General features: G+C 48.9%; 45 protein-coding genes and 1 tRNA gene (1 of these 46 cut by a window edge). 21 read left to right on the top strand and 25 right to left on the bottom strand.

The window, feature by feature from the left end:
* Window positions 1-123: the beginning of a carbohydrate kinase gene (locus AAC022_RS05225; RefSeq protein WP_339728656.1), read on the bottom strand. The gene continues 795 nt to the left of window position 1, outside the view; only the first 123 of its 918 coding nucleotides appear in the window; it begins with the start codon at window positions 121-123; its stop codon lies off the left edge, out of view.
* A gap of 136 nt (window positions 124-259) precedes the next feature.
* Between AAC022_RS05225 and AAC022_RS05220 the strand changes: the two genes are divergently transcribed.
* Window positions 260-691, top strand: coding sequence for an acyl-CoA thioesterase (locus tag AAC022_RS05220; RefSeq protein WP_339728654.1), 432 nt, complete (start codon window positions 260-262; stop codon window positions 689-691).
* 161 nt (window positions 692-852) lie between these two features.
* Complete coding sequence (locus tag AAC022_RS05215) at window positions 853-3,312, top strand: DUF87 domain-containing protein (protein WP_339728652.1); 2,460 nt, start codon at window positions 853-855, stop codon at window positions 3,310-3,312.
* Window positions 3,313-3,389: 77 nt separating this feature from the next.
* Here the strand turns inward: AAC022_RS05215 and leuS are convergent, their stop codons facing one another.
* Window positions 3,390-6,314, bottom strand: coding sequence for a leucine--tRNA ligase (gene leuS, locus AAC022_RS05210; protein WP_339728650.1), 2,925 nt, complete (start codon window positions 6,312-6,314; stop codon window positions 3,390-3,392).
* A 317-nt stretch (window positions 6,315-6,631) separates the two neighbouring features.
* Here leuS and AAC022_RS05205 point away from each other — a divergent pair, with 317 nt between their 5' ends.
* Together AAC022_RS05205 and AAC022_RS05200 are read left to right on the top strand one after the other, a co-directional pair.
* Window positions 6,632-7,597, top strand: a complete 966-nt coding sequence (locus tag AAC022_RS05205) for a sugar phosphate isomerase/epimerase family protein (protein ID WP_339728648.1) — start codon at window positions 6,632-6,634, stop codon at window positions 7,595-7,597.
* Window positions 7,598-7,643: 46 nt separating this feature from the next.
* Window positions 7,644-8,021: a DUF5658 family protein gene (locus AAC022_RS05200; protein WP_339728646.1), complete on the top strand. Its 378-nt coding sequence runs from the start codon at window positions 7,644-7,646 to the stop codon at window positions 8,019-8,021.
* Between the two features lie 27 nt (window positions 8,022-8,048).
* On the opposite strand, the gene AAC022_RS05195 is transcribed toward AAC022_RS05200, so the two are convergent.
* Window positions 8,049-8,780 (bottom strand): RsmE family RNA methyltransferase, encoded by a 732-nt coding sequence (locus AAC022_RS05195; RefSeq protein WP_339728644.1) that lies wholly within the window; start codon window positions 8,778-8,780, stop codon window positions 8,049-8,051.
* Between the two features lie 254 nt (window positions 8,781-9,034).
* Here AAC022_RS05195 and AAC022_RS05190 point away from each other — a divergent pair, with 254 nt between their 5' ends.
* Together AAC022_RS05190 and AAC022_RS05185 are read left to right on the top strand one after the other, a co-directional pair.
* Complete coding sequence (locus AAC022_RS05190; protein WP_339728642.1) at window positions 9,035-9,871, top strand: AAA family ATPase; 837 nt, start codon at window positions 9,035-9,037, stop codon at window positions 9,869-9,871.
* A 50-nt stretch (window positions 9,872-9,921) separates the two neighbouring features.
* Entirely contained in the window at window positions 9,922-10,620 is a 699-nt protein-coding gene (locus AAC022_RS05185; protein ID WP_339728640.1) for an HAD family hydrolase, read from the top strand.
* On the opposite strand, the gene AAC022_RS05180 is transcribed toward AAC022_RS05185, so the two are convergent.
* The gene (locus AAC022_RS05180; RefSeq protein ID WP_339728638.1) at window positions 10,617-11,303 is read right to left on the bottom strand and encodes an SOS response-associated peptidase; all 687 of its coding nucleotides are present in this window, start codon (window positions 11,301-11,303) and stop codon (window positions 10,617-10,619) included. The two genes, AAC022_RS05185 and AAC022_RS05180, sit on opposite strands and share 4 nt — an antisense overlap.
* Window positions 11,304-11,453: 150 nt before the next feature.
* Between AAC022_RS05180 and AAC022_RS05175 the strand changes: the two genes are divergently transcribed.
* On the top strand, window positions 11,454-12,407 hold the full coding sequence (locus AAC022_RS05175) for an aldo/keto reductase (protein WP_339728636.1): 954 nt from the start codon (window positions 11,454-11,456) through the stop codon (window positions 12,405-12,407).
* 23 nt (window positions 12,408-12,430) lie between these two features.
* Here the strand turns inward: AAC022_RS05175 and AAC022_RS05170 are convergent, their stop codons facing one another.
* On the bottom strand, window positions 12,431-13,096 hold the full coding sequence (locus tag AAC022_RS05170) for a response regulator transcription factor (protein ID WP_339728634.1): 666 nt from the start codon (window positions 13,094-13,096) through the stop codon (window positions 12,431-12,433).
* 1,111 nt (window positions 13,097-14,207) lie between these two features.
* On the opposite strand from AAC022_RS05170, the gene AAC022_RS05165 reads away from it, so the two are divergent.
* From AAC022_RS05165 to AAC022_RS05150, 4 genes are all read left to right on the top strand, one after another.
* Window positions 14,208-14,696, top strand: a complete 489-nt coding sequence (locus tag AAC022_RS05165) for a chemotaxis protein CheX (RefSeq protein WP_145313887.1) — start codon at window positions 14,208-14,210, stop codon at window positions 14,694-14,696.
* Window positions 14,697-14,761: 65 nt separating this feature from the next.
* A complete protein-coding gene (locus AAC022_RS05160) occupies window positions 14,762-15,127 on the top strand; it encodes a response regulator (RefSeq protein WP_339728633.1) in 366 nt (121 codons plus the stop codon).
* Window positions 15,128-15,268: 141 nt separating this feature from the next.
* Window positions 15,269-17,242, top strand: a complete 1,974-nt coding sequence (locus tag AAC022_RS05155) for an HDOD domain-containing protein (RefSeq protein WP_339728631.1) — start codon at window positions 15,269-15,271, stop codon at window positions 17,240-17,242.
* A gap of 183 nt (window positions 17,243-17,425) precedes the next feature.
* Complete coding sequence (locus tag AAC022_RS05150; protein WP_339728629.1) at window positions 17,426-18,862, top strand: sodium:proton antiporter; 1,437 nt, start codon at window positions 17,426-17,428, stop codon at window positions 18,860-18,862.
* Window positions 18,863-18,960: 98 nt separating this feature from the next.
* On the opposite strand, the gene AAC022_RS05145 is transcribed toward AAC022_RS05150, so the two are convergent.
* The 5 genes from AAC022_RS05145 to AAC022_RS05125 form a co-directional block, all read right to left on the bottom strand.
* Window positions 18,961-20,364: an SGNH/GDSL hydrolase family protein gene (locus AAC022_RS05145; RefSeq protein WP_339728628.1), complete on the bottom strand. Its 1,404-nt coding sequence runs from the start codon at window positions 20,362-20,364 to the stop codon at window positions 18,961-18,963.
* Window positions 20,365-20,531: 167 nt separating this feature from the next.
* Complete coding sequence (locus AAC022_RS05140; protein ID WP_339728627.1) at window positions 20,532-22,316, bottom strand: hypothetical protein; 1,785 nt, start codon at window positions 22,314-22,316, stop codon at window positions 20,532-20,534.
* Window positions 22,317-22,520: 204 nt separating this feature from the next.
* A complete protein-coding gene (locus AAC022_RS05135) occupies window positions 22,521-23,045 on the bottom strand; it encodes a DUF1572 family protein (protein ID WP_339728625.1) in 525 nt (174 codons plus the stop codon).
* Between the two features lie 25 nt (window positions 23,046-23,070).
* Window positions 23,071-24,234, bottom strand: a complete 1,164-nt coding sequence (locus tag AAC022_RS05130) for an ROK family transcriptional regulator (RefSeq protein WP_339728624.1) — start codon at window positions 24,232-24,234, stop codon at window positions 23,071-23,073.
* A gap of 943 nt (window positions 24,235-25,177) precedes the next feature.
* Window positions 25,178-26,074 carry a mechanosensitive ion channel domain-containing protein gene (locus tag AAC022_RS05125; protein WP_339728623.1) on the bottom strand — a complete coding sequence of 299 codons (897 nt, stop codon included), beginning with the start codon at window positions 26,072-26,074 and terminating at the stop codon, window positions 25,178-25,180.
* A 36-nt stretch (window positions 26,075-26,110) separates the two neighbouring features.
* On the opposite strand from AAC022_RS05125, the gene AAC022_RS05120 reads away from it, so the two are divergent.
* The 4 genes from AAC022_RS05120 to AAC022_RS05105 are packed head-to-tail and all read left to right on the top strand — an operon-like array spanning window position 26,111 to window position 29,137.
* On the top strand, window positions 26,111-26,344 hold the full coding sequence (locus AAC022_RS05120; RefSeq protein WP_339728621.1) for a hypothetical protein: 234 nt from the start codon (window positions 26,111-26,113) through the stop codon (window positions 26,342-26,344).
* A 37-nt stretch (window positions 26,345-26,381) separates the two neighbouring features.
* The gene (locus tag AAC022_RS05115; RefSeq protein ID WP_339728619.1) at window positions 26,382-27,335 is read left to right on the top strand and encodes a peptidylprolyl isomerase; all 954 of its coding nucleotides are present in this window, start codon (window positions 26,382-26,384) and stop codon (window positions 27,333-27,335) included.
* Between the two features lie 48 nt (window positions 27,336-27,383).
* Window positions 27,384-28,289: a M14 family metallopeptidase gene (locus AAC022_RS05110; RefSeq protein WP_339728617.1), complete on the top strand. Its 906-nt coding sequence runs from the start codon at window positions 27,384-27,386 to the stop codon at window positions 28,287-28,289.
* 29 nt (window positions 28,290-28,318) lie between these two features.
* Entirely contained in the window at window positions 28,319-29,137 is an 819-nt protein-coding gene (locus AAC022_RS05105) for an SDR family oxidoreductase (protein WP_339728615.1), read from the top strand.
* 3 nt (window positions 29,138-29,140) lie between these two features.
* Here the strand turns inward: AAC022_RS05105 and AAC022_RS05100 are convergent, their stop codons facing one another.
* The gene (locus AAC022_RS05100) at window positions 29,141-30,097 is read right to left on the bottom strand and encodes a BadF/BadG/BcrA/BcrD ATPase family protein (protein WP_339728614.1); all 957 of its coding nucleotides are present in this window, start codon (window positions 30,095-30,097) and stop codon (window positions 29,141-29,143) included.
* A gap of 50 nt (window positions 30,098-30,147) precedes the next feature.
* Window positions 30,148-31,053 carry an N-acetylmuramic acid 6-phosphate etherase gene (gene murQ, locus AAC022_RS05095; RefSeq protein ID WP_339728959.1) on the bottom strand — a complete coding sequence of 302 codons (906 nt, stop codon included), beginning with the start codon at window positions 31,051-31,053 and terminating at the stop codon, window positions 30,148-30,150.
* Between the two features lie 178 nt (window positions 31,054-31,231).
* Here murQ and AAC022_RS05090 point away from each other — a divergent pair, with 178 nt between their 5' ends.
* Window positions 31,232-32,704: a sodium:solute symporter gene (locus tag AAC022_RS05090; protein WP_339728612.1), complete on the top strand. Its 1,473-nt coding sequence runs from the start codon at window positions 31,232-31,234 to the stop codon at window positions 32,702-32,704.
* A gap of 25 nt (window positions 32,705-32,729) precedes the next feature.
* Here the strand turns inward: AAC022_RS05090 and AAC022_RS05085 are convergent, their stop codons facing one another.
* Complete coding sequence (locus tag AAC022_RS05085) at window positions 32,730-33,692, bottom strand: hypothetical protein (RefSeq protein WP_339728611.1); 963 nt, start codon at window positions 33,690-33,692, stop codon at window positions 32,730-32,732.
* A gap of 139 nt (window positions 33,693-33,831) precedes the next feature.
* Entirely contained in the window at window positions 33,832-37,029 is a 3,198-nt protein-coding gene (locus AAC022_RS05080) for a YCF48-related protein (RefSeq protein ID WP_339728609.1), read from the bottom strand.
* Window positions 37,030-37,327: 298 nt separating this feature from the next.
* Between AAC022_RS05080 and AAC022_RS05075 the strand changes: the two genes are divergently transcribed.
* Window positions 37,328-37,411 (top strand) — tRNA-Leu (locus AAC022_RS05075).
* A 229-nt stretch (window positions 37,412-37,640) separates the two neighbouring features.
* Here the strand turns inward: AAC022_RS05075 and AAC022_RS05070 are convergent.
* The 3 genes from AAC022_RS05070 to AAC022_RS05060 form a co-directional block, all read right to left on the bottom strand.
* Window positions 37,641-38,645 carry a tetratricopeptide repeat protein gene (locus AAC022_RS05070; RefSeq protein ID WP_339728608.1) on the bottom strand — a complete coding sequence of 335 codons (1,005 nt, stop codon included), beginning with the start codon at window positions 38,643-38,645 and terminating at the stop codon, window positions 37,641-37,643.
* 409 nt (window positions 38,646-39,054) lie between these two features.
* Window positions 39,055-39,996: a hypothetical protein gene (locus tag AAC022_RS05065; protein ID WP_339728607.1), complete on the bottom strand. Its 942-nt coding sequence runs from the start codon at window positions 39,994-39,996 to the stop codon at window positions 39,055-39,057.
* Between the two features lie 34 nt (window positions 39,997-40,030).
* On the bottom strand, window positions 40,031-40,483 hold the full coding sequence (locus AAC022_RS05060; RefSeq protein ID WP_339728605.1) for a protein kinase: 453 nt from the start codon (window positions 40,481-40,483) through the stop codon (window positions 40,031-40,033).
* Window positions 40,484-41,041: 558 nt separating this feature from the next.
* On the opposite strand from AAC022_RS05060, the gene AAC022_RS05055 reads away from it, so the two are divergent.
* From AAC022_RS05055 to AAC022_RS05040, 4 genes are all read left to right on the top strand, one after another.
* Complete coding sequence (locus AAC022_RS05055; protein WP_339728603.1) at window positions 41,042-41,734, top strand: hypothetical protein; 693 nt, start codon at window positions 41,042-41,044, stop codon at window positions 41,732-41,734.
* Window positions 41,719-44,451, top strand: a complete 2,733-nt coding sequence (locus AAC022_RS05050; protein WP_339728602.1) for an ATP-binding protein — start codon at window positions 41,719-41,721, stop codon at window positions 44,449-44,451. Before AAC022_RS05055 ends, AAC022_RS05050 begins: the two co-directional genes overlap by 16 nt.
* Before the next feature lie 147 nt (window positions 44,452-44,598).
* Complete coding sequence (locus tag AAC022_RS05045) at window positions 44,599-46,143, top strand: FAD-binding oxidoreductase (protein WP_339728601.1); 1,545 nt, start codon at window positions 44,599-44,601, stop codon at window positions 46,141-46,143.
* A gap of 57 nt (window positions 46,144-46,200) precedes the next feature.
* Window positions 46,201-47,415 carry an aminotransferase class I/II-fold pyridoxal phosphate-dependent enzyme gene (locus tag AAC022_RS05040; protein ID WP_339728599.1) on the top strand — a complete coding sequence of 405 codons (1,215 nt, stop codon included), beginning with the start codon at window positions 46,201-46,203 and terminating at the stop codon, window positions 47,413-47,415.
* Here the strand turns inward: AAC022_RS05040 and AAC022_RS05035 are convergent.
* The 8 genes from AAC022_RS05035 to AAC022_RS05000 all read right to left on the bottom strand — a co-directional run bounded on the left by AAC022_RS05035 (window position 47,406) and on the right by AAC022_RS05000 (window position 57,474).
* Window positions 47,406-48,461, bottom strand: a complete 1,056-nt coding sequence (locus AAC022_RS05035; protein WP_339728597.1) for a C45 family peptidase — start codon at window positions 48,459-48,461, stop codon at window positions 47,406-47,408. The genes AAC022_RS05040 and AAC022_RS05035 overlap by 10 nt on opposite strands.
* Window positions 48,462-48,526: 65 nt before the next feature.
* Complete coding sequence (locus AAC022_RS05030; RefSeq protein WP_339728595.1) at window positions 48,527-48,901, bottom strand: hypothetical protein; 375 nt, start codon at window positions 48,899-48,901, stop codon at window positions 48,527-48,529.
* Window positions 48,898-49,563, bottom strand: coding sequence for an MBL fold metallo-hydrolase (locus tag AAC022_RS05025; RefSeq protein ID WP_339728593.1), 666 nt, complete (start codon window positions 49,561-49,563; stop codon window positions 48,898-48,900). Before AAC022_RS05025 ends, AAC022_RS05030 begins: the two co-directional genes overlap by 4 nt.
* A 33-nt stretch (window positions 49,564-49,596) precedes the next feature.
* On the bottom strand, window positions 49,597-50,412 hold the full coding sequence (locus AAC022_RS05020; RefSeq protein WP_339728591.1) for a fatty acid desaturase: 816 nt from the start codon (window positions 50,410-50,412) through the stop codon (window positions 49,597-49,599).
* A gap of 138 nt (window positions 50,413-50,550) precedes the next feature.
* Window positions 50,551-51,534 (bottom strand): hypothetical protein, encoded by a 984-nt coding sequence (locus AAC022_RS05015; protein WP_339728589.1) that lies wholly within the window; start codon window positions 51,532-51,534, stop codon window positions 50,551-50,553.
* 37 nt (window positions 51,535-51,571) lie between these two features.
* A complete protein-coding gene (locus AAC022_RS05010; RefSeq protein ID WP_339728587.1) occupies window positions 51,572-52,639 on the bottom strand; it encodes a WD40 repeat domain-containing protein in 1,068 nt (355 codons plus the stop codon).
* 84 nt (window positions 52,640-52,723) lie between these two features.
* Window positions 52,724-55,792: a PVC-type heme-binding CxxCH protein gene (locus AAC022_RS05005; RefSeq protein ID WP_339728585.1), complete on the bottom strand. Its 3,069-nt coding sequence runs from the start codon at window positions 55,790-55,792 to the stop codon at window positions 52,724-52,726.
* Window positions 55,793-55,860: 68 nt separating this feature from the next.
* Window positions 55,861-57,474: a family 16 glycoside hydrolase gene (locus tag AAC022_RS05000; protein WP_339728583.1), complete on the bottom strand. Its 1,614-nt coding sequence runs from the start codon at window positions 57,472-57,474 to the stop codon at window positions 55,861-55,863.
* Window positions 57,475-57,671 lie beyond the last annotated feature (197 nt).

Genomic DNA, 57,671 nt, shown 5'->3' with positions numbered 1-57,671 from the left:
GAGCTGATTCGCCTGAAAGGCAACGTTCGCTGGCGCACCGCCGGGTCGCCTCTCATCACCAAAACAGTCCCACAGTAATTCACCTAAACCGATTACCAGTGGAAGCGATGTTAAATTATTCATGGAACTCTGATTCAATTCTCATTCAATTCAATTACACTATTTTTATGCCGATGATTCGACGAGTGTCGTGTCGTTCACTTAGCACAGCACACGTCCTGTCTGGTGATACCATACCATAACCCGGGATAGAAATTCCATGCATCGCATTTATGAATACCGTCATTTAGTCACGCCCGAAGAAATTGACGGATTGGGTCACGTCAATAATGTTGTCTATCTGAAATGGCTGCAGGATGCGGCGGTCGCCCATTCCACCGCCAATGGCTGGTCCGGTCGCCGCTATCGGGAAATGAAACTCGGCTGGGTAGCGCGGAGTCACTTTATTGAGTATTTGCAGCCAGCGTTTGTGGACCAGGAAATCATCGTGCAAACCTGGATTTCCACGCTGCAAAAAGTCAAATCCCTCCGAAAATATCGAATCATACGACTTGCGGATTCAGAATTGCTGGTTCGCGCGGAAACAAACTGGGCCTTTGTGAATTATGAGAACCTCACCCCACGACGCATTCCGGAAGAAGTCGCTTCCTGCTTCTCAATTGTACCCGAACAGGAAGAACCCGTTTCATGATCGGCAACTCTTGATTCGACGTTCAATAATTCCAGTGAAGTTTTCATCTCCCACGTGAAATCGTCGTTCCCACATGTTACCCTATCAACAATTCGATCATTGACAGATCTTAGCTTAAAACGAAATTCATGTTCCCTTCTTCTTCCCGTTCATGGTGAATAATGACTGATCAACCGTACGAAAAACTTGGCGCATTCTATCTGGGTCGAGAATATGACCTGCCAAACGGCGCGATCAAAGACGATCTGGTTCTATATGACAGCAAAGACCTGACAACACACGCCGTCTGCGTCGGAATGACCGGCAGTGGTAAAACCGGGCTCTGCCTGTCACTCCTCGAAGAGGCCGCCATCGACGATATTCCCATCATCGCCATCGATCCCAAAGGAGATTTGGGAAACCTGCTGCTCAACTTCCCGGAATTGAAGCCCGCTGACTTTCGTCCCTGGATCGAAGAAAGTGAAGCCGTCCGCAAAGGAAAAACGCCGGACGAGTATGCCCGCTGGACGGCCGACCTCTGGAAAAAAGGACTGGCCGACTGGCAACAGGACGGCGACCGTATTGAGCGACTTCGCTCTGCCGTTGATATGGCCATCTATACGCCGGGCAGCAACGCCGGTCTGCCCATCTCTGTTTTGAAATCGTTTGATGCGCCCAGTGACGCTGTCTTGAATGACAGCGACGCCTTCCGGGATCGGATCATGTCGACTGTCTCCGGCCTGTTAGCATTACTAAAAATCGATGCGGACCCGATCAACAGCCGCGAACACATTCTGCTCTCGAATATTCTCAGCAATGCCTGGAAAGAAAAACGCAATCTCTCCATTGCCAGTCTGATTCAGGAAATTCAGGTCCCTCCATTTGAAAAAGTTGGTTTCCTGGATCTGGAAACGTTCTATCCTTCCAAAGATCGTCTGCAACTTTCAATGCAACTAAACAACCTGTTGGCTTCACCTGGATTTGAAGCCTGGATGCAGGGAGAAGCTTTAAACATTGAAAATTTGTTAATGACGAAACAGGGTAAGCCACGTATTTCCATTCTTTCGATCTCTCACCTGTCCGACTCAGAACGCATGTTTTTCGTGACGGTGCTGCTGAATGAAATCCTGGCGTGGGTCCGCAGTCAGTCGGGGACATCCAGCTTGCGAGCTATTCTGTATATGGATGAAGTCTACGGCTACTTCCCCCCTACCGCCAATCCGCCTTCCAAAACACCGATGCTGACTCTGCTCAAGCAGGCCCGTGCCTTTGGACTAGGGGTCGTGCTCTCCACACAAAACCCGGTCGACCTCGACTACAAAGGACTCTCGAATACAGGCACCTGGTTCATAGGCCGCTTGCAAACCGAGCGAGATAAAGCGCGACTGCTGGATGGACTGGAAAGCGCGTCAGGTTCTGCCGGCAGCCAGTTTCATCGTCAGGAAATGGAGGCGATCTTGTCTGGCCTGGGAAGTCGGGTCTTTCTGTTACACAATGTGCATGAAGATGCGCCCGTTGTATTCCATACGCGATGGGCACTCTCTTACCTGCGCGGCCCGCTCACTCGCACACAGATTAAAACACTGATGGACCCGCGTAAGCACGCGCTGGCGGAAGCGACAGCAGACCAGACAACGACTGCGCCCAATATGGTTGCCTCTGCGGAACGTGACTCGACTCAACCACCATTGATTCCGTCTGAGATCAAACAACGCATATTCACTCCGTCTTCATTATTATCACAAGGCAGCCGCCTCGTTTATCGGCCCGGCATCATCGGCCTGGCAAAATTACGGTATGCCGACGCCAAGTCAAAAGTCGATCTCTGGCAGGATGTGGCGCTGCTGACAACCATCACGGGCGAACTTCCCGAGTCACTCTGGGACGAAGCGACTCAAATTCCTCCCGGCAATCTGGAATACGACAACGAACCCGCCACGCAGGCCCAGTTTGCCGAAGTCGAGTCTTCTCTGACACGACCATCCCAGTATCGTACCTGGGAAAAGGATCTGAAAACCTACCTCTATCAGGAACGTCCACTCAATCTCTGGTTTAGTGCCGACCCCAAATTGTATTCCGAGCCTGAAGAAAACGAAGCCGCTTTCCGCGCCCGCCTCAAGCAACTGATGCGTGAAGAACGCGATTTGCAACTGGAAAAAATACGCACCAAATATGCTTCCAAATTCGACACGATTAAAAACCGCATCCGTACCGCCGAAGAGCGTGTGGCCCGCGAAGAATCCCAGTACAGCGACAAAAAGCTGAGTACCTTTCTCTCGATTGGAACCACTATTTTCGGCGCCCTCATGGGTAGAAAAGTCGCCAGTGCCACGAATGTGCGGAAAGCTTCCACTGCGGCGCGCAATGTGGGACGTGCCGCCAAAGAGCATGGTGATATCGGACGCGCCAAAGAAGCACTGGAAATCCAACAGCAAAAATACGCAGAACTGGAAGACCAGTTCCAACAGGAATTAGACAAACTCGAAGAGCCCATTCATCCGGAAGATCTTGAAATCGAAGAATACCCGGTCCGGCCTCGCAAGTCAGACTTAATGGTGAATGAAGTGGCGTTCGCCTGGCTCCCCTGGTCCGTAGACACGACAGGAATCAGCCAACCCCTCTATCGTCTGGACGAAGAATAAATGCAATCCGTTTCGATGTTATAGATCAAAACAGGAGCGAATCTATGAATGGCCTCACCCCTGTTTTGATTTGAAACTTATTTCACAACGAAGTTAACCATGCGGCCGGGAATGACCACCGCTTTGACAATCGTTTTTCCTTCGAGATACTTGGCGACCGTTTCATCATCCTCAGCCGCCTGCTGCATTGTTGCCTGATCGGCGTCTGCCGCGATGGAGACTTTGGATCGCAGCTTCCCGTTAACCTGCACGGGAATTTCCACGACCGATTCCTGCAATAACGCCTCATCAAATTCAGGCCAGGGTTGATAGGCCAACGATTCGGAATGTCCTAAGACACTCCAGAGTTCTTCCGCGACATGCGGTGCAAACGGGGAAAGGAGTAACACAAAGTCAGACAAAACGGCCTTCGATCGAACTTTCTGCTGCCCCATCGCGTTCGAAAATTCCATCATACGACTGATGGCCGTATTGAAGGATAATTTCTGGATGTCTTCGGTGACAGCCTTGATGGTTTTATGCAAGATTCGTGACTGCTCTTCGGTCGGGTCTGCTTCCGAAATCGCTTCACTTAATATGACTTCTTCAGCACGTTCTTCAATCATCAACCGCCAGACACGCCCGAGAAATCGGCTGACGCCTTCCACGCCGCTCATGCTCCAGGGTTTGGTCGCTTCCAATGGCCCCATAAACATTTCATACATGCGTAAGGCATCCGCGCCATACTGTTCGACCACAACGTCTGGATTCACGACATTGCCCCGTGACTTCGACATCTTATAAGCACGACTGTTCACAAATATCGTTGGATCATCAACGAGCGTAAAGTCCTCGCCTTGCTTTTGCACCTGATCGGCATTCAAGCTGACGATACTTACAGGCTTGCCGGTTGATTTCTCAATCCATTTTGTTTCTGACTCATCCGACTCAGCGACCTCTTTGGAAGAGACCCAGGTACCATCGGCCGTCTGAAAGCCCGTCAATTCAACATCACCTAAAATCATTCCCTGATTAACTAACTTCTGGAATGGTTCGGGGCAGGCCACAAATCCAAGGTCAAACAAAACCTGATGCCAGAAACGGGCGTAAAGTAAATGCAACACAGCATGCTCGCCACCACCAATATAAAGGTCAACGGGCAACCAGTTTTTTTCGTTCTTTGGATCGACGAAGCGTTCATTGTTCTTCGGATCAGCGAACCGCAAATAGTACCAGCAGGACCCCGCCCATTGCGGCATGCTGTTGACTTCACGATATAAACGGGTTCCGTCGGTGTCGGTTTTATACAACCATTCTTCCGGGGCGACGGAAAGTGGTGGTTCGGGTGTGCCTGCCGGCTTGAATTCTTTCAAATCGGGAAGTTCCACAGGTAAACTCTCCTCGGGCACAGCACGCATCAAACCGGTGATCTTGCCGTCCGCATCCAATTCATGCCAGATCGGAAATGGCTCGCCCCAGAAGTGCTGACGGCTGAAGAGCCAATCCCGCAAACGATAGTTGACGGCCCCGTCCCCCACGCCCTGCTCTACCAAATTTGTGGTAATCTGTTTTTTGAACTCCGCGGTCGGCGTTCCGGTAAAATCACCTGAATTGATAGCGGTTCCCAAGCCGGAAAACGGCGTTCGTTTTTCTCCTTCAATTTCCGCTTCGAGTGCCAACTCGTCTTTGGAAGGCTCATAACCGGCTGGTGGCTCGACAACGGGAATGATGGGCAAATTGAATTCAACAGCGAATTCCCAGTCGCGCAAGTCGTGCGCAGGAACCGCCATGATCGCTCCGGTCCCGTAACTGATTAAAACATAGTCGGCAATCCACACCGGAACTTTCTCGCCATTCACCGGATTCACCGCATAGCTGCCAGTAAAAACGCCTGTTTTCTCTTTCGCCAAATCGGTTCGATCCAAGTCACTCTTGAGTGCGGCTTGCTTCCGGTACGCTTCGACGGCGGCTTTCTGTTCGGCAATCGTTAACCGATCTACAAACGGATGTTCCGGTGACAACACCATATAGGTGGCACCGTATAATGTGTCCGGACGGGTAGTATAAATCCGTAACACATCCGCTTCAGACTCTTCCGGGAAACCGGATTCCCCCCGCGCCGTTTGCCAGGCTGCGAACGCCTGATCTAAATCAGTACCAGACTCTTCAGAGCCGACAAAGAAATCGACTTCCGCCCCTTCACTGCGGCCGATCCAGTTTTTTTGCAACGACTTGATCGAATCAGACCAGTCGAGACCTTCTAAACCATCAATCAAACGGTCTCCATATTTAGTAATACGGAGCATCCATTGACGCAAAGGAATACGCTCAACCGGGTGGCCGCCCCGTTCACTCTTACCATCAATGATTTCTTCATTCGCCAACACAGTTCCCAAAGCCGGACACCAGTTGACCGGCGCTTCGTGCTGATACGCCAACCGCTGACGGTCCTGATAACGGCGGGTCGCTTCTTCTCCTTCCGCTTTCACTTTTTCGGGAATCGGCAACTCGCTGATGGGCCGGGCACGTCCCACGCGCTGTTTCCCATCGGGGCCCGTCCATTCGCATTCGCTGTCAAACCAGGAATGGAACAATTGGAGGAAAATCCATTGTGTCCAGCGAAAGTATTCCGGATCGGTGGTCGAAAACTCGCGGCTCCAGTCATAACTGAAACCCAACATCTTTAATTGACGACGAAACGTATCGATATTCTTCTGCGTGGTGATCCGCGGTGGTGTACCTGTCTTGATCGCATGTTGTTCGGCGGGCAAACCAAAAGCGTCCCAACCCATGGGATGCAACACCTGCTTGCCCTGCATACGGGCATGTCGGCAGACAATATCAGTCGCCGTATAGCCTTCCGGATGACCAACGTGTAAACCATCGCCCGACGGGTATGGGAACATATCCAGTACATAGAGTTTTTCTTTGCCCTCAACGAATTCACCTGTCTTGAATGTTTCGTGCTGGTCCCAATAGGTTTGCCATTTGGTTTCAATCCGCTTGGCGTCGTAACGAGGCATTGTGTCCGGTCTTCCTAAATAGGTCATGGGCACCAAGGCCCGGTCAAAAATTCAATTTACTGCCCGACAGGGTTAATTCCCCGGCCGCACATCGTAACAAACAAACAGGTAAACTGTCAGTGTTCTCTTTAGTTATAGAGTAAGTTTAGCCATCCTCAGAAACTTTGCAATTCTGCCTGTTTTTGATAGCGAGGGTTTCTTTACAGTCTGTGATTTGTCAAAATGGGGGCTCCTTAATTCTGAACTTACCCGTTACCCGTATCAGCTCAATCCTATGATTCGGCCCTATGATTCGGCTTAGCCCTGGAGTAAACATAATGGCAGTCAATTCACCCTCTCCATTCGAGCAGGAAACCAACCGACGTGACTTCCTGAAAACATCCTCTTTGTGGGGCGTAGGAGCACTGACTGCAGGCTCATTGATCTCAGACACAACAATGGCAGCAGGAGTTCAGGACAAAAAAACACCAGAGAAACTCAAACTAAGTCTGGCCGCCTATTCATTCCACCGCTATCTGCAACAGAACTGGCCGAAACCACGTCCGAAAAAAATTCCCGCGACGATGAATATTCAGGATTTCGTACGTTACTGTGGCGAGTTGAAACTCGATGGCTGCGAATTGACCAGCTACTATTTTCCAAACCCGGTCAGCGAAGACTATCTGAAACAGACCCGTGATCTCGCGGGTTCACTTGGTCTGGAAGTTTCCGGCACCGCTATCGGCAACGATTTCTGTCTGCCCAAAGGAACTGCCCGGGATGCACAACTGGAAATGACGCGGAACTGGATTGATTATTCAGCCATTATGGGTGCACCAGTCATTCGCATCTTCGCAGGCCGAGTGCCCAAAGGAGGCAATGAAGCCGAGGCGATCCGTATGTGCCAGAAAGGCATCAATGAATCGCTGAAATATGCCGAGAAAAAGGGAGTAAGCTTAGCCCTCGAAAATCATGGCGGCATCACTTCGACTCCGGAACAGATGATGCGAATCATTGATGGCATCAACAAGTCACCCAATTTTGGGATTAACTTCGACAGTGGAAATTTCCGCACAGAACACCCCTATGAAGATCTTGCCAAAATCGCGCCACTCGCGATTAATGCCCAAATCAAAGTCGAAATGGGAGCACGCGGAAAAGAAGTTCCCGCGGATATCCCACGGATCGTCAAAATTTTGAAAGACGCGCACTACAAAAACTTTATAGTGCTGGAGTATGAAGCAAAAGAAGAACCCAAAGAAGCTATTCCCGGCTACATTCAACAATTGCGGAAGCTTGTTTGAAGTAAGCTGCTTTCCACATCAGAATTAGGTTAAGTGAGATGCGATCATGGAAGAAACGGATCCCAAACCTCCTCAGCAAGAAAAAGGACGCTCGTTCTGGAGTCATCAATTGCCTCTGGAACGAGAGACCTGCGTCTTTATTCTAGTCAATGCGTTAGACGTCTTCATGACCTATCTGCTACTGGTGACAGGCAGCTTTAGAGAATCCAACCAGCTCGCGAATTATTTTATCGCGGGCTGGGGTATTAAAGGCATGGTGTACTTTAAGTTTGCTCTGGTCACTGTCGTGACGGTGATTGCACAAATTGTTGCCAGAAAAAAATTATCGACGGGCCGCAATTTGCTCAATTTTGGTTCGTTGATTGTTGCCGGTGTCGTGATTTACAGTTTTGTGCTGTTTCTCCGATCAGGGCATCTGTTTTAGTGATCTGATACAGCCTGCAAACAAAGATTACTCTGATTGCATAGTCGCGAGGCGCACCAACCCGGCAAATAAGATCGCCGCGGTTTCGATCCGCAAAATAGCTTCACTCAGTTTGACCGGTGTCGCTCCTTTTTCTAACGCGGTCTGAAGTTCCTCAGAAGAAAAACCTCCTTCAGGGCCAATCAGCAAAATCACGGGACTTGCGACAGCATCAGCCGAAGTGGAGTTCAGCAAATCCAACGGACTTCCGCCCGGGTCTGCAATCAACATACGATGATCTGCCTGACAGACTTCTTCCAGGAATTCCTCCCATTTCTGCAACGGCGCTAATTCCATCAGACGCATCTGGCCAGATTGCTTTGCGGCGGCGACAATCGTTTGTTGTAATTTTTTCAAACGATTCTCACCTGGATCGACGCTACTGCGTTCCGTGACCAATGGCACCAGTCTGGTCACGCCCAGTTCCGCAGCCTTCTCAACTAGCCAGCGAAAACGGTCTCCCTTGGGCACTGCTGTCGCTAATATCAGCGGAACCTGAGAACTCACCTGCGATTCCCGTCGCGCGATGACTTTGACTTCTACACTTTTTCGCGTCGTGTTCGTAATCACCGCATCTGCTACCGCACCGGTCCCATTAAAGACCTCCACAGTATCACCAACCCGCAGGCGTAAGACGTGCAGCAAATGATGGGCTTCACCACCTTCCAACAGGAGTTGGTCCGGGGCAAAAGAACCTTCAAAGTAAAATCGGTGTGGCATAAATAAACTTCAAGCTTTTCAAAATACGTAAGTTGAGGAAAAAAAGAACAGGCGGACGGGGTTCGGTCATGCCGATGGCACCGAAAGACCGATTTTAACAATAACGGAAGTTTCAAGCTCAGAAGATGACTGTCATCATTCTTGTGGCACGTTGCTCCCCATGGATGGTATCTCGTTCCGTGTGCGTTCTGCAAGGTGCAGAGAATCTGAACACATAGGTTCTAACTCAAAATACAACAGGTCAATAGTAAATCATGTATTGCGATTTCTGGAATTTGTCACACGCACCCTTCGACCAATTACTGGACCTGGAATACTTCTTTGAAAGTGAATTCCATGAGGAGGCTCTGGCACGCTTATTATTCGTGGCGGAAGAGCAAAAGAAATGCGCCGTGTTTACGGGGCCGGCTGGAACAGGTAAGTCCTTAACACTTAAAGTATTTCAGACGATCTTAAAAAGAAGCCCGTACCAGTGCGAATCGATTGATCTGCTCGGCCTGGGAGAAGAAGAATTCCTCTGGCAGCTCTGTGCGCAATTACGTCTGGGCCCATCCTATTCCACACAACTGCCTCAGCTCTGGCGGCAACTGACTGATTTCCTGATGGGACTGCAACTGACTCAGGGCCGCTTGATACTGCTTCTGGATCATGTAGATCAGAGCCGTTCCGAATGCCTGAAAACGATTGAACGCTTACTCCATACCGGAAATCAACGATTCCCTGCATTGACGATAGTAACGACTTCAGGCACGCTGAACCCTGGAGCAGCGACGACCGTTTCTCAATTATCAGACTTGGCGATTGAACTCGGATCGTTTGATCAGGAAACGACGGAAGCTTATATCAGGTACCGGCTGAATTGCTCAGGTTGTTCAAAACCTCTCTTTACAGCAGATGCAATGAGAGAAATTCAAAAAGCCACCGAAGGCACACCAGAGAAAATCAATCAGATCTGCGATCTGGCCCTATTGGCGGGATACGAACAAAATCTGCAGGAAATTGACTCTGACGTGATCACCAGAGCAGAACGTGAAATAAAAGGTGCTCCCCTCACAATAAACCGCATTTCCGAAGTCATGCATGGTGTATAGAATAGTGGTGTCAAAACCCACTTTCATCACTTTTGGATCACTGGCAGAAAATGCATATTTGTTTGTTTGATATTGATGGCACATTGATCGATACCGGTGGTGCCGGTCAACGGTCGATTCTACATATGCTGGAAGAAGAATTTCAGGTCTCTGCGCCTGTTGAAGGCATTCCGACAGCCGGACGGACCGACCATGCCATCATGGTAGACCTTTTCGAATACTTTGGCATTCCAAATACGAGTCAGAATCGGCACCGCTTTGAATCCGGCTATCTCAAACTGCTTGCCGAAAAACTGAAAGAGCGGAAAGGTCGCGTGTTACCGGGCATCAAATCGATTCTGGAAACAATGTCCCAACACGAGCATATCGACCTTGGTCTGCTGACCGGTAATTTTGAGCATGGCGCCCGGCAAAAACTGGAGCACTACGACCTGAATCACTTCTTTGAGTTTGGTGCATACGGAGATCATCACGCCGATCGAAACGATGTGGCTCACGAAGCAATCAAACAGATTCAACATCGTCATACTCCCGATTCACTAGCTGAGACTTCGGTCTGGGTGATTGGGGATACGCCCAGTGATATCCACTGTGCCCGGGCAATTGGCGCGAACGTGATTGCCGTCGCCACCGGCGTATATCCTCTGGAAGAACTCAGAAAATGTGAACCGGATTACCTGTTTGCTCACTTCGAAGAGATAGAGCTCTTCCTCACACTCTTCGCGGCACCGGAGGAGAGAACCGACTAAAACAGGGTTTTCTGTTCCTGAGTCGGCGCGATGCATTCTGATGAGTCATGAACGACTTTATTCACATACGAGCTGACAGGAAAAACCTGCATCTCCTCTGCGGGATAAGTCTGAAGTAACCGTTCCAGCTGCGGGACAGGAGTTGTATCGGCACTCAACCAGCGCTCATACTGTTCTGGGCGCAGAATCACGGGCATCCGGGGATGTATGGTCTCCAGCAGCGTATTTGCGGCAGTCGTCAATACCGAGCAGGTTTCCAGCTCTGCTCCATCGGGGCTCTGCCACTGCTCCCAGATCCCTGCCATCGCGAACAATGGTGCCTCATTTAACCGGACGCACATGGCTTGTTTCGATCGATTTCCGGCACTCTTCCATTCATAAAATCCGTTGGCGGGAATCAAACACCTGCGATAGCGAAATGAGTTTTTGAACGCCGGCTTAGTGGCAGCCGTTTCTGAGCGGGCGTTAATCATAGCCTGCCCAGGCACAGGATCTTTCATCCAGCCGGGAATCAGCCCCCACTGAAAATGGTTGACATGAAAACCGTGTTGACCTTTGGTCATCGCCAGCACAGGCTGTGAAGGTGCAATATTGTACCGGGGAGAGATGCGCGGAAAACTGACCATGTGAAATAATTTTATGATCTCTTCGCCAGGCGAAATTAAGAAAAACCGTGCACACATAATCTCGATTTGCCTTCACTTGTTTTGTGCAAACAATATGATGTCCCCTAAGTCAACTGTATGATATCGTATCTCATCCTGGACTGAATCACTATTCACCCGCTGCAAGACGTGACTCATATTTTTAGATCTCCAACAGGAATAGATGGAATGACTCCTTTGCGAAATATTGGAAACACAAATATCCAGGTGACCCCTATCGCGATGGGCTGCTGGCCGATTTCCGGAGTCACAAGCGTTGATGTCACCGAAGAGGCAAGTCTGGCGACTTTGAATGCAGCTTTTGAATCCGGCATCAACTTTTTTGATACTGCATACTGCTACGGCTATGAGGGAGAAAGTGAGCGCCTGATTGGAAAAGCACTGGGAGAAAAACGAGAGCAGATTGTGATTGCCACTAAGGGCGGCATTCACTGGTCCGGCAAGAAACAGATTCGGAATGCCTCACCTGCCAGAATCAAACAGGAATGCGATGAGAGCCTGTCGCGTTTGAATACAGACCGGGTCGAGCTTTATTATTTACACGGACCTGATCCGGAAATTTCAGTCAGTGAGTCGGCAGGTGCTTTTAAAGAACTGCTGGAAGCGGGAAAAATACTTTCTGTTGGCGTATCAAACTTCACACTGGAACAACTGCAGGAATTCGCCGCTGTCTGCCCGATCTCTGCCTATCAACCACGTTACAATATGCTACAGCGCGATATCGAAGCTGATCGTCTCCCCTGGTGTATTGAGAATCAGGTCTCGGTGATGGCCTACTGGCCGCTGATGAAAGGGTTACTGGCCGGCAAACTTCCTCGTGATCATCAATTTGCACTCCAAGACGGTCGTCAAAAATATCCCATGTTCCATGGCGAAGAATGGGAACAAAACCAGGACTTCCTGGATGATCTGCGCATTCTGTCAGAAGAAATGAATCACACCGTAGCCCAGATCGTCATCCGCTGGACGATTCAGCAGAAGGGAATTACATGTGCGTTATGCGGAGCGAAACGCCCTGAGCAGATCAAAGAAAATGCGGAGACCATGAACTTTGAACTATCGGACTCACAAATGGAATCGATTAATCAGCTGATTCAAAAGCGTGGTCCGATTTGTTCCTGATTACCAATAAAACGGTCTTCGCCTTATGGAAGAGTCAATCCTTCACGAATGGAATAGCGGGCCAATTCCACTCGGTCATGAATTCCCAGCTTGTGCATGATCCGATATTTGTGACTGTCAATCGATTTTTCAGAGAGATGCATTGAGCGAGCGACTTCCTTGACACTCTTCCCTCGTGCCAGATGCCGAAGCACTTCAATTTGCCGGGAGGTCAGTGACGCCAGCATGCTTTCTGACTGAATCAAATATCGATTCTTTTTATGATCGAAAATCAGTCGTTCCTGAACAGACTGCGAAAAACAATATTCACCCCGAGCGGCTTTTTTGATGGCGTGAATCAAAGATTCAATCGGCTCACCCTTCAAAAGATAACCAACAGCATTTACCCTGAGAGCCAACTCAATGAAAATGTCTGAGAGATAACCGGTGAGAAAAATCATTTTGGTATTTTTCAATCGGGACGATATTTCTTCGCCAATATCAAACGAACCGCGTCCTGGCAGCTCAACGTCCAGGATCACGACATCGGGTTCTGTTTCGAGAATCAAGGCTAGACCATCATCTGCATTGGTCGCTGTCCCAACGACCTCAATGCCTGAGTCTCGTTGAAACCGTGTCACCAGTGAATCAACAAGCATCATATGGTCATCTACCAAAACGACGCGAATTAGATCGGTTGAAGTAAGCATGTTGGCCCCCGGAAAAAATTAAGTGAAGAAATTATAGATATCAATTAACTCATGGTTCAATCTACTTTCCACCATCGTTTATTTATTATTGGCACCATCCAATATGTCTCTGCATTTTTTAGAGAGAACATGCACATCATTTGTCACATCTTCGACAAGTGGGTCTAACTCTTTTAAGATACTAGCTAGCTCCGTCTCAATATTTTCGGAGGGTAATCCCCCTAGGCAATCATGCTGACACTGCAAAATTGTCAAAAAATTATTTAAACGATGACATGTAGTTCGGACATCCTGAGCGAACTCAAAATGATCTTGGTGAAATGATTGTGCCATTGGGTGTTTGTGCTTTTACTAGATCACACAGCAATTATTTAATATATCAGCAACTAGTCATAAATAACTGAACGAGTTTCTCTACCAGACTTCTGAGAATTGATGAATAAAGTATTATTGAAATGATAATGCGATTTCTTGGTAGCAAAATACAGACTGGCCAACCATTAGTAAGAACCTCTAAGTGCCACTCTCATCACCTATCGTATACAACTTTCACTAAAAGACTCAACTGCAAACCGAAAGAATTTTGCAGTATAACCCCCTACACATCTATACTTCCATAAATCTCTTTCAAAGAGAGGTGGAGAGCACCTCACCAATTAAAAACAAGATCGTTTCGTCTTCTTTACACCCTGTTCACGTAACTCAAGTCAGACACAGCAAGTATCATCACAGAGACGTCGCTACAGACCAAACTCCCGTCTACTTCCCCCCCTCTCACTCGACGTCTGTTTTGAATTAGGAGGTCTTACACTGTATTCCTGCTGGATAAGCCTCCACTCAAATCCGGCACAGTCGGAATACCCAGAAACTGTCCTCGTACCGTGTAATAATAATTTCCAATATCCTGTTGATATTTTGGCACATGTAATTTTTCGTGATCTATGTTCTAAGTGCACAATTATTGAAAAACACCATATGTCATACAGACATCATAAGAGTTGAGCACCAGGTTCAACTTTGAATTTCAATAAGCCAGCAATACTAACTCGAAATACCTCCGAAGAATCGAATTATAGATTTTGTATTATTCTCAGGAAACAGGAACTTGATAATGACGTCAACCACCACAGGTAAATCGGAACTCACAGCAGAATTTGTGAATCCTATCATCAGCTCAACAATCTCTGTTTTTGAAATGATGCTGGGGTGCACACCAAAACGTACCGGATTGAGTTTAAAAGCAGACCACATTCCAGAGCACGAATTAAGTGCTGTGATTGGAATTTCTGGAAAAGCAGCCGGGACACTCGTTCTCAGTTTATCAAAAAGCGTAGGCATTGGAATTTTAGATCGCCTCGTTGGAATTTCATCCGACGAAATCAACGACGAAGTCTGCGATGCCGTTTGTGAATTGGCGAATATGATTGCTGGATCAGCAAAAGCTCAACTGGAGCATCTGGAAGCATCCATCAGTATTCCCAATATTATTACCGGAAAAGGACACACCGTTCATTATCCTTCGAATGTTGTGCCAATTTGTATCGCGTTCGATTCAGAAATCGGAACTTTCACAATTGAAGCAGGATTTTCTGATCGCTAAAACACCCGTTTGACTAAATACTTGTTTTTGAACGAATTACTGACTTAAAGATAAAGGCCATTCCAATGAAAGTATTACTTGTTGATGACTCAGGAACAATGAGAACAATCCAGAAGCGATGTTTGTCGAAACTGGGTATCGAAAATGTGACTGAAGCAGAAGATGGAGTCCAGGCATTAGAGATATTCCAGAATTCCACTTTTGATATTGTTCTGAGTGACTGGAACATGCCAAATATGGATGGGCTTGAACTCCTGAAAGAGATTCGTCAGCTGAACAAAGAAATTCCCGTGATTATGATTACAACCGAAGCTGAACGTGCTCGTGTGGTCACAGCAATTCAGGCCGGTGTATCTGATTATCTGGTCAAACCATTCACTCCAGATAGTTTAAAAAGCAAACTGGAACGATGGGTAACTTCAAACGCTTAACGTAAATCACACAAGCTCTGATTGATGCTACCCTGGTTAACTTTGTATGCGCTTTGAAAAACGTAGTGCCATCCAGAGAGATTCGCGTATTGAAAATGATTGTATTTTCATTGAATTGCATTACCGCAAAGGTCTTAGATAATGATTTCTCCTGAAAAAATTTGGTCTTCAGATCAATTACCAACCTTACCTGCAGTCGCTGTGAGGTTGTTGGATCTATCAAAAAATCCAGATACGGACATCAAGGAAGTAATTGAGACGATCAAATCTGATCCTGCGATTACAGCAAAAATATTGAAAGCCAGTAACTCTTCATTTTTTGCTCTACGATCTGAATGCAAAGGCATTGAGCGGGCAGTTCCCCTATTGGGGACGATGGTGGTCACCTCACTGGCTTTAAGTTTTTCACTTTCGGAAGCGGCAATCACAGAAGGCCCGCTGAAATCACGATTTGATTCTTACTGGAAACAATCGATCATTCAGTCTGCAGCGGCAGAGTTGTTGGCTTCAAAACTGGGTAATGAATTAAAATACGATAGTTTTTTGATCGGCCTGCTTCAGGATATTGGCCATCTGGCAATGCTTCGATCCATTCCCAACGACCTGTTACCAGCCCTTGAGCAAGCAGAATCGCAACAACGAAACAGTTCTGAAGTGGAAACTGAGATTCTGGGAGTCAACCATGCCGAGGTCGGTGTTAAAATGATGGAACGCTGGCAGATGTCTGAGCAATTCAAATCTGCAATTGAGCATCATCATGACACATTTGAGCAATTGAAAGCACTCGAAGCAGATCCAAACTTCAAACTAATCATCATCATTGCGACTTCCGCATCCATTGGTGACTACTTCTGCTCTCCCAACAGCGGACTGGCCTTGCATCGACTGCAGGAACTGACCGCGGAATTCTACCAGATGCCACACGATGACCTGCATGGCTTCCTTGAAAGTGTTCAATCGAGGTTTGAAGAAGCAGCCCAAGTGTTCCAGGTCAATATGGATGATATCGGATCACCTTACGAAATCATGGCGACGGCTAATGAGCAGTTAGTTCAATTGACGATGAAAGCCCAGGTCGATTCAACTCAAGCCAGTGCGCGTCAAGCAGTCATCGAAGAACAAAAAGTTAAACTGGAATCCGAAAATAAGCAGCTGCAAAGCAAAGCGATTCACGATCCTCTGACAAAAGCATATAATCGAAGTTATTTCAATGAAGCCTTTGAAAAAGAGATTCATCGTTGTGCCCGTTGTGCGCAACCGATTGGAATTATCTTTTCGGATATTGATCGCTTCAAACAACTCAATGACACATACGGACATCAATTCGGAGATTTGGTTTTACAGCGAGTTGCCCACGTAGCCAATGAATCCACTCGCCGTTCCGACGTCTTCTGTCGTTTTGGTGGTGAAGAATTTGTAATCATGGTCAACAACCCATCCGAAAATGGAATCAAGGAATTGGCAGAACGACTGCGGGCTTTGATCGAAAACGAAGTCATTGAGTTCCAAGGAAAACGTGTGCCGGTAACAGCCAGTCTGGGTGCGGTCGTCGGCATTCCACCTCGAAACATCGCGGGCTTCGCTGAGCGTTTGGTTGCTGAAGCAGACGAAGCGATGTACGTATCAAAAGAAAAAGGACGGAATCAGGTCCATGTTCGTTCCATTATTACTCAGGAAGACCAGGAACTGCATCGAATCATCAAACGCAGCAGGTTCAGTCGCTGGTTGGTAACCAAGAAAATTTTTGATATCCCGACCATTTCCAAAGCACTCTTAAAATGCCCCAAACAAGGCGAACAGGTCAAAATAGGTGAGCTTGCCATCGCTGAAAATTTATTAACAGCGGAACAAGTCGTCAAAATCCTGGATCTTCAGAAAGAAACGGAAAGCCGGTTCGGTGAAGTTGCCGTCCGCCAAGGCCTCCTGACTTATGAGCAAATTGCCTATCTCCTGGCGTTGCAGATTGAACCTCCGATCGCCTTGGGGAAAACGTTAATCACCCTGGAGCTGCTGGATAGTACGCATACCGCAGAACTGGTGAAACAGTACCTGTTAGAAATTAAAGACAGTGCTGCTCCAAAAGCAGAACGACGAACCGAGTTTGCAAATTCATGATACACAATCTGAAATCATCCAGATCTGGATGTTGTACGTGATCGTGTATCATGACATAATCCACGACTTTATAACATCATTGAAGACAAGCGGCTCGTCTTGTTTTCACAGCACAAACCGAAAACGGATTTTCGCATATTACCCAATCCACAATAATCCCCCTAATTATGGAGGGCGATTGAGATGAACTTAATCGCTGATGCACATACGCAACTGGAAGCAACATCTCTGGTATCGACAGCGGAAGTTCCACACGACGAACACCACGCTCATGTAGAACCACCCGCTTTTTATAGCGTAATTCCTTTCGCCGCACTTTTGTTGTGCATTGCTTTTCTCCCCTTGATTCATAAAACCGAAGAGTGGTGGGAACACAATAAAAACCGCTTGCTCGTTGCCGTCAGTCTGGGGCTGGTCACCTTACTTTACTACACCTTTCTGTATGGACATGGTGTGGTAGACCACGTAACCCATGAAATTTCGGCCCCTGGATTCCCGGCGGCGATTGTCGTCCTCAAGAATGCCTTACTGGTCGAATACATTCCGTTTATCGCACTATTATTTAGTTTATATGTCATCAGTGGAGGGATTGCCTTTAACGGCCATCTGGTCGGCCGCCCGGGATTGAACACAGGCATCATTGCCATCGGAGCGGCGATCGCCAGTTTCATCGGAACCACTGGCGCAGCCATGTTATTGATTCGCCCACTCTTGAAAGCGAACGAAAAACGTGACTACGTTGCCCACACCGTCATATTCTTTATTTTTGTCGTTTGTAATACTGGGGGCTGCCTGCTTCCCATCGGTGATCCGCCCTTATTCCTGGGATTCCTCCGAGGTGTTCCCTTTACCTGGACGCTTTCACTCTGGCCGATGTGGTTGGCGATGAACCTCTCGTTACTGGCTGTTTATTTCGTGTTCGATACGATCCGTTATAAAAAAGAGAATAAAGAAAAAGTCGAAGCGCCGCCGGAAGTGATCGAACCATTCTCGCTCAAAGGTAGTATTAACTTCTTCTGGTTACTGTTAGTCATCTTCTGTGTCGCAGTCTTTGACCCTTCTAAACCGGTTCCGGGTACTGACTGGCATGCTCCGTCCTTCTTTCGCGAAGCCTGCATGTTCGCTCTCGCAGGGATCTCTCTGTTAACCACGTCCAAAATGATTCGTAAACAGAACTCTTTCAACTATGAGGCGATTCTGGAAGTAGCGGCTTTATTTGTCGGAATCTTCATCTGCATGCAGGCACCCGTTCAAATCTTGAATGTCAATGGGGCCGCACTGGGAATTGATTCTCCCTGGAAATTCTACTGGGCAACGGGCGTGCTCTCCAGTTTCCTGGATAACGCCCCCACCTATGTTGTCTTTTTCGAAACAGCGAAAGCCGCCGGTACCAATGGACCTGCCGTCGCGGGCGTCAATGAAGTTTCGCTGGTGGCAATCAGTCTGGGTGCCGTCTTCATGGGAGCGATGACTTACATCGGAAATGGCCCCAACTTCATGGTCAAAGCGATTGCTGAAAAGAATAACATTCGCATGCCCAGCTTTTTTGGATTCATGGCCTATAGCTGTGTGGTCCTGCTCCCACTTTCGGTTATTTTGACCTTTGTCTTCCTGGTCTGATCTTTTCCGAGAGACTCATATAACAAAAAACAGGCAGCCCGGGTGACATTCACCTCGGGCTGCCTGTTTTGTTAATGGGGCGTGTTGATCCCCGGATATTATTTTTTCTTCTTCGGAGCAACCACTTTCTTCAAGACATACTTGCGGGCGACCGGCTGATTGACCTTGTAGATTTTATCTTCCAATGCCATAGCAGCTGCTTCGCTCTCTTGAATCGTCTTCTCTTGATTTTCCAGTTGTTTTTCCAGTGGTTTAATTTTCGCCACCAGTGCTTCATCCTTCTGTCCAGTCTGGGCATCTAATTCTCGTTTGTACCGTGCAAATCGCTGGTATGGGCCCCAGCTGTTCCGTTTTTGTCTTACCGGGCCGTCGTTGCGTTCTTTATTCAGCAATGCGACTTCCATGGCCTGCTGGTACTGAGGCGTTTTGGCATTACTCTGCAACTCAATGTGCCGGGCCAATGCGGTATTGGAATACTGTCCCACCACGCTACCATCAATCGACAGTTCGTAGCGACCCGCTGGTAACCCATGAATCGAAAGCGACTCTTGACTCATCCGATGCCCCAGTTTGGTTAACTCTGCTCCCAGTTGAGCTTCTCCGGGTACGACCCAGGGTAGACTGTCTGCCAACCACGTGAAGGTAACGCCCTCATCGGCATATTGTAAATCTGAGAGCGTGCCCCCTTTCGCAGTTGCTGCTGGCTTTCCTTTGACATTCTGGCTGATGTTAATTCGTGAAACCTGCCTCTGAACATTCATATCATACAGCAATGCATAAGCCATGACGACCTGCCCTGCTGCACCTGGATGGATGGCATCTTTAATGATCGTGAACGAGGGATCTTTCTGACGGGCTATGAGGGTGATATTATTCAACGGACCATACATGTCAACAAAGCCAAAACCCGACTCTGCAGCCACTTCGCGCAGCCATGTTCCATAGTAGGCAAGAACCGAGTTATACAATTCCGTTGCCGCCGGATCCCGTTTACGTTTTCCCATTCGATCGGCGCGGGCATCAAACATTGTCGGCGTCATCAGAATGGGCTGTGCGCCAATCCCTTTGATTTTTGCGATCAATTCCTGCATATCTTTGTAATACGTCTGGAAAATAGCTTCATTAAACGGTTGATACTGCCCGTCGTTCATTCCCAGTAAAACGGTTACATACTTGGGCTTATAAGCGGCAACGTCACGATCAAAGCGGGCCAGAGCATCCCAGGCTTTCGCACCACCCACTCCAGAGTTATGAAACTTCAATCGCATCTTGGGATAACGGGTATAGAAAAAGTCTTCCACATACTGCGTGTAAAGACATTGGTGTGTGATACTATCCCCCAGAAAAACAATCGAATCTCCTGACTGCAGTTCGAGTTTTGCCAGTGGTGCTTTATGAGTCTGTTGTTGTGCTTCCTGAGCCTGTAGGCCATGAGCCGTCTGTAACAACAAAAACAGCGCGAACACATAGATCAGTGGTTTCCTGATCAAAGAATGATGCATGATGTCTCCCCTAATGCAAATAGAAAATAGAATGCCCCGGTTCCCGCAGGACCAGTCAGTTTGGTTTAAAGTGAGTTCTTCTAATGTCCTCTGAGCGATACCGATTTGCAAGCGTAACTCTTCCAGAGAGTCCTAATTTAGCCCAATTTGAAATCAGATTGCCAAAACTAATCACGCCCCTGCATACCGGGCGGATGAAACAAAGGACTGGGATCCGCTTGCGGTAACTGCAAACGGTCGGCAGTCTGTACATCGAGAAACACTGCGGCAGCCTGATCGGCGAAAACCAGCCGCCAGCCGGGATTCGCTCCCATTCCTCGGATTTCATCACGGGAATAACGGCTATCCAGAATAATGGCTGGCAGCTGCCCCTGTTCATCCTGCAGGACATAAGCCCAGTTTGCCCCCCCTCTTGCCATTTGCTGTTTTATTTGTTCATAGAACTGGAATGTTTCTTTGGTATTCACTTCCAGGCGACCATCAAAAAACACTTTTCGTTCCGGCCCATTATGAAAGATGTAGACGGCAGCCTGCCCCATGTTGGAGATAAAGGCGCGGTGTGGCATTCCAGCCTGGCCCGCAAACTTTGAAGCGGCATGCGCATACCACGCTTCTTGCTCTCCTAAACCCAGAGCCTTCCTTTCTCCTCCCCAGCGCGCCCAGTGGCCCGACAAAATACTTCCGATCAGAAACAGAAATATCACTGCGGCCCCCCCCTTGCCTGCGATGGACTTGCTAAGCCAACGGGATTTCTCTGCGGAAGTTTCAGGAGTTGCAGCTGTAGCAGATCGTAAATGCATTGATAAACGTAGCCAGTCAGAAACATTGTCACATAGAATGATTCCCGAAATCAGTGAAAAGACTCCGGTATTCCGTGAGGCTTTCCATGCCAGATGCGTAAAGGCAATGAAGAGTAGAATGCGAAAGGGATTCACTCGCCTCTTAACCAATACAGGAACGAAGCTACAAAGCGTCAGTCCGGCAAGCAGAACCTGTGAGAATAGATACAGGTTTCGTAACCCATACTGCCTGATGAAATTAATCGGAGGCTGGAATTCGCCAACTCGGACTGAATAAAAGGCCTGATCGACTGAAAACTTTTCATAGAGTGTTAACGGAAACAGCACTCCCTGCTCCAGATAAGGATTCAGAAAACAAGCCACCCCCGTCAGGACGCCAACTCTGATGAATGTCGTTCCGGAAATCGCAGTTGATGGCATCTCCAGCCCAAATCGCCCCTGCGCCCACACGCGAATCAGATGATCGACGACAAACAACACACTGATCACCAGTCCCAGCACAAACAAGGCATGGCTATTCACCCACAGCAACGTAATCAGCGGAATCAACCAGATCAGTTTTGGATGCGTCGAGACGCGGCTGATAACATACATCCAAAATGCAAGATACATCAGCGAAAGCATTTCCGGACGAACCAAAGATCGACCAGAAATACAAATGACGGGCAAAACCCATAACAACGCTTTCCACCACGAAGGGACGGCTTTGCCCGAGGCGAACCAGGCGCAACCGATTGTCACAGCCAGACAGAAAGCTTTGGTCAGAATCAGTAAATCAACGCCTCCCCAGCGATACAGCCAGGTGACCAGAATTTGAAAACCCCAGTGCAGATCAATCCAGGGTCGGTCAAAATCAACAAACGTGAACCAGTCAAAATAAGGAACGGTACCACGTTCCAAAATCAATTCACCGGTTCGCAGATGCCACCAGATATCCATGTTTCTCAATGGAAAGCAGGAAATCAGAAATGACCAGATCAGTAAGAGAGATAAAAAAAAGAGTTCGACAGGCAATCGACCGGTTTTTTGAAAATCCACTGAGAGTGAACCGGCCTTCATCGAAACACTGTCAGCCTGCTTCGTCTCTTCCTTGTGTCGAGGCGAACTTTTTTTCCGAGACTGATTTTGAGACCGCCTTGCTTTGCGGGACATAGTACAAACGCCTTTAGCCTGACTTGATCAAGAAACAAACTTGTTGATGGCGTCTATTGTAGCCTTTTCTTACCCGTCAAAAAAATGAACAAAGGACGTTCCTGGCAAATCTTTGAAAGTCTGACAGTGGTCCGCTTAACACTCAGTTCGCGCAAATCTGACTTGGCTGAGTTCTACATAATTCTGGACTGTTTATCGAATTACTTAAATGGGGACACGCTGATGTTCGGAATCGGGTGACCAGTCAAACTGATACTGGTCTCCTTTTTGCATTCGCGTCAGATAAATAATCTGATGCGTATGTCCAACAAAATGAGGTACGGTATGTGAAAGCGCTCCCAGAACCGAAACTGAGAACCCCTGAATGACGCGATTTTCCAGCAATGTATTTGCAGAGAGGGATTGCATCACCTGACACGCTTGTTCAATCGTGCGGTTCAACATTGTTTCTAAATCCTCTTGAGAGATTCGCTTTTCTGAAGAGAATTCCTGCTCGCGCTGGCGCTCATCCTTGGCTCTATTGATTCCGCAGACAGCCCATTGATTCAAATTGCCACACAGATGCAGAATGAGGTTCCCAATACTATTCAGTCCTGGTACCGGACGCCACCAGATCTGATCCAAGTCAAGCTGGTTCAGGCAATGTCTGATTTTATGGCGCGACTGCTTCAGCAAATGGACCGACTCCTGAATAAATTCCTGAGTAATCTCATCGGCAGACGGAGCCATGGCGTACTTTCCTGCTGAATCCAGACTAAGTCAGACGTGGTCCCAATCCATTCGCCAGATGATTAATAATCCCGGCTACTGCGCCCAGATATTTATTACCTTTGGAACGCTCGATTTCACAGGAACTGGAAGACGGTTTTAATGCCCGGCCCTTGGCCTTTTCAGTCATCTTGTCGAACACATCGTCGCGCAGATCAAACATACGAGCGGTAATAAAGATATTCGATGGGTTAAAGATATTGATCGCCGCTGCAACACCGATCGCCAGATATTCAATTGTGCGATCTAATTCGGGGGTAATGTTGAGCTCTCCCTGCTGTACCATTTCTTTAATCTCATCAAATTCCAGCTCTTTGCCTACACGTTGAGAAACGTAATGCGTTAAAGCCAGGTCGGTTGCGACGGTCTCCAGGCACCCCTGATTTCCACAGCCACAAACACGACCTCCCTCAGGTTCTACCGTAATATGTGCAATCTCGCCGGCGAGACCATGCTGACCATCCAGCAACTGCCCTCCGGTAAAGACACCCATCCCGAACCCGGAAGTAACGTCTAGATTAATAAAGTCATCCATCGCTTGTCCGGAACCGTAGGTCTTTTCAGACAGACTCAACGATGTCGATTTCTGAACGAGAATACATTCCAGATCGGTTCGGCTGGCAATATCGACGGCGGGTGCCTGACCATCCATAATATGCAGATTCGAGGCCAGAAAGATGCGCCCATCATTACTGTTAACCAGTCCGGGAACCGTAATCCCCACTCCCAAAGCAGGGATTTTCTCTTTCTCGACCAGATCCAGAATTTTCCCGGAAATGGTTTCGATCAATTCAGAATACGATTGAGGAGTTTTGAATCGGTCCAGCTTGTCTTCGTGCAGATGGCCATCCAAACCTGAAGCAACAACCGAGCAGTAATCCCAATCCAGAATCACACCAATGACCTGAGCGCTAAAACGAGGCAGCTGCAATAGCTTTCCAGGACGGCCCACAGAAAATTCAGCGGTCTCCCGTTCCTCCAATAAACCAGCATCGAGTAACGCACTGACAGCTTTGGAAACAGTCGGTGCACTGATTCCAGAACAGCGCATTACATCAGCACGTGTTAAAGTTCCCTGGCTCTGGATAACTTCCAAAACCTTACGAACGTTCATTTTTCGTAATAAACTCGGGCGGTGTGGGGATTGCATAGTCACTCTACGTATTAAGAAAGAAATGAATTTAACAACGACAGATTGCCAAATTAATTAACAAATCAGTTGTCAGTTGAACGGCATTACAAAAGTGAGGACAGCCCCTTATTAGACTGGCATACTTGGAACGCCTGAGTTGCAGGAAAGTAAAATATCCTGTGGCTGTAATTCAATATGATACGGAATCTTCAAATAATTACAAACGCCCCGCGAATCATTAGTATTCATTTTTCCATGTTGTAGAAATTGAGCTCGGAGTTTCAGATATGAAACCGGCAGGAAGAATTTGTCCGATTTTAGTAAACAAACAGACCCGATTGACCAAATAGAAGTCAACTCGGGCCTGCTTGAGTTGGCAACTACCACGCTTGATCAACCGGGTATGTAAGTAGCACGGTCTAACCGTTAAGGGACATTCTGTATTTAAGGTGTGAGCATAACTAAGTGTTTTCACTAACATGCTCTAACCAAGTATAGAACACGTCTAGAGAACATGCGTGGAGGTAAAACTCTGAAAATTAGGCAGTTTATACCAAACCAGCTAATGCTGTTTATACTCCACCTGCGTCTTGTCCCGTTCTCCTAAAGACTATCTATAATGAAACGAAAAAATGGTCCCAGAGTAACTGAAACTCTGAAAAACAAGTCTTCTTATTACGAAATTAAACTGATTCGAGTGGGATGAGATTGTGATTTAACCAGTGCAATGCAAAAATCTACCCAAAAGAATTCCGGATGTATTCAATATTACGGATAGCACATATACATTCCCACATACTATTCGCAGCAGAACGGGAAGTTGACTGAGCGTTTCAGACAGGTGGCCGCTTAATTGTTGCTCCTTCATTATTCGCCCCCGAAACGCATAGCAGTACACAAAAAACGCCTCAAGACCCAAGTCTTGAGGCGTTTCATCATCTTGATGACATACAAACCAGAGCTATTCTTTCCCGGCAGATGTTTCGTTGTAAACATGTAAGTCACGAGTCGGATAGGGAATATTAAATCCACGTTCATCAAAGCCCAGCTTGATCTTCTCCGTCAGGTCCCAACGCGTGGCCCAGTAGTCTGCGTTTTTTACCCAGGGACGGACTACAAAGTTCACACTGCTGTCACCCAGTTCATTCACAGCGATCACCGGTTCCGGGTCTGTTAAAATTCGCTCATCGCTTCGAACAATCTCTTCCAGAAACGATTTCACTGCTCTCAGATCATCGTCGTACCCACAGCCAATGACCAAATCGATGCGCCGCGTTTCTTTTTTGGAATAGTTCTTAATCGTGCCTCCAGTTATCTTGGAATTGGGCAGAATAATCGCAATATTGTCGCCCGTTCGCAGATGGGTGGAAAAGATCTGAATTTCTTCAACGATCCCGGCAACGTCCCCCGCTTCGACATAATCGCCGACTTTAAACGGCTTGAATAAGATCAACATCACCCCGGATGCAAAACTGCCCAACGTACCCTGAAAGGCCATTCCAACGGCAAAGCCAGCGGCAGCTAGTACTGCAGCCAGTGACGTTGTATCAATCCCCAGCTCCGAGAGGGCCGCCAGGATCACAATGACCATTAAGAGCGAATAAATAATATTCGCGAGAAACCGGGCCAAAGTGATATCCACCTTTGCCTGATTCATCAACCGGTTACAAAACCGACTTAAAATACTGGCAACCCATTTCCCTACTAAAAATATCGCAAGCGCCACGACAATATTGATGCCCAGTTGAGTCCCCTGTGTGGCCAGATACTCTTTGACGGTATGCCAAAGATGATTTGCCGTTGCTATGGGATCTTTGGGAGTGATGGTCTCTTTCTGTGCGAATAGTAATGACCACATGGTCTGGTCCCTTCCTGAAATGAGAACGATGAGAAAATGAAATGGCAAAACGACGAACGTCGAACTAAGAACCTGGCTCCCCATTCCCGTGTGCTACCTCTGACAGGCACGATTCTAGGAGGTTTCCCGCGCCAGTCCAACTTCGAAGTTCATTATTTTCCGAAGCAAATTCAGGCTGACACCTTTGGAGGGAAATGCCATAATGACTCCACAAAACAGTTCCGATCAATTACAATCAGTGCACTACCAGCCGTGACTCGTTCTTTCTGAGTTTTGATCAAAGTCTTATTTGCAGGAAGCAATCAATATGTCTTTCCCTTTCCGCATCAGCCTGATTGTTAGCATCTTCGCTGTAGGGATCTCACTGCACACCCAGAACACTCTGCCTGCTGCAGATCCGGAAAACAAAGAAACCAGCTCTTCGAAAGTACTCGTCACCGTCAACGGCCAGTCTGTAACCCAGGCTGATCTGGACTTTGCTTACCTTTCTCGCGGCATGGTCAATGCCCCCGAGACTGCCAGACAGCAAGTTCTGGAAGGTCTCATCAATCAACGTCTGATCGAGGACTTTCTGGCCCAGCAAAAAATCACGGTCCCACCACAACAACTGGATCAGAGTGTCTTACGGATTGAAAAGCTGATCCGCAAAAAAGGGGATGCCCCTGAACAGATCCTCGCAAAAATGGGATTCACACCTGAAAAGCTGCGTGCGGCGATCGCACTCCCGCTGTCATGGAACATTTATGCAAAACGGGAAATCACCCCCGCCCAAATGCAAACCTATTTCGACGCGCATCGCGAAGAACTGGATGGCACACGCGTCGAAGCCAGTCACATTCTCTTGAAGTTACCTGAAAATGCCAACCAGGAATCAATACAACACACCAAACAAAAACTGGCAGCCCTCCGCAAACAAATCCTGGCTGGGACACTCACTTTCACTGAAGCAGCTGCCCAGCATTCAGTAGCCCCCAGTAAAAATGAAGGAGGCAAATTAGTCACATCTGCTTATCGCGGCAAAACACCAGTTGTTTTAACAGAACAAATTTTCCCCTTGAAAGCAGGCGAAATCAGTGCGCCCTTTCAATCTCCGTTTGGCGTTCACATCGTCACACTCAATAAGAAACATCCCGGCCAATTCAGTCTGGAAGATATACGGGGAGACATTTTTAAAATCCTCTCCCAATCTCTGTGGAAAAATACCATTCAGAAACTACGTGGTAACGCTAAAATTGAATGGAAGACAGACTCCTCAAACTAGAGGCGCTCCTAAAACTCAACTCCCTCTTCATAGTTGAGAGTACCGCATATGCCCCAAAATAATCTGATTGAGTCAATCATCATCGAAGGAGTCCGACCGGGACAACACCTGCTGATTCTGGGAGGCGTCCACGGTGATGAATACGAGCCGATGGCCGCCATTCGACTCCTCAAAACGCAAATCAATCCTGACCAGCTTACCGGTAGAGTCACACTGGTCCCGGTCGTTAATCGGCCCGCCTATGAACGTCTCCAGCGGTGCGGACCGGATGATCTTGATCTGGCAAGAACCTTTCCCGGCTCATCGAATGGTTCAATCAGCCAGCAAATTGCCGCAGAAGCCACGCAGCTCATTCAATCAGCTGACTATCTGATCGACCTGCATACGGGAGGCGTGATTTCGAAACTGGCCCCTTTCTCTGGTTATACGCTGCACTCTGATCCTGTGATTCTGGAAATGCAACGGCGAATGGCGCGGGCCTTTAACCTGCCTGTCGTGTGGGGTACATCGGCACATCTGGAAGGGCGATCGCTGTCTGCGGCCCGTGACCATGGTGTGCCTGCGATCTACGCCGAATGGGGAGGCGGCAGTGGTTGTGACCCGGAAGCCGCCGCCGGTTATGCCGCGGGATGCCTGTCGGTAATGTCCGAACTGGGACTGCTCGATCTTGATGTTGAACCAAAACCAGTTTTATTTCACGTCGAGGATGACCGCAAAGAGAGTGGTCACCTGCAGCTCCAAAACCATGCTCCCGTCTCAGGTTTCTTCGAACCCGCAGTCCAGTTGATGGATCAGGTTCAGGTCGGCGATCACCTGGGGACGATTTGCTCTAAGACCGGCGATATCGTCACTCCTGTTACCGCCAGTCAGACAGGAGTTATACTGGGACTGAGAACACTGCCTTATGTCAAACAAGATGAATGGCTGGCGGTGATTCTGGAAACCGAATTGTAAACCCAAATTAATAGCCAGAGGATCCAGGTATGAATGAGCGACCAGTTGCCATCATCACAGGCGCAGCAGGAGGAATCGGAGGCGAAACCGCAGTTCGTTTCGCCGAGCGCGGCTACGACTGTGTTCTACTGGCACTTCCCTCAGACGATTTAGAACCGATCGCCGACCGCATCCAGCAAGCCGGCGGCCAGTACCTGACTTGCCTCGGCGATCTGACAGATCTCGAGTATGCGGAATCTGCTATCGAACAATGCATGTCGACCTGGGGACGCATTGACGTACTCGTCAACAACGCCGCCTGGCGTGAAATCACCACGATGCGAAAGATTGATCTTGCCAGTTGGGAAAAAACATTACGTGTCTGCCTGACTGCACCGGCATTTTTATCACGCTGGTGTGCCGAACAAATGGAGCGTCAAGGTCGTGGAGTCATCATTAACGTCTCCAGTATTCAATCACAAATGGCAGCCGGCATCAGCCCTGCTTACGTTGCCGCTAAGGGCGCGCTGGATTCACTGACTTACGAACTGGCAACCCTGTATGGCCCCAGAGGCATTCGAGTCATCAGCATCAACCCCGGTGCCATTGACACTGCGATGGGCAAAGACACTGCCGTCGATGAACAACAGGTAACGGCTGACAACATTCGTCAGGCTTCGGAAGATATGATTCCCCTACGGCGCTGGGCACATCCCCGGGAAATCGCACGCAGCATTGTGATGCTCGCCAGCGATGATGCCAGTTATCTCACGGGCACTTCCATCACCGTTGATGGTGGCTGGAAACAGCAATGCTCTCCTTATCCGATCAAGCACCTGCAACTCCCTGATGAATTTCCTGACAAGTAAAGGCTACTTTGCCGCATTCCATCTCCTGACAGCAATACGAATCGCTCCCAGACTGGAATCATCGACACACTCTACAGACGAAGGTTCGATCTGCATAGAATGTAACTGCTCCAGAAGTGAAACCCGATACACGCGTTGATACAGCAAAACCCCGCCCGTTAAAACGAGCGCATAATTTTCGCTGGTAAAATGCAGCCGGGAAGCAACCGCCTGAACCAACTCCGCAAGTTCCCTCGCCGCCTGCTGTAGAATCTCACACGCCAACTGGTCATCGGTTTCTGCCGCCTCAAACACCAGTTCCGATAGTGCAGCGATCTCGCTACGTTTGCTTTCATGATGATACACATAACGAATCAAAGCACGCGGTTCATCCAGGCCTAATGCGTGTAGAACCATTGGCTGCAAACAAGTTTCCGGTCCGCACCCATCAACGGATTTCGTAATCGCTTTCAGCGCCGCCAGTCCGATCTGGTATCCGCCCCCTTCATCCCCCAGCAGGTAGCCCCAACCTCCCGCGCGGGCCACCTTGCCAGCTTGGTTGACTCCATACGCCAGCGAACCAGTTCCCGCAATCAATGCCACGCCGATTCCCTTAGAGGTCCCGGCAGCCAACACCGTCTGGGCATCAGTGACCACATCGATTTGCTCTGCGACTTTGTTGCCTTGGGCCCACTGTATCCACGCCTGCTGTTCCTCCGTCCGCCCGGCACCTGACATACCCATACACAAGGCAGCGACCGTTCGTGGTTTTGTACTGGCAGACTCGAACGCGCGTTGAATTGCCAGCTGCACAGCTACCGCCGCTGACTCGACACCGATTGCATTCAAATTTGATGCACCTGCGATTCCTCGTCCCACCACATGAAATGAGCTTCCCTCTGAAAGCACCGCGAGCGAGGCCAAAGTCTTAGAACCACCTCCGTCAATTCCTAAAACGAGTTGGTTCGAATGCAATGACATGCTACTGCTCCTTCCCCCTGGAAACGGCTGAGACGCTTTATACTAATATCTCAAGCGCCCTCAGTTCCTTCCAAAACCTGTCGTAGATGACCGTGCGCCTGCTTGAGCAACTCGTGCGCAGTTTCCGGTGAAACGTTTCGCTTCACATGCACAATTGCTGTTTTCAGTTCTCCATTACATGCTTCCAAAACCAACTCGGCTGCTTCGCGTGACAAATTGGTAAACGCGATCAGAATTCGAATCGACCGTTCAATCAGTTTTTGATTCGTCGCACGCAAATCAACCATTAAATTACCATAGGTTTTTCCGACGCGGACCATGGCCCCTGTCGTCAGCATATTTAACACCATTTTGGTCGCGGTACCCGCTTTTAAACGGGTCGAACCAGTGACCACTTCCGGCCCCACGACCGGGCAGATCGTCAAATGAGCCACCTCTGCCAGTTGATTTTCCTGATTGCAGGTTAAGGCAATTGTCTGCGCCCCCTGCTCGCGTGCAAACTTTAAACCGGCAATCACATAAGGCGTTCGCCCGCTGGTCGCGATCCCCACCAGCACGTCATCCTGATTGAAGTCCAGCGATTCCAGATCGGCAACAGCAAATTCCGGCCGATCCTCGGCGCCTTCAATCGCGTTTGTGAGTGCCTGTTTGCCGCCGGCGATCAATCCCACCACTAGTTCGGGGGGACTATTAAACGTGGGTGGACACTCGCTGGCATCCAGAACACCGAGCCGTCCCGAAGTGCCTGCCCCCATGTAAATCAGGCGGCCCCCTTTCTGAAAGGCGTCTGAAATCAGATCAATGGCGGAGGCAATCGTATGTGCTTCCGCTTCGATGGCTGCTGCAATCTTCGCATCTTCCGCATTCATCAACTGCACTATTTCCAGACTGTTCATAGAATCAATCTGAGCTGATGCCGGGTTACACTGTTCCGTTGTTAAACGATCTAACATGATGATTAGCCTGTCAAAATTTTGATCTACCAGCTACTATGATAACCGGGATTTTGATTCCCGAAAGGATGCAACCGATCAATCTGGTGTTGATTTTCAAAAGCCGTTGATTGATCCGACTCTGCGCATCGCCATTGCATTCTTGCCAGACACACATCAAGCCCAATCAGGTATCGCCTCTGTGAATATTGCCATTGGAACCACCGACCTGCTTATTCTGAGCCTGTATTTGATAGGCGTCGTGATCTTCGGTTCCTGGGTCGGCGGCAAGCAAAACAATCTGTCTGACTATTTGCTCGGCGGAAAGACCCTCCCCTGGTGGGCGATTCTGGGTTCGATCGTCGCGACTGAAACCAGCACGGTCACTTTTCTCAGCGTTCCGGGAATTGCTTTTGAGCCGGGAGGCAATCTGCAGTTCTTACAGCTTGCACTGGGCTTTATTGTAGGGCGTTTCCTGGTCATTCTATTTTTGCTCCCGCTTTACTTTCGCGGAGAAATTTATTCCGCCTATGAAGTATTCAAAAAGCGATTCGGTGGGACGACCGAACGTACGGCTTCGTTCGCATTTATTGTGATGCGAACTCTGGCGGATGGACTGCGACTCTATCTGACGGCACTCGTACTGGAAAAAGTGGTCGGCATCCCGTTGTCTGCCTGTATTATTGTGATCGGCATCGGCACTATTATTTACACCTGTCTCGGGGGAATGAAGTCGGTCGTCTGGAATGACTGCCTGCAATTTGTGATCTACATTGCTGGTGCCATTTTTGCTTTTGGCGTGATCATCCAGGCTCTGCCTCATGGCTGGAGCGACTATCAACAGTTCGCGGTCTCACATCATAAATGGACCATGTTTAATTTTGACTGGAACCTGTCCAACAAATACACATTCTGGGCTGGCTTAATTGGGGGCCTGTTCCTTTCGATGGCCACACATGGTGCCGATCAATTAATGATTCAGCGCTACCTGGGCGCGCGAAGCCAAAAAGATGCCGCCAAAGCCCTGGGGATCAGTGGCTTTGTCGTCTTCATACAATTTGCACTGTTCCTCTTGCTGGGAATCGGGCTTGCCGCCTTCTATGACGCATTTCCGCCTCAGATAGCATTCCAGAAAACGGATGAAGTATTTGCGACATTTATCATCGATAATCTTCCGGTGGGCATTAAGGGACTGACATTAGCAGCCGTCTTTGCTGCCGCAATGTCAACGCTCTCCAGCTCACTTAGTTCTACGACAAGTGCACTGGTCAATGACTTTTATTTACCGCTGAGTTCGACTACGAAAAAACCTTCAGAGCTAGTTAAAATAAGCCGTCTCTTCACGGCTCTGTTTGGAGTGGCACAAATCACTGTCGGCATCGCCAGTCAATCGATCTCAGAAAGTGTGGTCGGAAATGTGTTCTCCATCGCCGCCATCTCGACCGGACTCATCCTGGGAATCTTCTTTTTAGCGACCTTCAGTAAGCAAGCTTCGCAAGCCTCTGCACTCATCGGATTTCTCGTTGGCTTAATCACCGTACTCTATGTCGCATTCGGATTGAAAGGACAGATCGCCTGGCCCTGGTATACGCTAATCGGCGCCACTACAGTATTTGTCGTCGGAATTGCTGGCAGTATTTTTCTGCCTCAAGTGAAACAAGTCCCCGAAGATTGAGTTCGAATGGGAACCGCTCGCGCCGTTAGCGTCCGCGCCAGAGAATTTGATCGGAAATTTCCAATTGTTCTTGTGCCGCAGCGATGTCACTTTTAAAGCGGCGAGCATCGACCGGATACCCCTTGGTCGGCTTTAAATCCGGAACATGCTCTGACCAATATTGATTGAACCGTTCCATCATCACTTCGCGCGTATACTTGCAAACCATCGAAGAAACAGCCACTGGGAAATGGGCTTCAGCTTTTGTCTGAAAACGAATTTCTGTATTTCCCACTTTATAGACACTCTTCGCCGTTGATTCTTCTACTCGAAATATCATCTCGCCATCGAGAACTTCATCCAGAAATCCATCGTAGCGGTTCCGACCGCCATGTTTGTCACCAATGATGAGTGTGGGCTCTGTCGATTCACGGTCCCAGACACGTGTCAGTAAATGCATGCACAGTCGCGTCAACATCACTCCTTTACTGCCATATTCCCGACACAGGCGATTGAAGCGTGCGGGCAGCACAATTTCAGAGCAAAATGCCTGTAACTGAATTCCCGCAGTATCCAGAGCCCCTTGTAGATTCTGTTGCGACTGGTCTACCGACTCGGCTGCAACCGTTGTAGGAATCGTGAACTCACAATTTCCATTCCACGGCTGCTGCTGAATTTCTTCGAGACGCTCAGGGGAAGCAACGAGTAATCGCCAGAGAGTCTCTAACGAAGCCAGTCCCTTTGCCCCATTGAATATTTGCAGAAACGGTAACGTCGATCGCTCCAGCGGCGCCAGCCCGGCTGAGGATGAATGTACCTGTTTCGAGTCGGCGACGTGTAACAAACCTGATTTTTTACCAGGCTTCTTTTGAGAAACGACGGAGTCGAGTGCTTGCCAGAAATCAAACTCGCGCGGATCTCCCGGCACCTTCCACAAACTCGCCGTAATCACCAGTGGCCCCAGATTAGGGCCATAGCCCGCCTCATCCATGCCGATCAAATAACCCATAACCTGCCCACGTGATTTTCAAGAGATGTCAATGAGACAATGCTGATACTACGCAGACATAATAAGAGAATCGAACAGTGAGCGGAATGATTGTCGATTGCGAAACAGAGAAAGGCGTTGGATTCCGACAGACAAACGCTCATTCAAAGCGCATCAGACCAAACGTATCCGGGCGCGGCTCTGTTGTCAGTGGATGATTCCATCCCTGCAAACCAACAGCCGGTAAAATCCGTACCACTGAGAAGCCCCATGTACTGCGTTTCAGTTGTGTTGCAGGCGCCAGTTCTTTCAGAGGAATCGCAATTTCGCTTCTCCAGTACTGTTTGTCCTTTTCACGGGCAACATACCAGCGCGGGTTCCAGCTCTGATCAATCCAGCAACGATCACTGGTCCAGCCTCGATGATCCACTTCCATCTGATAATACGTTGTGTAATCACGGTCGATGTCAAACGCGAACGAAAGACGATCCTGCAATTTCAGATCAGCGTCATAATCGCGGCCCGTATCAGGGGCTGCCGGGTAATTCAAACTCGCATTGACCGGAATACTGGCAGCGACATACAGGTATTCTTTATCGTACGACAACAACACAAAAGGCCGACTCAGATTGTCACGCCCTGCTTCGCTCTGGTTTTTCAGAGCGGAGACTGGTTTTTCCGAAAGCTGCAATTCATCTGCTTCCTGCCAACATTCATCGGATAACAGTCCATCGAGAACAGGACGTGTTTTGGTAAAGCGACAAAGATATACGGGACGTGGCGGCGTACTGGCCGGATGCAATAACCAGTTCTCAGCTTTGGCGATGTTTTTCCACGATTCATTGGCCCCAGGCTTATGAAAGTTATGAAAAATATCATCGGCCTTACCGTGCGATCCAATCAAACGATACAGGGACGCCAGAGGAATCTGAACTTCTGGTGTCTCATAAAAAGCGGGCGCATATTTTTGGAACCATTCCACAGCCGCCAGTGCCTGTTTTTTCCAATTCTCAGCAGTCTGTGTGCGCCAGTTCTCAGGAGCCCCTGTATTGAGTTGCCCCACCTGCCTCACGGTACTGAGTAAAGGGGAAGGAAGTTTCTCTGAAAACTGAAACGCATTTTGCACCCGGTTCGCAGCCTGAGGATCAGAATTGGTTGACCGCGAGCGTTTCACAGGATTCTCTCGATTGCGTTGCCAGGCGATTTCTTCACTGGACCAGAGCTGAAACAGCCACAACATGCCCCGCACTGCTTCCGGCTCCTGGGGAAACTGTTCCACCAGTTCCTGATACGTGGCTTCCGCTTTCTCTAAATCCTGATTCGCAAGGTACTGCTCTGCCAGCTGCTCCAGCTGCAAAGCCGCCTGCCGACGCGAAAGCCCTTGCGTAATCGTTTTCAGGTGGGACATAAGCTGTGCGGAAAACAACGGGTCATGAATCAGCTTAGCAGCCATTGCTTTCAGATTCCGTTGACGTTCCGCCAGTTTTCGATTGCGTTCTGCATCGACATCATTGATCTCATGCAATTCGCGACGGGCAGCAGAACCGGGAGCCAGTCCAATTCCCGCAAACAGCGTCCCCCCGGAAATGACGGGACTCTTGTCTCCTGCGTTGGTTTGATTGACGTCGATCAGACGATAGACACTGCGATCTGCATCAGAGGCCATTGTTTTACCGAGAATCTGTTTTCCCGTGGAAGCAACTGTGGCTGCTGTCGTGCCGAGCCGTGCAAGATACTCATCGGCTTCTACAGAAACCTGTCCGGAACTGCCGGGCGGCAATCGCAGGTAAACTTTCTTGACCTTCCACGGCGTCAGACCAGCCTGTTCGCGATGTTCTATATATCGCGTCGAATCAGCGGCATAACGCACCGCCTGCAACATGGCGTCTTTTACCAGTGTCGAAGCAGCGTCTTTGCCTTGCGGCTGATCGATAATTAACACCTCAGGCCGCCACGTGCGCAGCTGCGCAACGAACCGACTCAATGTAACCGACGCCAGCCGACCTTCCGTATGTCGATTCCACTCTTCAATGAGACGATCTGCATTCTGTTCGAGTCCCGGAATCTGAACCGGAAACCGCCAATCCTGTTGCCCCATCGAACCGCCGACGCTGATCACCGATTCATTCAATCGCAAATCCAGATCCTGTTGTGGCTGGCTGTCCGGCCCGAGATCGCGGCGAATGGGTAACGCCACCAGACTACGATAACCCTGATCGCCCGCATATTTGCTCAGCATATCAAAAGAAATTTGCGAGGGCCGGGCGTGCACACACATCAAAGCCACACGCCGGGGAGCCTCATGATTTGATCGCCAGGTGCGTCCCCCATCCATAGTAGACAAAATCGTCCCCAATGCTCCGACAGCACAACCAGTCTGATCATCCACAAAATGAATCGCTGCCAGCGGTGCACTCTGATTCGTCCATTGCTGACGCCATGTTTTTCCCCGGTCTGTTGAATGCCAGATCACCGAACCCGGATCGCCGGCAACCCAGACCAAGTCACCGCGGACTTCGACGGCCCGAAAATCTGAAAAATCTTTGAGCGGATCCGGTAACGCCGTCTCGGGCATCTCCCAGACAATGCCCTTATTGACGGTTTTACGCAGTAATGCCCCATCACCGACCATCCAGCCGGTAGACGTCATCGGTAATTTGACATCCTGAATTCCTCTTAATCCCTGAGGCGGAAACCGTGGGGGCAATACCGCACCGCCGCCTACCAGTGTCATCCGGCCTTGAGATCCCGCGACCACTCCTGTATCCGCATCAAAAAATGCGGCTGAACGGTAGCCCGTGGATTCATAGCCGGTCACGTCCTGCCATGTCTTGCCACCATCGATGGTTTTAAAAACGCCGGTAGAGTGCTGTACCGAAGCATCACCGACGACCACGCCTTCATTCATTCCGAAAAAACGGACATAGTGCAATCGAGGCAAACGTTTTTGAATCCGTTCTTCCCAGCTCTTTCCTCCATCCTTTGTGAAGAGTAAGACCCCCTGATTCATATGTCCGTACGCAGTTGTGCCACCGCCGGCGATCCAACCAATTTGATCCGTCAGAAAACAGATATGCCGCAAGGGGCACTGCACCGGGCTGGAAATGAACCGCCACGTCTGTCCGCCATCTTCGGTTTTCCGAATCACGCCCCGGTCACCAACTGCCCAACCGGTTTTCGCTCCCAGAAACTGCACGGCGTGTAGATTGGCATCATCCAGCAGAGGCGAACCTGAAGACACAGATCGCGTGTCAGCAAAGAGAGAGTGAGAAACAGCAAGCAGGTTGAGAACAAACACACATCCGAACAGCGCAGACGGCATCTGAATTTTGTGGTTCTCTCGGTTAAAAAACAGCATCGGACATCCTTGTTCGAACAGATTCCATGCGAAACAGACCATCAACGAACCGGCTTCTTCTCAGATTGGTCCTGACTTCCTGTCAATAGCGGAGCGTAGTTTACAAAAATGCAGATTTTACGGGAGGGGAAGTTTAAACTCATTGCAGGTCCAATTTCACAAAATCCCGGTATTTTCCCACCTGGATTGCAGGTAACATCCCTTGAAGGCCCTCCCCGGATTGTTATACTGGGAAATCCTCGTGCTTGAGCTGGTCTTCCGTCATCCGTACAGGTTGGCTGAGCTGACTCAAAGACAAGCCCAAGTGGCGGAATTGGCAGACGCGCTAGCTTGAGGGGCTAGTGGGGGCAACCCCGTGGAGGTTCGAGTCCTCTCTTGGGCACTTTGAAATCAAAGGACTTACGACTATTCGTCGTGAGTCCTTTTTTCGTTCCCCTCTTGACGAATCACAAAAACGGGACAGTGTTGGCACTATGTTGTGGACTTCCCTCAGAATAGTGGGCGCGGGGTAAAAGTTAGGTGGCCTGCTCATACTGCTTGGGGCTTTTATAGCCCAGGGCCGAATATTTTCGCTTACGATGATAAAACAGTTCGATGTAGTTACAGACTGCCTATAGAAGTTTTTCTAATTTCTTCAAAGCTTGCTTTGAAGCATTATGTCCCTGTTCAGCGGCTTTGCGATACCACTCCACTGCTTCAGTATAATCTTGTTTGACGCCCTCTCCCTCTGCATACATGAATCCTATATTGTATTGTGCAATGGCCAGGTTCTGCTTTGCAGCTTTGCGAAGCCACTTTGCCGCCTGAGCATGATCTTTCTGAACACCCTTTCCGTCACGATAGCTGATTCCCAAATTGTTTTGTGCTTCGGCAAATCCCTGTTCGGCTGCTTTGCGATACCACTGCACCGCCTCAGTCTCGTCTTGCTTGACACCGTTTCCGGTAGCGTACATGAATCCTAAATTGTGTTGTGCAATGGCCAGGTTCTGCCTTGCGGCTTTGCGAAGCCACACCGACGCCTGAGCATGGTCTTTCTGAATACCCTTTCCGTCACGGTAGCTGATTCCTAAACTGGTTTCTGCTTCGGCACATCCCTGTTTAGCGGCTTTGCGATACCACTGCACCGCCTCAGTATAATCCTGCCCGACACCGTTGCCTTTAGCATACATGAGTCCTAAATTGTATTGTGCAATGGCTAGGTTCTGACTTGCAGCTTTGCGAAGCCACTCCACCGCCTGAGCATGATCTTTCTGAATACCCTTTCCGTCACGGTAGCTGATTCCTAAATTGTTTTGTGCTTCGGCAAATCCCTGTTCAGCGGCTTTGCGAAACATTTGCACCGCCCGAGCAAGGTCTTGTTTGACGCCGTCTCCCGCTGTATACATGATTCCTAAATTGTTTTGTGCTTGGGCATCCCCCTGTTCAGCAGCTTTGCGTGGATCGGCTCTTTGAGCATCCTGACATCCGCTAAGCAAAATCAAACAAAAAACGACAAGCGAGAGTACCCCGACAGCGGTGCCAATCATTTCTTGCTGCTTAACTTGAGTCATGTTAATTGACAGAGCACAAGGACCATATTTCTTTTGTAGATCCTTGAAGTATTGCTCTCGTGCCATAACTTATTTCTCCCAGCCAAAAAGATTCGAAGACAAAACAATAGATTTCATCCTCCAGCCCCATAAAACAGCTGTCAATCAGATTAAAAAAAGAGGACAGAAATGTCCTGAAATGTCTATTAGAATTCGGCACATTAGCTGGAATCGAAATAATCCTCAAAAGTTTTTCTAAAGCGCTACGCTCACCTCAAATGGGACAGTATTGGCAACAAAAGAGCAACTTGACCACAACGCCCTTACAACATACTTCCCACAGATCCCTTTATCATCATCCAACTTACGACTATTCATCGTGAGTCCTTTTTCGTTGAGGGAATTAACGAACCATGAAAATGATACGGTGGTAACCGGAAGATTGTTTCCAGTGAGTTGCCAACAATCCTGCATCGCATGTTTCTCCAGCAAGATCCTAAGGAGCGGACCGCTGATATGCACCCTTGCTTACTGCCAACGATTGTTGAGGCGAACCTTGCCACGGCTCATTTTCCAGTGACTCGTGGAAGATCACACAATCGGGCAATGCGGCTTGAAGTCTGCTGATGGCATCAGCTGTCAGCTTTGTCCTGGTGAGATTGAGGATGCGCAGATTCTTCATTTTCTGTAAATGAGGAATCGCGTCATTAGTGAGAGGTGTCTCGACGAGAGATAATATATGAAGATTCGGAAGTGCTTTGAGATGCGCAAGTCCGCCGCCTGTGAGGTTCGGACAAGAATCGAGATATAAGTCCCGTAAACCCTGAAGCACGCCAAGATGTAGCAACGCCTCGTCCGTGATAGACGTTCCAGATAATTTGAGAAACAAGAGATGCTTGAGCGAGGCAAGGTGCAGGATGGCCTCATCGGACAGATTCTTGCCATCATTCAGATAAAGCTCTTCTGCCAGTTCCAGGTTTATCAGATTTTTGACTCCTGATGCAGACGCATCTGAGTGACCAATATTGATTGTCCGCAATGACCTGAACTTTCCAAGGAAAGAAAACTGTGAATCAGCGTTGCTGATTTCAGGCCAGTTAAGATATTTAAGACCACGAAGTCCTGCCAGATTTTCCAGCCCTGTTGTCAGACTGGGATCCATGTTCAAATCAACTGACTGGACCATAAACGGCGCGTCAGGGACTACCTTATCGGTTAGTCTTTCCAACTCTGTTCCATTCGCTCTTCTAATGCGAACTGCTCCGCCGTGATCAATGACCCATTGGGCTACACGGCGATCTGCTTCACTGGTGTGAATGGCTGGATGAATGACCGCGCAATTCGGAAGCAAGTTCTGCAAACGAATCGCAGCCTCATTGCTCACCTTAGTTCCTGAAAGATCCAACATGTTTAATGACGATAGTTTGGCAAGTTGCAAAACAGTGGTGTCATCAACATCCGTTTTCCGAAGATCAAGCGCCTGAAGTGACCGAAGACTGGAGAGTTCCGATCCCTGTAATCCCGTGGAAAAACCGAGCCAAAGCGTGCGCAAATACGGCAACTGTGATAGCTGTTTTAAGCCGGCCGCATTGGCTGGGTTCACCGCGCTCTTTCACAAGCGATGAAAGATCAATACCTTGAATATGCTCCATCACAAAGTAATGAATGCCTTTGGATTCCCCGGCATCATGCGCCGTCACAATATTGGGGTGAGATAGCTTCGCAGCCGCTTGAACTTCACGATGAAACCGTTGAATCGCCTGTGCGTATTTGGTCATCTGATCGGGCAGCGTTTTGAGGGCAACCTGCCTTTCCATGCGGCGGTGTTCAGCCAGATAGACCTGCCCCATTCCGCCAGCCCCGATCTTGTCCAGAATGCGATATTCGCCCAGCAGCAGTCGTTCTCCACGCCCCTGAAAAATCATCTGCGATTGAAATTCAGTGATCTTTTTGTTTTGAATAAGGCGTTTGGCGTATTCTTCCGCCGTTTCAGTAGCTGAAGTCTGTGTCTCTTGAGATAGCGTGAGATCATCTTGAGTTACAATGCCGGTTTACTGAGATCTGATTCGACGGTACCCCGATTTCCATAAACATTCGCTCCTACTTCACACTTGCCTTTGTGGGAGGTAATTCACTGCTATTAAAGCGATGTGCGTCTTTACACAGACTGAAAATGCGACCCAAGTGTTCATGGGAAGACCTCCAATTATTCGTTCACCTTTGTCGATTGTAAAGCCTCTTCGTGCTTTCTCCCGATTCCCCCCAAATCCGGTTCATTTTAAAATCAATTTCCCACCGCGATGTAAAAACACAATTTATGCTTTCATGAATCACAAATTTGGAAATCGATTAACATAGGTGATTGTTACCCTCACATTTTCAAGAGATATGACACCTTTGTCTCCCCCTCAGGTGTCCCTCGTCAGACTTGGATGACGAAACAGGCAGTCTGGATTACACACAGACTGTTTACGGTAAATACTATGAACTCACAACAGATAGCAGGATCGGACGAAGCACTTCAAGTCCCGCTGCAACAGCATAAACACACAAAACGATGGCTCGGATTAACAATTCTAACTGTGATCTGGATTTGCTTAGTGGGAATCGGCATGTCATCCCTCTGGAAATATCAGACGACTCCCGGAGAGACGACGGAGACTCCGAAAACCTGGCCAGCTGACAGCATGGTACAACAGAATCCAAACCGCCCCACCCTCATGATGTTTGCTCACCCTCATTGCCCCTGTACTCAGGCAAGCATCAGTGAACTGGCTTTATTAATGGAACATTGCTCTGGTCAAGTGGACGCGCGAGTCCTGTTCTTGAAATCATCCAAGTTCTCAACGGAATGGGAGAGAACTGATCTCTGGTCTTCCGCCACAGCGATTCCTGGTGTTACGGTCATCGGTGATCAGGATGGTTCTGAAGCAGTCCGATTTCGGGCGACCACTTCGGGTGATGTATTGCTGTTCGATTCAAACGGCCAATTGCTGTTTCATGGTGGTATCACAGGATCGCGAGGTCATACAGGAGAGAATGCTGGGAGATCTGCCATTGAATCAATCCTGATAAGTGGTAAAGCAGAAACAAAACAGACTTTTGTCTTCGGCTGCCCATTACTGGGACAAAACGACGCTTGCAGTAAGGAGAATCAAGAATGTCGTCAACAATAGAATCAGCGTCAAAAAATCAAGTTGTTTCCCAAAGAGCAAAAGAACTGTTCCACGAGAATCGTACGGACCTCTTTAAGAGAACCGACCGGCTGTTTGCCTGCTTAATGGTCATTCAATGGCTGGCCTGTATCTTCACAGCCATCTGGTTCTCTCCGCGCACCTGGATCGGAACATACAGTGAGACACACCTGCATATCTGGGCGGCTGTTCTGCTGGGTGGCCTGATCACTTTATTTCCAGTTTGCCTGGCCTGGCTTCGTCCCGGATCGGTTTTAACTCGACAGGTGATCGCTGTCAGTCAAATGTTGATGTCTTCGTTATTGATTCATCTGAGTGGTGGCCGGATTGAAACTCACTTTCATATCTTCGGCTCCCTGGCATTTCTTGCCTTTTATCGGGATTGGCGCGTACTTGCTTCTGCCACGAGTGTCGTGGTAATGGATCACGTCGTATTTGGACTCACTGACCCACAAGCGATCTTTGGAACTCTCACAGCAAGTCCCTGGCGTGTGCTTGAGCATAGCGCCTGGGTTGTATTCGAAGATCTCTTTTTGATCATTGCCATTCATCAGAGTTTACGAGAAATGAAAGCGGTGGCACAACAACAGGCCGCGCTTGAAGCAACGAACGAAACGGTAGAATCGCAAGTCAAAAGCCGCACTCGTGATTTGCAACTCGCTAACGAGATGATTGCTGAAAAAAATCGTTTGTTGCAAAAGCAGGCTGAAGTATTGAAAAAGCAGGCCAACGAATTTGCCGAGATGAATCACAAAGCCGAACAATTAAGTGCATTCGGTAAAATCCTAGACCGGTCTCATAACGAAATCTATATTTTTGACCTTGAGACTCTTAAGTTCGTGCATGCCAATCGAGGCGCCCGCTCCAATATTGGCTACAGCATGGAAGAATTGCAGGAGCTAACACCGGTCGATATCAAACCCGGCCAAACACAAAAATCCTTTGAGGAATTGATTGCACCACTGCTCGAGAAAACCCATGAAAGTCTCGAGTTTAAAACAGTCCATCGCCGAAAAGATGGTACAGACTATCCTGTGCAAGTCCATCTTGAAACATCTGTGTTAGGCGACAAACCTGTGTTCGTCGCCATCATACTTGATATCACAGAACAACAGCGTTCCTCTAAGGAAATCGAGCGGTTATCGCGTTTCCCCGATGAGGACAATAACCCCGTGATGCGTGCCTCGGCAGAAGGAACGCTGCTGTATGCCAATTCTTCAAGCAACCGTTTACTCAGCTACTGGGGAATTCAAGTTGGCAAAGCGTTACCCGAGGAAATTTACGCTACCTGTCAGGAAGCACTTAATTCTGAAGAGTCTGTTGCAATCGAACTGGATACTGAGGAACAATGTTACTCATTGATCACGACGCCCATCGTCAAAGAAAACTACGTCAACCTCTATGGTACGGATATCACATCGCGGAAGCAGGCAGAACGCGATTTGCTGCAAGCGAAAGAAGCAGCAGAAGGGGCAAACCGGGCGAAAAGTGAATTCCTCGCCAACATGAGCCATGAAATTCGAACTCCGATGACCGCAATCCTCGGCTTCAATGATATCATTCTGGATAATGCCACCCATCCAGGAGACGTGGATGCGGCACTCACGATCAAAGAGAATGGCGAATATCTGATCAAGCTCATCAACAACATTCTGGACTTGTCCAAAATCGAGGCAGAGAAACTCGTTGTGGAACAGGTGAATTGTTCGCCTCACGCACTGATTGACAATGTCTATTCATTAATGAAGGTACGGGCTGCCGCGAAAGGCTTACCATTTGAAGTGCACTTTGATGGTCCGATCCCTGAGACGATTTGCTCTGACCCGACTCGACTGCGTCAAATCTTGATCAATGTCGTCGGGAATGCCATCAAATTTACGGAAACCGGTTCGGTCCAGATTGTCACCCGTCTGCTAAACGCCGAGGATCAACATCCCAAACTGCAGTTGGACGTGATCGACACCGCTATGGGGATTTCGGAGGACAAAATCGAAAGCCTCTTCTTGCCCTTTATGCAAGACGATAATTCTGTGACACGAAAGTTTGGTGGAACCGGTCTGGGTCTGACGATCTCCAAACGTTTGGCTGAACTCCTTGGCGGTGAAATTTCGGTTAAGAGCACGGTTGGAAAAGGAAGTACATTCTCTATCACGATCGGTACAGGCCCAATACACAACATTCGACTCCTGGAAAAAAATACGACACACGAACTCGAAACGGTGTCCGAAGTGATGGAAAATAACCAAGCAGAGTTTCCACTCCAGAATCAACACATATTGTTAACAGAAGATGGCCCTGACAACCAACGGTTGATCAGTTTCCTGCTAAAGAAGGCAGGAGCCATAGTCACTGTTGCGGACAATGGACAGATTTCATTTGAGACCGCAACCGCCGCCATGAAAGAGGGCAGTCCCTTCGACGCGATTTTGATGGATATGCAAATGCCCGTTTTGGACGGTTATGGTGCCACACAATTATTGAGAGACGCCGATTATCAGGGACCAATCATTGCATTGACGGCACACGCCATGAGTGGCGATCGTCAAAAGTGTCTCGATGCTGGCTGTGATGACTACCTGACCAAACCGGTTGATCGCAGAAAACTGGTCGAAGTTGTGGCCAGTTATTTGAAAGTTTCAAACCGCGTGAAGCCGCCGAAAATCTCAAAGCAGGTCAAGGACGATTCAAAGCAGTCATAAAAGATGCTCTCTCCAAAGTCGAAATAGCGCTATCACTCATATATCACCATTTGACTATTCTATTTTTAAAAATAAATAGAAATTTGCCGTGATCATTTCCCGCAGATCCCGCCTTGATGATTGTTGGATCTTTTTTAGGGGGATTTCATGATGCGACGATCATTCTTTCCATTACGACTCTGCAAACTGAGCAAAAAAGGACGCCGTTGTGCCATCGTAAGTATGGTCATTTTCTTACTAACGGCAGCGTTTACCGGGCGACCATTACTACACTTAGCTCAAACGGCCTGGCTGGATTCCGAAGCGCGCGAACCACCGCCGGAAGGTTTTGTGGACGATGCCAGCCGGATGAATTTAACCGAAATTCACAAGATCTGGACGGTTCCCCTTGATACTCAAGAGGCTGAAACGCAACTCGCACAACTGTTTTCACACGCGCATCATCACCGATTACGCATCTCGATAGCCGGTTCGCGCCACAGCATGGGCGGCCATACCCTGACTCCCGGCGGGATCATAATTGATATGACGCCTTTCAAAAAAATGGAACTGGATGCAGCACAGAATTTATTGCACGTTCAGGCGGGGGCAAAATGGAGTGAGATCATTCCCTGGCTTGACCAGCGGGGAAAGTCTGTCGCGATTATGCAGTCGAACAATTCCTTCACCGTTGGCGGGTCCGTCAGCGTGAACTGTCATGGCTGGCAGTATGGGCACCCTCCGATCGCCTCGTCAGTGGAATCATTTCGACTGATGCTGGCCGACGGTCATATTGTCAATTGCAGCCGAACCAGGAACAAAGAACTGTTCTCACTGGCGCTCGGTGGCTACGGTTTGTTTGGAGTAATCCTGGACGTTGATTTGCGAGTGGTGCCGAATGAGAGATATCGGTTAGAGCAGTCAATCGTCCCTGTCACACAGGCACTCAGTACATTCGACACAATGATTGATGATCCCAACGTCGCGATGACATTCGCACGGATGAATATCACCCCTGATCATTTTCTGCAGGACGTCATCATCAATGTATTTTTCCGAGATCCGACGCCCTCCGGATCCTTACCTGATCTGGCAGAACCGGGGATGGCGGCGATACGACGTCATATATTCCGAGGGTCCAGCAACAACGATTACGGAAAAAAGCTGCGCTGGAATGCAGAGACAAAACTGCATCCACACTTGCAACAGAGTTACTATTCTCGAAATCAATTACTAAATGAAGGCGTGGAAGTTTTCGAGAACCGCTCCGCAGCCTATACCGACATTCTTCATGAATATTTTATACCGAGAGTAGGTCTCCTGGAATTCACAGAAGCCCTGCGCGAAATCATCCCGCGTCACAATCAGGACCTGTTGAATGTGACTGTGCGTCAAGTCAATGTGGATGACGATACCTTTCTCCGCTATGCAAATCAGTCACTGTTTGCGTTTGTCATGTTGTTTAATCAACCGCGAACGGAGGAGGGGGACAGACAAATGGAGGCGATGTCTGTCGAACTGATTGAAGCAGCACTGCAAGCAGGCGGCCGGTACTACCTGCCCTATCGGCTGCACGCGACACCACAACAGTTTCATAGAGCCTACCCGCAGGCAAAACAGTTTTTTAGATTAAAGAAGGGCTATGACCCTCAGGAATTGTTCCAGAATCAATTCTATCAAAAATATGCTTACTCTGCAGAAGATGTAGAGTAGAATGAAAAATGTGATTAGAAACCTGGTTTTCGAGGTCACGATAATGAGAGCAAATCGATGTGGATCCGCTTAAGTCTGGATATCGGCTGGCGCGACTTATGTTTTGGTTTCTGCAGTGCACTACTGCCGGGAAATAAGCGAGTCGCACAGGCAAAGCTGGAAGACTTCTGGTCGGGAGGGGACAATGATGCGCTGGTGTGTCTCTCCGTCCGCAGTGGATTCGATCTGCTGCTGCAGGCCCTTAACCTGCCGCCAGGATCAGAAATCCTGTTCTCTGCTGTCACGATTCAAGACATGCCTCTGATTGCCGAAGCTCATCATCTCATTCCAGTACCCGTTGATCTGAATAGCAGCGATTTTCAGCTTGATCTGACTGCCTTACGAACAGCAGTGACACCAAAATCGAAAGTGCTTGTCGTATCACACCTCTTCGGCGCCCGACCTGAAATGCAAGAAATACTCGAACTGGCCCACGAACACAGTCTGTACGTAATAGAAGACTGCGCTCAGGCATGGTGTGAATTTAACTGGCGCGGAAGCGAACAAGCAGACGCCAGCCTGTTCAGTTTTGGTCCCATTAAAACGGCAACAGCGCTGGGGGGGGCACTCTGCCGCTTAAGAAATCCTGACATTCTTACCGGTATGCGAAACATTCAGATGCAGGAAACCGTTCAAGTCAGCAGAAAACTCACTTTCAATATCTGCAAATTCTCTTGCCTCAAAGCGATCTCGACAAAGCCCCTCTTCGGAATCATTATCGCGATCGCCAGACAACGGGGGAAAAGCGTAAACGAAGTCCTCGGCGGTTTGACACGTGGCTTCTCTGTTAACAATTTCCTTGCCCAGTTACGCCAACAGCCAAATACAGGCACATTACGGCTACTGAAACATCGTCTGCAAACCTTCGATACACGCCGAATCCATCGACGTATCAAACACGCACAACGTATTATCGCCCGGCTAGGTCTGGCACAATCACAGCCGGAACTACTCGATTCCCGGCACTCCTTTTGGCTGTTCCCATTATTGTCCGATCAACCTGAAACACTGATCGAGTACTTACAACAACAGGGCTTCGACAGCACTCAACGGGGACGCCTGATGGTTGTTCATCCACCCACTAATCGACCTGAACTCAACTGTCCCAATGCAACGCATCTGTTAAACCGGACGGTATTTCTACCCTGCTACCCGGAACTATCAGAGGCAGCCATTGATGAGATGTGTGACTTGATCCTCAGTCTGGAACACGAAGAATCTGTCTATAACTGATAGATTTCATAGGGTGAATCGCAAGGAGTTCCCCGAGAGACGTGCATTCGCTGCTCTCCTGGCTCGATGATCACAGAAAAGACAGTCTGCCAGAAACCGTGATCTGGATCATCGTTGGCATGCCGACAGATTGACCGGGGGTGCCCCTGGTGATCACTGAGCGCCGCCTTGATTTCTTCAAGTCCGATCTCAGCGGCGTTCGCGTTCAGCAGTTCGTCGATGCGGGCCTTGCGGGGATGGGAGCCAATCAACTCCGGGAACTGCTCGTTATAGCCACAGAGATCCGGATGCTGACAGTGATTCGTATGCGTAATCCAACTTGTTTCTTCCGGTCGTAGAACCTGCACATCATCGATCGTGACTTCGAGATCGGCGGGCCCCTCGGGAGTAGTCAGCATGATATTCGCTGGAATCGCACGCTGTGCCCGCCGGATCGCATGGACGGCGGCATCAAGGTTGGTCGTTTCATACAGTTCACGGAGCGTGAAATAGTGAGGCACTCCCAGAGAGCGACTCGGCGCTGGCAGCGAATTCAGACAGGCCCCGATTCCCGCTTCGTTAAAGCCGATATAGGAGATCAATCCTGCCTGAGTCAGCGTTATCAATGCCGGTTTTCCAACCGGGCGGCGTGTCAGTATAAAAGTGAAAGGATCCAAATCCGGGTCATTGTCCCAGTTCTGTGCCACGATCGCGGAGCGTTGTGATGTCGCCGGCAGACTGATTGAGGTGCAGCCGGAATCGGGGGCAGCGGTGAACTGGTTACGAATCTGCAGCAGCATAATTTTCCAGAACGGCAAGTTCGCGGCTTCAGCGACGCCCTGCAATTCCTCGACTGAATCCAGGCTATATTCTTTCGCAAAAGGCAGACACTGTTCCGCCAGCGATTTCGCCTGATCGCTATTGACCTGCATCGTTTGCTGCAGTCGCTCGAGCGCCACTTCACAAAACGCCTGTACGTCTTCGCAGGCCGCCTCGCCCAGCTGATGGCCCATTACACGAGGCGTACCAACTACTTCAATTTCACGGTAACGGGTGGTTTCAGGCATGAAAGCTTCTCACTGCTGACTGAGGAAATCGGTTATCATTCTCACCGGCATCATAGTGATTCCTCTCAGAGTTGTTGAGCGTCCGTCGAAGAAATGAATGTGTCCTGAATTTCTTTTTTTATGAATGCCTTCTCAGCGGAAGCAGTAGTACGAAATTTTTCACGGAGAAAGGACTTCACAATGTTACTCCTCGAAAAATCGGAACCAGTAATCAGGGAGAGCCAGCCTTCGCCAAAGGAAAGAAAATGGACCAGACTACGACGATCGAACACTTTTCGAGTCAACTCTTCAATTGTCTGTTCGTGTATCGCAAACTGATGCACGCGACTACGAATCGTCATCAAAAAGTCGAGTTTTCGCTGCAGTTGTTGCTCTACCGCCTCAGCGCCTTCAAAAACAGTGCCATGGGCATCAAACACCCATTCGGGCCTTAACTTCATGACCTTTTCCAGGCTGGCAATCCATTGAGGGCCGTCCGCATCACCCAGTTGACTGTCCAGGTCGGCGGCGATGTAGAGATCTCCGCTGAATAATATTTTTTGTCCGGCTCGAACAGACAGATGTGCCCCGGACAGTGACCGGGCGTTTCGATCACATCAAAATGTGCATGCTCTGTCTTGATTGACGCCCCGATCGGACTCGCATCTGTAATCTGAGTGGGGCCAAACAAAAAACTACGATACCAGCGCAATTCAACGGGAAAACGGATTTCCGGAATCGCATCCGGGTGAACCAGCACCTGTGCCTTACACAGTTCGACCAGCAGATCATTATTGCCGGTATGATCTTCATGATAATGCGTGTTGACGACCGTGGTGATGGTCTCCACAGCCCCCAGTTCGATGAGTGCCTGTTTCAAACTGCGACGTGCCCAGGGGAACCCCGTGTCAATGAGCAGTGATCCATCCACCAGATAACAGACAGCGTAATCGTATCCCCCGCTAAACCGGCTTAAGAGTCGTGTTAGTAAATTATCAATCTGGATACAGGTGACATATTCCACGGGTTGCGTCACAGTCACACGGAACGGCCATAGGGGAAAGCGCCGGCAGAATAGTGCATAGGGCTGCCAAATTAGAAACCGCAGCCATTTCCCGATCATTGTATTCTCCTCGACAAGAATTATGTTTGCGCATCAGAACCAAAAACGAATTGACTGGAGACCAATTTTCTCAAACCAGGGGTCCAGACGCTGTGCCAGTCTATGCCAGTTCTGATGTGGGACGTTCGGATAGAGATGGTGCTCCAGATGGTAAAGATGATCAAAGGCAATCAATCGAAATAGTATTCCTCGGAATAATCGTGTCTGATGCGCGGTATCTGTTTCCTGAGGAACATGGGGAATATAAGCAGTGATCAGTGGAATAATCCAGCTCCCGGCTATCATCAGACCAACATAGATGATGGGGATGATTGTATATAAACTCGCAATCATAGCTCCCAAGATCAGGGAAAACACAATCACCCCCTCTGCAATAATCCAGTTTAATCGACCTCGAGGATTTCGCAGAGCCCAAATATAAATTCGAAACTGAAACACAAAACCCTCCAGAATTGCCCGCAGGAAAGACATGCGGGACGCATCGGCTTCGATATCATCTTCGTGAGGGAATCGTGCATGATGGTTCAAGTGAACCACCTGGTAGGCATGCCCACTACGAAGCGAGATCGCTTCGATCAGTAATAAGAAAAACTCATTGGTGCTTCGCTTTAATCCCAGATTGTGATGAACCAGATCGTGTGAAGTAGACCCATAGGTCACAAAGCTCATCACAACCAATGACAGGACTGCAAATACCCAGTATCCATAGCAGGCAAACAGCCAATACGCGAGACAGGCAATGACGGGAATTGAAAGAGTCCGAACCCGCTGACACGTTGTGATCTGAAGCAAATCAGTACCAATGTCTGAAAGTCGGGGAAGATCTGTGGCAGCAATGTTCTTTTTCATGTCGAAAGCCCATAGGACAGAATGAAACGCTCACAGTGGTTATGTTAACACAGGTGATTTGAAAATAAATCTGTTAGCAGAAAAATAAACCGGCAATATACTTTCCTTTGAATTGTTTTCCCACAGATAACTAGCCGGTCACAGATCGTCCCGATCTGCGTGCCCTTCCCTATGGTTGACTGATGGTAATTCGCGAACGGCTCGAAAACCCATGCTGGGAGACCCGATGGCTTTGGGCTTCGCATAGACGCCGCCGTGATACACCACAATCCACGTGCGTTTCGCATCCGCTTCTTCCGCCGTCCAAAGGTAAATCAGTGATGCATAGGGATCCCATAACGGCGATTCTTTATCGGGTTTGCGCTCGTAGTGAGGCTGTTCGTGGGCAGAGTCCCATGTTCCGCCTGCGTTTTTATTGCCGCGCGTCAACGAACAAACCACTTCCTCACGCGTCGGAAGCCGCCAGAGATTCTGCGGTTCTTGAGCCAGCGACATACCGTCTTCGGTTAAATAGCGAACGCGCTCCTTTGCGTCGTTCCAACTCACACGTCCATCTCGACTCCAACCAGGACCGGCAGGCGCCCACAAGAGTGTAACACCATTCCCCTCTATTAGACGTTTGCTCCGATCACCATCGTCGAAGCGTGTGCTCACCCGATAAACAGGCTCTGCTCCAAACCCAACACATAGCAGCAAGGGAGCACCCAGTGCAACTATGTAGGCAGCTAATTTTGGCTCCGGTTTCCCAAATAGAAACATGAGCCCCAACAGAATTGGCAGTACTGTTAAGCACATTACAATTTCGAATGAAATATTCGATTGATCAATGATGATCAGAGCTGCGATGACAGCTCCTAGCAGAATAAACAGCACAGCGCCCACTCGAGGCCAGCGAATTCCTAACACAGCAAAACTACAGAAGACGGATGCCGGACTGAGATAAGCGGCCGTCTGCAGCAGCCGCATCCCCAGGTGAGGATTCCACCAGCCTTCGTGAAAGGCTTCAATGATCCCCCAGAACGCCCAGAAACTAGCGGCAATCGTGACTAGCACCACACCGATCCAGCCAATGATATTCGTGGTGCGCAACCGGTCATCCTTCTTGAATCGGAGTGAAGCCAAGATTAATCTTTTTCGCTTTTGCGAATGTTTTGTGTGACTAAGGTACTTCCCAAAGACGCGCTGTGTAATCCGAGCCTCCAGTCACTGCCTGTTTTCCATTGGGGTTAAAAGCCACGGATGTCACGCTATCTTCATGTTGAAGTGGCTCTCCCTTAGGAGCGCCAGTCGCTGCATCCCAGAATCGTGCCGTGTGGTCGTCACTACCGGTCAGAACTGTCTTCCCATCAGGGCTAAAAGCAACAGCATTGACTGTTCGGGCGATTCCATGTTCAAGAGGCTGACCTATGAGTTGATCTTTAAATATATCCCATAAGTATGCATTACCTCCCCTTGTGCCGACGATCAGATATCTTGCGTCAGGACTGATTGCCAGCGAACTGATCCTCTGAAGTTCTTTGTGCTTCCCAATTTGCCCTTTGAGTTCTCCACTGTCCACATCCCAAAACTCAATTCTATCACTACTAATAATGCAAATTGTTTTCCCATCTGGAGTGAATACAAATAACCTTACGCGCCCTTGATATTTGAGTTGCTCTGGGGCTTTTAAGCCCGTTTCTACATCCCAGAGAACAACCGTTCTGTCCCAGCTCCCTGTAATCAATCTTTTGCTGTCGGGACTGAAGGCCAATGCTTCAAGACGACCAAGGTTCTTGAGCGGTTTCGCTTTCAAGCGACCAGTAGATACATCCCATAAACTTAGGGTACCATATTCACCCGCAGTGATTGCTGTCCTGGAATCAGAGCTGAATGCCAATGCCCAGACATCCTCATCATGCCTCAACAGACCTCCCTTTGGGAATTGATCGGCAACGTTCCAGAATCGAGCTATTTCGCGATGATCAACAGTAAATAAAGTCTTACCATCAGGACTGAACGCGACCAGATTAACTGCCGCCTGGTGTCGAATTGTATTCTTACTGTCAACAGTACTTGCCATGAAAACCACTGCCGCACCAAAAACGAACAAACCAAACGGCGTTGCAATCCACCCCCATCTTTTCTTATACAAAGCGAGAATAAATTGACCAACAATGTTTGCGCTCAAGCGTGGTTTATTTCGAACCTCACCTTCTGCTTCAGATGACATATCTGACAGTTCTTCCATCAGCCTCTTCCAATTCATGTCAATAAGCGAGACCAGAATAGCAACAGGGAGAACTGTTGATTCAACAGTTCTCCCTGACTCGAATTACCGACTTGCTTTTTCGTTCTTTTTGGCCTTCTTGAGTGTGGTCAGGTACTCGACGATATTAACAAGTTCTTCCTGAGTTAACACTTTCTGCAGGTCGGCAGGCATGAGTGAAATCTTTTGCTGAATGATCTCATCGACATCATCCATTTTGAACGTGCGTGCGATGGCTTCGGCATCTTTGATCGTGATGGCCTCGTCGGTTTTGTTAACAAGCAGGCCATTGACCACATTCCCAGAAGTCAGAATCACCGTATACGATTCAAAGTTGTGGCTGATGCCAGCACTGGGATAGAGGATCGATTCAAAGAGCGCTTCACGGCTTAGTTTCTTGCCGATCTCGGACAGATTTGGTCCAACCTCTTTACCCATACCGTTGACGATGTGGCACTTGGCACACGTCCCCTTCGTGTTGAACATCACACGACCATCCAGCGTATCTCCCTTGATTCCTGCCAGAACATTAATGGGAGGCAGAGGTTTATTGTCTTTAGTTGGAGGTGCCGGGAACAGTTTGGCAGCCCGTTCTTTCACGTCTTTCATGATCGTCGAAGACATCGCGGCAGCAGCCGTCTGCTTCAACTGCGGGTCGAAGGGACCTTTCTCTGCCAGTTCCAGCAGCGCATGTGCGCCAGATCGGGACTTGGCAATTGCCCGGACCGCTTCGCGTCGAACGACTAACGGGTCCTGACCATTTTTGATGATTTTCAACAGGATTGCATTGGCACCTTTATGTCCGGCACTGCCCAGGGCCCAGATCAGATCAAGCTTCTGGTTCTGTTCTTTTTCGGTATCACCTTTTTCCTGCAGCGATTTCCGAATCAATGCGTTCTGTTTCAGACTTAATGCAGCACGAATGGCATCGACGGCTGCCTGTGATTTACCTGACTGGCTGGCCAGCGCGACTAACTCGGGATAGTAGTCAGACGCGTTGAACTTTTCGACCAGCTTCGTGAACTCCGGAGTTCCCCGGCTGCTATCAATCACCTGTGCCAGTGCACGCTGGTACTTTTTATCCTGCGTCACAACGCTCGCAGGAATGCGGGAAATGGCTTCTGCGATGATATAGGTTTCCCGCGTTTTATTTTCCGGCTCTTGCATGAGCGCCAACTCTGCGATGGCTGTGTTTTTTTCCTTGCCGGAAATGAAATCCAATGCACGGAAATAGCGAGGTAGCTCAGCTAATTTTGTATCCGGGCTCTCGATAATTTTAACCAGATAAGGAACCGCTAATGCAACCTTGGAACGCCACAGCAGATCACGGCCCACGGGAGTATCCCAGTCATCCCCTGCCTGCTTGAGCCAGGCTGACATGAACTTCGACTCCTGTTCATCCATGCCAACCCCGAGTGCTTCCAGATACCAGCGATCGTTCCCATCATACTGATCAGCCAATGTGACCCAGAGTTCTGGTGCAGCCGAGGATTGATTATGATGCAGGGCGATGGCACATTCGCGACGCACCTGCGGTGAGGGATCTTTGACCAACTGTTTCACATAGGGAATCACGTCCAGCTTGTAACTCCGAGCCGCACGTAAGCCGGTAATGCGAATATCAGGATTCTCATCCTTAATCGCACGTTCGACATACTGCTTTGTCTTACCTTTGATACCAGCTAACAGCCAGAGGGCGCGAGCGCGGTTCCTCTGGTTGTCAGTCTGATAGAGTGCTTCTAATTGTGGTTCTGCCTGTTCCTGCAGATCGTGCAGCTTGTTCCAAGCCAGGTAGCGGGTTGCCAGATTGGGACTTTTGATTCCGGCAATCGCCCCTTCGGTTGTGCTCAGGTCAAGTTTATCGAATTGATATTTTGTATTGGGTGGTGCGATGCGGAAAATGCGTCCGCGTTTCTGATCGCCAATCCGGTGTCCGCCAACGCCGGGATCATACCAGTCGGCAACGAACAGAGAACCATCGGGGGCCACACAGACATCGGATGGGCGGAACCATTTGTCTTTCTCACTGGTAATGATATTAGCAATCTCGGCTTTGTAGCCTGCGCCCTCTTTTTCGACCGGATACGCGCGGACCACATTCGGACCAGCATCAGAGTGAATAATTTCACCTTGATATTTTTTTGGCAGAAGTGAGCCTTCATAAATACAGATACCCGTTGGCGAACCGGCGCCTGTCTGCAGCAGGTTCGGAACGACGCCCGGGTCGCGCAGGTGCCAGTGACGCAGCGGAATTTCCTCATGCATGCCGGTGCGCGGTGAATTCCAGCGTGCTCCCGTCAATTGATCGAGATAACCGTAGTTACCATATTCCATCACATAATTGATACGCACGCCGCGGTTACCATCGTCATCGTTATCCGACTGCCAGAGGGTACCAAAAGAGTCGACTGTGATTTCATAGTTATTTCGAAAATTGTGTCCCAGCACTTCGAAGTCAGATCCATCCAGATTACAACGGAAGACCATCCCTCCCCAGTAGGGTTTCCCATTATCCAGCACGGGGCGTCCATTACTTTCGAGAATCGGTTTGCCATCGCGATCGAAAACCTGTTTGCCGGTATTTCCGAAGTTCCAGTATAGTTTTCCATCGGGGCCAAAGATCGAAGTATGTGCGGAATGGTCGTGCTCGCCGCCAGCGACTTTGAACAGCAGCTCTTTCTTGTCTGCTTTGCCATCGTTATTTTCATCAGTGAAGAGAAACACATTCGGCGAAGCAGCAACGATGACTTGGTTTCCCAGCACACAGATGCCCTGTGAACCGTTGACGTCATTTCCCTGATAAAAGACGGTTGTCTTATCGGCCTTACCATCGGCGTTTGTATCTTCCAGAATCAGAATCCGGTCGCCCTCTTTGCGAGTCGGAATTCCACGCAGATTAGCGCGGTAGTTTACGACCTCACAGATCCAGACGCGGCCTTGTGAATCGACGTCTATACTGGAGGGACTACTGATTCTTGGCTCGGAAGCAAACAGCGTTGCCTGCAGACCGGGAGCCACCGTTAAACTGGGCACTGCCTGTTCGGGAGTACGTTCGGTCTGTGCAGACAGTGTTGAAACAGCAAATGCCGTGTTCAGCAACAGGGCGGGAATGATCGCAAGCCAACGATACTTCATGGAGTCAGTTTCCTTCTTTTTGATTAAGTGGTATCCCGGGTGTGAGGGTCATTCTATTCTATTGGTGTTTATTGATTCCACTCAGCGAGCATCGCTTTGATCCGCGCGGGATTATAATTGTCCGGTTTGGGATAGTCCTGATTGACTTCGAGTTGCTCAACTGTCACAGGCGTTGAATCAATGCCCTGGGAAGGGACTTCAACGTTGGCCGACCAGACAATCGCATTCAAGACGAGCTTGCGGAAATCATCGTGGCCCCAGTTCCAGTGATAGTGGCCGCCGGTAAAACCAAAACCACGGCCGCCATCAGGACGCTGATAAGCCCAAGCCATATGTTGAGGTTGGCCAATTTCTTTACGTACTGCAGGATTTCCACTGTGGGGGCCATCGGGGCGTTTAAGTGTTTCTTTGGGAGGAATTGCCGACAGTATGGGCTGCACGTTTTTCATCTCGGGCTGAAACCGCATGTGGTAATACCATTCATCATTAATGGCAAACGGGGCAACACCATTGGAGATGGGATGCGCGGGTAGACTTTTATAGTCGGCAGTCCAGTGAGGATTGACAGACCACCATTCTTCAAAGTAACCGCCAATCCAGCGTAAAAACGCGTCTCCCGATGCTCCTTTAGGCACTTCCACACCGTAATGAATGTTGACCATGCCCACACCCTGCTCGGCTAGTTTGTTGAGTTCATCCAGATGCGCGTTGTAGGGGTGACGGCCGCCACCATCGCAGTAAATCACGATTGAATCGGCGTCTTGCAGTATGCTTGAATCTTTGGGCCAGCCTTCGGTAACAACAGTGGCTTCAACATTCAGCCCACTGTTGTTTAATGCGTCCGCCAGCAGGATGCAACCGGCACGATGCTCGTGCGATCCATAACCGTGGCTTTTCTTACCGGCGATCAGAACGACTTTTTTTTTAGCGCCGCCGGTCGAAGAGGTTTTATTTGCTTTGGGGAATTCTTTCAATTCAATATCGCGAAACTGCACGACCATGGGTGGTCCTTGATGAAGTTGCAGCGCGATGATTCCGTCTGCCCGTCGCTGTTCGACATCTTCATCAGTGACATCAACGGTTGTGACACCATTGATTTTGTGAATGAAGTGATTGCCACGTGCGATAATATGGTACTCATTCCAGTCTTCTTTTTTGATCTTTTTCTGAATCTCATTTGTATCACCGACAGAACCAACGACTTTGGGTTTGTGGTCTTTTCCAATCACGGTCTTCTGCCCGCGTAAACCCAGAATTCCGCGAAAGCGTTCTCCGTAGAGAATGCCCGAATAAGTATCGCCGGCTTCAAAGTCGGCCTGATAGCCGCCTACTCGCCATTTGTCATCGCCTTTGGCCGAGAAGCTACGGTATTGTATTCCTGAATTACCATCGATGATTTTATATTGCAACTTCAATTCAAAATCGGCGGGTGTTCCACCACGCCAGATAATAAATGTATTGCCTTTTGTGGGATTTTCTTTCGTGGTTCTCCCCGTAATGGCCCCGTCTTCGACTGACCAGAAACGAGGATCGCCGTCCCAGTTTTTGAGTGTCTTGCCATCAAAGATCGGCTTGAATCCTTTCTCGCCTGCTTCAGAAGTTTGGGGACTTAAAAACAGAGCCAGACAGAATAGAGACAGAAATATTGAGGTGTAAATGTGGTTCAAGCGCTGTGACGTCATTAGTCCCTCCGGGAAGAAAATCGAAATCATTGAGAACAGTGGTTTCTCATTGTGGCAGGTTAAGCTAAATAGCGGGTATGAGTTTGTCCTCTCTATCTTAAACAGACAAGGGGATGTTTATCTAGCATTAAACCCAAGAATGCCCAATAGATAAGTTTGTTAAATAATTCACCTTTCGAGTGACGTAATCTGAATTC

It is taken from the genome of uncultured Gimesia sp., assembly GCF_963976445.1.
In the GTDB taxonomy this organism is placed as follows: domain Bacteria; phylum Planctomycetota; class Planctomycetia; order Planctomycetales; family Planctomycetaceae; genus Gimesia.
Note: the sequence above shows the minus strand (reverse complement) of the source record. Positions and strands in the feature narration are given on the sequence as shown.

Bases quoted from the DNA above. Each gene is read 5' to 3' on its own strand.
- AAC022_RS05125 (WP_339728623.1), bottom strand. From the start codon at position 26,074: ATGTGGTCATTACTATTCGCACAGAAAGAGACCATCACTCCCAAAGAT.
- AAC022_RS05080 (WP_339728609.1), bottom strand. From the start codon at position 37,029: ATGCTGTTTTTTAACCGAGAGAACCACAAAATTCAGATGCCGTCTGCG.
- AAC022_RS05115 (WP_339728619.1), top strand. From the start codon at position 26,382: ATGTCTTTCCCTTTCCGCATCAGCCTGATTGTTAGCATCTTCGCTGTA.
- AAC022_RS05180 (WP_339728638.1), bottom strand. From the start codon at position 11,303: ATGTGTGCACGGTTTTTCTTAATTTCGCCTGGCGAAGAGATCATAAAA.
- AAC022_RS05020 (WP_339728591.1), bottom strand. From the start codon at position 50,412: ATGAAAAAGAACATTGCTGCCACAGATCTTCCCCGACTTTCAGACATT.
- AAC022_RS05000 (WP_339728583.1), bottom strand. From the start codon at position 57,474: ATGACGTCACAGCGCTTGAACCACATTTACACCTCAATATTTCTGTCT.
- AAC022_RS05010 (WP_339728587.1), bottom strand. From the start codon at position 52,639: ATGGAAGAACTGTCAGATATGTCATCTGAAGCAGAAGGTGAGGTTCGA.
- AAC022_RS05055 (WP_339728603.1), top strand. From the start codon at position 41,042: ATGAACTCACAACAGATAGCAGGATCGGACGAAGCACTTCAAGTCCCG.
- AAC022_RS05035 (WP_339728597.1), bottom strand. From the start codon at position 48,461: ATGCCTGAAACCACCCGTTACCGTGAAATTGAAGTAGTTGGTACGCCT.
- AAC022_RS05135 (WP_339728625.1), bottom strand. From the start codon at position 23,045: ATGGCTCCGTCTGCCGATGAGATTACTCAGGAATTTATTCAGGAGTCG.
- AAC022_RS05145 (WP_339728628.1), bottom strand. From the start codon at position 20,364: ATGCATCATTCTTTGATCAGGAAACCACTGATCTATGTGTTCGCGCTG.
- AAC022_RS05175 (WP_339728636.1), top strand. From the start codon at position 11,454: ATGACTCCTTTGCGAAATATTGGAAACACAAATATCCAGGTGACCCCT.
- AAC022_RS05050 (WP_339728602.1), top strand. From the start codon at position 41,719: ATGTCGTCAACAATAGAATCAGCGTCAAAAAATCAAGTTGTTTCCCAA.
- AAC022_RS05040 (WP_339728599.1), top strand. From the start codon at position 46,201: ATGTGGATCCGCTTAAGTCTGGATATCGGCTGGCGCGACTTATGTTTT.
- AAC022_RS05155 (WP_339728631.1), top strand. From the start codon at position 15,269: ATGATTTCTCCTGAAAAAATTTGGTCTTCAGATCAATTACCAACCTTA.
- AAC022_RS05030 (WP_339728595.1), bottom strand. From the start codon at position 48,901: ATGAAGTTAAGGCCCGAATGGGTGTTTGATGCCCATGGCACTGTTTTT.
- AAC022_RS05100 (WP_339728614.1), bottom strand. From the start codon at position 30,097: ATGTCATTGCATTCGAACCAACTCGTTTTAGGAATTGACGGAGGTGGT.
- AAC022_RS05215 (WP_339728652.1), top strand. From the start codon at position 853: ATGACTGATCAACCGTACGAAAAACTTGGCGCATTCTATCTGGGTCGA.
- AAC022_RS05140 (WP_339728627.1), bottom strand. From the start codon at position 22,316: ATGTCCCGCAAAGCAAGGCGGTCTCAAAATCAGTCTCGGAAAAAAAGT.
- AAC022_RS05110 (WP_339728617.1), top strand. From the start codon at position 27,384: ATGCCCCAAAATAATCTGATTGAGTCAATCATCATCGAAGGAGTCCGA.
- AAC022_RS05085 (WP_339728611.1), bottom strand. From the start codon at position 33,692: ATGGGTTATTTGATCGGCATGGATGAGGCGGGCTATGGCCCTAATCTG.
- AAC022_RS05160 (WP_339728633.1), top strand. From the start codon at position 14,762: ATGAAAGTATTACTTGTTGATGACTCAGGAACAATGAGAACAATCCAG.
- AAC022_RS05165 (WP_145313887.1), top strand. From the start codon at position 14,208: ATGACGTCAACCACCACAGGTAAATCGGAACTCACAGCAGAATTTGTG.
- AAC022_RS05150 (WP_339728629.1), top strand. From the start codon at position 17,426: ATGAACTTAATCGCTGATGCACATACGCAACTGGAAGCAACATCTCTG.
- AAC022_RS05045 (WP_339728601.1), top strand. From the start codon at position 44,599: ATGATGCGACGATCATTCTTTCCATTACGACTCTGCAAACTGAGCAAA.
- AAC022_RS05190 (WP_339728642.1), top strand. From the start codon at position 9,035: ATGTATTGCGATTTCTGGAATTTGTCACACGCACCCTTCGACCAATTA.
- AAC022_RS05005 (WP_339728585.1), bottom strand. From the start codon at position 55,792: ATGAAGTATCGTTGGCTTGCGATCATTCCCGCCCTGTTGCTGAACACG.
- leuS (WP_339728650.1), bottom strand. From the start codon at position 6,314: ATGCCTCGTTACGACGCCAAGCGGATTGAAACCAAATGGCAAACCTAT.
- AAC022_RS05200 (WP_339728646.1), top strand. From the start codon at position 7,644: ATGGAAGAAACGGATCCCAAACCTCCTCAGCAAGAAAAAGGACGCTCG.
- AAC022_RS05185 (WP_339728640.1), top strand. From the start codon at position 9,922: ATGCATATTTGTTTGTTTGATATTGATGGCACATTGATCGATACCGGT.
- AAC022_RS05060 (WP_339728605.1), bottom strand. From the start codon at position 40,483: ATGATTTTTCAGGGGCGTGGAGAACGACTGCTGCTGGGCGAATATCGC.
- AAC022_RS05130 (WP_339728624.1), bottom strand. From the start codon at position 24,234: ATGCAATCCCCACACCGCCCGAGTTTATTACGAAAAATGAACGTTCGT.
- AAC022_RS05025 (WP_339728593.1), bottom strand. From the start codon at position 49,563: ATGATCGGGAAATGGCTGCGGTTTCTAATTTGGCAGCCCTATGCACTA.
- AAC022_RS05195 (WP_339728644.1), bottom strand. From the start codon at position 8,780: ATGCCACACCGATTTTACTTTGAAGGTTCTTTTGCCCCGGACCAACTC.
- AAC022_RS05205 (WP_339728648.1), top strand. From the start codon at position 6,632: ATGGCAGTCAATTCACCCTCTCCATTCGAGCAGGAAACCAACCGACGT.
- AAC022_RS05120 (WP_339728621.1), top strand. From the start codon at position 26,111: ATGAAATGGCAAAACGACGAACGTCGAACTAAGAACCTGGCTCCCCAT.
- AAC022_RS05070 (WP_339728608.1), bottom strand. From the start codon at position 38,645: ATGGCACGAGAGCAATACTTCAAGGATCTACAAAAGAAATATGGTCCT.
- AAC022_RS05170 (WP_339728634.1), bottom strand. From the start codon at position 13,096: ATGCTTACTTCAACCGATCTAATTCGCGTCGTTTTGGTAGATGACCAT.
- AAC022_RS05105 (WP_339728615.1), top strand. From the start codon at position 28,319: ATGAATGAGCGACCAGTTGCCATCATCACAGGCGCAGCAGGAGGAATC.
- AAC022_RS05220 (WP_339728654.1), top strand. From the start codon at position 260: ATGCATCGCATTTATGAATACCGTCATTTAGTCACGCCCGAAGAAATT.